The organism is Micromonospora sp. AMSO31t (assembly GCF_008868175.1).
GTDB lineage: Bacteria > Actinomycetota > Actinomycetes > Mycobacteriales > Micromonosporaceae > Micromonospora.
On record NZ_WBKT01000028.1, the window covers coordinates 1 to 49,865 of the forward strand.

Genomic DNA, 49,865 nt, shown 5'->3' on the forward strand with positions numbered 1-49,865 from the left:
ACTCCCCACGCCGGCCGCACTCCCCACGCCGGCCGCACTCCCCACGCCGGCCGCGGGCCTCACGCCGGCCACACACCTCACCCCGGCAAGCACCGACACCTGCCCCGCCCACTGACTCATCGGGCGCCGTTGCGCCCGCCCCGCGGGTGCCGCGAGCGAATCTTGGCGAGTTTCCGTTCATCACGAACGGAAACTCGCCAAGATCGTGCAGGCGCGACGCACGGGGCGTCATGGACGCGGCATCAAGTCCGTAGTCGGGCTGGGAGTCACACCGGACCGGCGGGGCGGAGCGGCAGTGCGGATGGTCCGGCCTGTGGTGTCGGTCAGGCGTCGAGGTCGTGCAGCACGCCGGCCAGCACGTCCACCGCGGCCGGGTAGGCGTGCGCGGGTGGACGGGCGTAGCCGACCACCAGGCCGGGCGGGCCGCTGGCGGGGTCGTGCCGGTGCATGGCCAGCCCGCCGACGGCCAGCCCCCGCGCGGCGGCCGCGGCCAGCACCGCCGCCTCGGCCGGACCGTCCGGTCGCAGGTGGACGGTGGCGTGCAGGCCGGCCGCCACCCCGTCGAGGGCCGGCCGGCGGGCCAGCCGGTCCAGCAGCAGGTCCCGTCGCTGCCGGTAGCGGCGCCGGACGGTGCGCACCTGCCGGTCGTAGCCGTGGCTGTCGATCAGCTCGGCGAGCGCGAGCTGGCCGATCGTCTCGCTCTGCAGGTCCAGGTGGCGCTTGGCCTCCACCACCGGCTCCACGAGCCGGGCCGGCAGCACCAGCCAGGCCAGGCGCAGCGCGGGTCCAAGCGTCTTGGCCGCCGTACCCACGTAGGCGACCTGCTCCGGGGCGGTGCCCTGGACGGCGCCGACCGGTTGCCGGTCGTAGCGGAACTCGCCGTCGTAATCGTCCTCGATCACCAGGCCGCCGCCGTCCCGGGCCCACTCGGCCAGTGCGTGCCGGCGCGCCGGGTGCAGGGTCACCCCGGTGGGGAACTGGTGCGCCGGGGTCACCACGGCGGCACCCACCCGGGCCAGCGGCCCGGTGCCGAGCAGGTCGGTGCGCGCGCCGAGCCCGTCCACGGGCAGCGGCAGCACGGTGCCGCCGTGCCGGCGGACCACCTCCCGGTGGAAGGTCAGCCCGGGGTCCTCCATGGCCAGCGTCGGCGTGCCGGCGTCCCGGAGCACGCCGGTGAGCAGCACGAGGGCCTGGACGTAGCCGGTGGTGACCACGATCCGTTCCGGGTCGGCCAGCACGCCCCGGGCCCGCCCCAGGTAGCCGGCGAGCGCCCGGCGCAGCTCCGGCCGGCCGCGCGGATCGCCGTAGCCGTACGCCTCGGCGGGGGCGACGGCAAGCGCCCGCCGGGTGGCCCGCAGCCAGGCCGTGACCGGGAAGAGCCCGACGTCGGGGCTGCCGGGGCGCAGGTCGTACCGGAAGGCCGGCGGTCGGGGCGGCGGCGCGGCCGGCGGCGGCACGGCCCCGGGCAGCGCGCTGACCTGCGTTCCCGCGCCGATCCGGGCGACCAGCCAGCCCTCGGCGACCAGTTGGTCGTAGGCGGCGCTCACGGTGCCCCGGGACAGGCCCAGCTCGGTGGCGAGGGTGCGGGTGGCCGGCAGGCGGGTGGCCGGGGGAAGCCGGCCGTCGCGGATGGCGTCCCGCAGCGCCCGTTCCAGCCCGGCCCGCCGGCCACCGGTGGTGTCCAGCTCCAGGTGCAGGTCGACGCCGAGATCGGCCCAATCCATCGGCACGGAATTGGAGCTTACGGGTGGACCGCCGGCCGGACGACACTCACCGCATGACCGAGCTGAGCCGGCGGGCCACCGCGCTGCGCGCGTGGCACCGCCCCGGGGACCCGCTGATCCTGCCGAACGCCTGGGACGCGGGGTCCGCCCGGGCCGTGGTCGCGGCCGGCTTCCCGGCCGTCGCCACCAGCAGCGCCGCGGTCGCCGAGGCGCTCGGCCACGCCGACGGCGAGGCGACACCGGTGGCCGAGATGTTCGCGGCGGTCGCCCGCATCGCCGCCGCGGTGCCGGTCCCGGTCACCGCCGACCTGGAGCGGGGGTACGGGCTGCGCCCGGCCGAGCTGGTCGACCGGCTGCTGGCGGCCGGCGTGGTGGGCTGCAACATCGAGGACTCCGACCCGCGCACCGGGGAGCTGTACGACGTCGAGGAGCAGGCCGACCTGCTGGCCGGGATCCGGGCGGCCGCCGGGGCGGCCGGCGTCGACCTGGTGCTCAACGCCCGGGTCGACGTGCACCTGCGGGCGTACGGGCCGGAGCCGGGGCGGCTCGCCGAGGCGGTGCGGCGGGCCCGCCGCTACCGGGCGGCCGGGGCGGACAGCGTCTACCCGATCCTGCTGGCCGATCCGGCGCAGATCCACGATCTCGTCGCCGAGGTCGACGCCCCGGTGAACATCCTGGCGCGGCCCGGCGCCCCCGCGGCGGGCGAGCTGGCCGCCCTCGGCGTGGCCCGGATCAGCTTCGGCTCCGGTGTGTACGCGGCCGCCCGCGCCCGCGCCGCCGACCTGCTCGCCACGGTGCGGGCCGGCGGCGACCCGTTCGCTTCCTGACCCGCTCCGCCGCGTCGGGTCGCCGGATCCCGGCCGGGACGGCAGGATGGGCGGATGGGCGCCGCTGACGAGACCCGGGCCGGGGTGTCGCTGACCAACCTGGACCAGCCGCTGTTCGACGGGGCCGGGGCCACCAAGCGCGACCTGGTCGACTACCTGGACGCCGTCCACGAGCGGATCCTCCCCGGGCTGCGGGACCGGCCGCTGTCGGTGGTCCGGGTGCGGCCCGGCCAGGACCCGTTCATGCAGAAGAACCTGCCGAAGTACACACCGGACTGGGTCCGCCGCACCTCCGTCTGGGCGGAGGCCTCGCACCGCGACATCTCGTACGCCCTCTGCGACGACCGGCGCACGCTGCTCTGGTTCGCGAACCAGCGGGCGGTCGAGTACCACCCGACGCTGGGCCACGCGGGCCACCCCGAGCACCCCACGCATCTGGTGCTCGACCTGGACCCGCCGCCGGGCGACGCGTTCGGCATGGCGGTCCGCACCGCGCTGCTGGTCCGGCAGGCCCTCACCGACGCGGGGCTGGCCGGTGCCGTGAAGACCAGCGGGGCGAAGGGCCTGCACGTGATCGTGCCGGTGGACCCGGCGACGACGGCCGAGGAGGCCGCTGCGGCGACGCGTGCCCTCGCCGCCCGCACCGAGCGGCTCGACCCGGCGCTGGCCACCACCGCCTTCATCGTCGACGACCGGGGCGGCCGGGTCTTCGTCGACTCCACCCGGTCCTACGGTGCGACCGTGGTGGCCGCGTACAGCCCACGCATCCGGCCCGGCACGCCGGTGTCGTACCCGGTCGGCTGGGCCGACGTCGAGGCGGCCACCCCGGCCGACTTCACCGTGCGGACGGTGCCGGGGCTGCTCGGCGACCGGGACCCGTGGGCGGAGGCGCTGCCCCCGCCGCAGCGGCTGCCGCAGGAACTGGTCGCCGAGGGGCGGACCATCCCGGTGGCCCGGGTGCAGGCCATGCACGAGGGCAAGCGCCGCGCGAAGGCCCGCCGCGAGGCCGGCTGACCGGCCCCTGACCACGGCCGGCGGCGGCGCTGGCTGATCGCTGCCAAGTCGGCAGCCTGCCATCGGCGAAGTCTTCCGCCGTGCCCGCGGGGGCCGGTATCTCCTTCACCATGCACCCCCAGACACCCCGGCGCCGAGCCGCCGCCACCGGGTTCGCCGGCGCCGTGCTGGCGACGGCCCTCGTCGGCCCGCTGGCCCCGGCCGCCGGCGCCGCCACGCCGCCCCCGCCGTCCCGGCCGGTTCCGGCCAACACGGTCACCCTCATCACCGGTGACGTCGTCACGGTCACCGAGATCGGCCCTGGCCGGTACTCGACCGACATCCGGCGCCCGACCGGCGCCCGGGGCGGCGTGCACGCGCAGACCATCGGCAAGGACCTCTACGTCATCCCCGACGAGGTGCTCCCGTACCTCGCGTCCGGGCGGCTCGACCGGCGGCTGTTCGACGTCACCGGCCTGATCGAGGACGGCTACGACGACCGGCACTCCGACGGCATCCCGCTGATCGTGAGCTACGTCGACGCGGCGTCGGCCCGGCGTCCCGCGCCGGCCGGCACGACCAGGGTCCGGTCGCTGGCGAGCGTCCGCGGCGCGGCGGTGCGGGCCACCAAGCGCCAGGCCCGCCAGGTCTGGGACGCGGTCACCCCGGGCGCCGCCACCGCCGCCCCGGCCTCGGCCGGCACGACCCCCGCGCTGGCCGACGGGATCAGCCGGATCTGGCTGGACGACAGGGTCCGCGCCCAACTCGCCGACAGCACCGCGCAGATCGGCGCGCCGGCGGCCTGGGCGGCCGGGCGGGACGGCTCCGGCGTGAAGGTCGCCGTCCTCGACACCGGGTACGACACCGACCACCCCGACCTGGCCGGCCGGGTCAGCGCGAGCGCCACCTTCGTGCCCGGCGAGACGGTCGACGACGGCAACGGCCACGGCACCCACGTCGCGTCGACGGTCGGTGGGAGCGGCGCCGCCTCGGACGGGCTGGAGAAGGGTGTCGCCCCGAAGGCCGACCTCATCGTCGGCAAGATCCTGGCCGACGAGGGCAACGGCGCCGACTCGTGGGTGATCGCCGGCATGGAATGGGCCGCCGGCCAGGGTGCCCGGGTGGTCAGCATGAGCATCGGCGGCGACCAGTCGACCGACGGCACCGACCCGCTGAGCACGGCCGTCAACCAGCTCACCGCCCAGACCGGCGCCCTGTTCGTGGTGGCCGCCGGCAACGCCGGCGCCGAGGGCGTGATCAGCTCACCGGGCGCGGCGGACGCCGCGCTCACCGTCGCCGCCGTCGACTCCGCCGATCGGCTCGCCGACTTCTCCAGCCGGGGGCCGCGCTTCGGCGACTACGCCCTCAAGCCGGACCTCGCCGCCCCGGGCGTGGACATCCTCGCCGCGAAGGCGGGCGGCACCGCGGCGGACGGCTGGTACCAGTCGATGAGCGGCACCTCGATGGCCACGCCGCACGTGGCGGGCGCCGCGGCGATCCTCGCCCAGCAGCACCCGGAGTGGCGCGCCGCCGAGCTGAAGAACGTCCTGATGAGCACGGCGAAGAAGCTCGACGGCCAGACCGCCTACCAGGTGGGCGCGGGCCGGGTCGACATCCCGGCCGGGCTGGGCGCCACGGTGACCGCCACCGGCTCGGCGTACTTCGGGTTCCAGGGCTGGCCCCACGACCACCTCGCGCCGATCGACCGCACCATCACCTTCACCAACACCGGCGACGTGGCGCGGACCCTGCACCTCGCGGTGACCGGCGCGGTCGCCGGCGGACCGTACGACAGCGACCCGCACGCCGACGAGGGGAAGCCCGCGCCGGGCGTCTTCACCCTGCCCACCGGGACGCTCGTCGTGCCCGCGCACGGCACCGCCTCGGTCACCGCGACCGCCCACCCGGAGCTGGGCGCCGCCGGCCGCCGCTACCTCGGCGAGGTCACCGCCACGGACGCGGGCGGCACGCTCACCCGGACGACGCTCGGCCTCTACCTGGAGGAGGAGCGGCACGACCTGACGTTCTCGGTCAAGGACCGCGCCGGCCGGTACGTCGCGGCCTTCCTCACCGTGCAGCGCTTCGGCGAGGCCGACCCGTACTTCCTGACCAGCAGCGACACCGGACCCACCACGGTGCGGCTGCGGCCCGGCACCTACAGCGTCTGGAGCTACCTGGACGTGCCCGGCAGCCACGGCCCCGACTCCCGCGGCACCGCCCTGCTGGGCGACCCGGAGATCGTGCTGGACCGGGACCGGACGGTCGGCCTCGACGCCCGCAAGGCGGTGGAGGCCACCGCGACGGTGCCGAAGCGGACCGAGGACCGGATCCTGATGATGGACTGGTACCGGTCGGACGGCGTCAACGGCATCGACGACAAGTACATCCTGGCCCCGTGGGCGGACACCATGTACGTGCTGCCGACGAAGTAGGTCACCCGGGGCGCGTTCGAGTACGAGAGCCGCTGGCGCAAGGCGTACCCGCTGCTCACCGTGACCGACCGGGGCCGGGAGGTGCGCTTCCTCGGCCAGCCTGGCTCGGCGCTCCACGAGGGCCGTGCGCAGGTCGACGGCGTCCACGCCGGTCTCGGGCGGCCGGCGGACTACACGGGCCGCGACGTGCGGGGCAAGGTCGTGCTGGTGAACCGCTCCGACGAGCTGAGCAACGCCGAGCGCGCGAAGGCGGCCGCCGACGCCGGGGCCGCGCTGCTCGTCGTCGTCAACGACACCCCGGAGCCGTACGCGCAGTGGGTGGGCGACGACGAGGGCGGTCTCAGCGGCGTACCGGTCGTGAGCGTCACCTCCACCACCGGCGCGGCGCTGGTGGACCGGGCCCGCCGGGGGCAGCTGCGGCTCGGGTTGGCCGGCACGCCGAGTTCGCCGTACACGTACGACCTGGTCGACCCGCACCCGGGCGGGATCCCGGCCGACCTCGCGTACCGGCCGCGACCGAAGGACCTCGCGGTGGTGGAGATGCGGTTCCACGGTGACGCCCCGACGCTGGGTGGCGAGTTCCGGGAGGACTTCCGTCCCTACCGCACCTACGCGGCCGGCTTCCCGCTGTGGCAGGGCATGCAGCGGACCCGGACCGACTACGTCTCCGCCCAGCCGGGCACGACCTGGCGCGAGGGCGCCGTCGGCGGCCGGGAGCTGGAGCTGGTCTCGGTCGGCGAGCAGCGGGCCTACCGACCGGGCAGCCGCAGCACCGTCGACTTCTTCGGGCCGGTCACCCGGCCCCGGGACAACGCCTCGTTCTACGCCTCCGAGCGCAACGCGGGCTGGCTGACCTTCAACGTCCAGCCCTGGTCGGACGGCCAGCCGGGCCACGCCGGGTACATGCAGTGGGGCAGCGACCTCACCCTCACCGTCCGGCGGGACGGGAAGGAGATCGCGAAGGCGGACGGCTGGGCGCAGGCCACCGTCGAGGGCAACCCGGAGGGCGTCAGCCGCTACACGCTGGACCTGGCGGCCAGCCGCGCCGGGTACCGGCTGTCCCCGCGTACGCACACCACCTGGACGGTGCTCTCCCCGCACGTCGAGAGCGAGGACGACCTCGACGTGGTGGCCGTGCTCCAGCTGGACTACGCGGTCCCGACCGACCTGCGCGGGGACGCCCGGGGCGGCCGTCCGCGCTGGCCGAGCAGTACCGCACCGCCGACCTGGCGCCGGGCGTCATCGAGGTCGTCGCCGACCTCGACACCGTCCGGCGCCGCTTCTTCCAGATCCAGGAGGCGGCCCGTCACGAGGTGCTCTCCATGGTGCCGCCCAACCTCCGGGTCGTCCCGCACCGGGAGAACACGGCCGAGCGGGCGAGCATGACGCGGGGCGTCCGCTACCGGGCGCTGTTGGACCGGCGGGCGCTGACCGGGCCCGAGATGCAGGCCGACATCCGCGCCAGCATGTCGCTCGGCCAGGAGATCCGGATCGTCGACGCCGTGCCGGTCAAGATGATGATCGTGGACGGTGAGATCGCCATGCTGCCGCTGCACCACGACGCCGACGGCTCGCCCGCGTCCATCCTGGTGCACCGCAGCGGGCTGCTGGCCGTGCTGGTCGCGTCGTTCGAGGCCGCGTGGGAGCGGGCGTACCCGCTGCGGCCCGCCCCGGCGCCGGACGAGGTGACCGAGTTGACCAGCGGCGAGCTGGCGGACGAGCACATGCGGGTGCTGGCGCTGCTGCTCTCCGGGCAGACCGACCAGGCCATCGCCACGCAGCTGGACATCTCGCTGCGCACGGTGCACCGCCGGATCCGCCAGCTGATGGACGCGGCCGGTGTGGACAGCCGGGTCCAGCTCGGCTGGGCCGCCGCCCGAAACGGCTGGGCCTGACCGCCGGAGCAGGTGGTCCGCAACGTGAAAAAGCCCGGGCCAGCGGCCCGGGCTTCCTCGTGTCTGTGCCCCCGGCAGGATTCGAACCTGCGCCCCCGCCTCCGGAGGGCGGTGCTCTATCCCCTGAGCTACGGGGGCTCAGCGACCCGAGAAGAGTAGCAAACCCCTTCCCGGATCACCGAATCGGTATCCGGCGGGTCAGGCGGCGGCGACGGGGCGCCCGCAGCTCGGCAACGGGTGCAGGACGATGCGGCGCGGCAGGCGGCGGGGCCACTCGTTGCGGGGCCAGGATCCGTCGACGATCAGGTGCACGGTGCGTTCCTCGGCGCCGCTGAGCCGCAGCACGAAGTCGCGGGGGAGCGGCGGGTCGACCGACGGCGTCGTGATCATGAAGCGCACCCGGCCGCGGGACGAGACCGCGGAGATCACGTCGGCCGCCGGCATGGTGCCGCGCAGGCGTACGCGGCCGATCCAGTAGACCTCCGCGGCGTGCTCCTGGGCGGCCCGGGTGATCGACGGGTACTCGCTGCGTACCCAGCGCTCGACGGCACCGACGCAGAGCCCGCAGGCCCGCTCCCGGGGCTCCCGCGGACCCAACCCCCAGGCCCGCAGGTACGCCCCGACCGTGCCGGCGTCCATGGTCAGCTCGAACTGGCGCTCGATCAGCGTGGTGAGGCTCTGTCGCGTCCAGAGCTCCTCGTCCAGGCCGAACTCGTCGGGGTGGACGCCCCGGAGCACGTCGATCAGTTCGAGTTCCTGTTCGCGGCTGAGCGTTCCCGGCTCGCCCTGCCGCAGTCCGCGACGGACGGCTGCCACCGCCCCGTCACCGCCGATGGTGTGGCGTCGGCACCAGCTGGTCACCGACCGCCCTGCGTCTCTGAGTGCAACCCCCACGTCTTTCGCAACGAGCCCGAATCGCAACTGGTCACGATATGTGTGGAGAAAAGTCTCCAAGCAGTGCAATGGGTTGTATGACCCAAACCGTTATAAACCGGCATAACGGACGGAACCCGGCCCGGGGTACGCGGAGGGCCCGCGTCGCGCACGACGCGGGCCCTCCGGAACGAACGGGGTGTTACAGCGTGCCGCCCAGGCGCTTGAGCGCGGCCGAGAGGTTCGTCAGGTCGTTCTGCTGGGTGTTCTTCATGACCTGGGCGACCTTCAGCACGTCGTCGTCGTGCCCCTGGTCGAGGATCCCGTCGATCATGTGCACCCCGCCCACGTGGTGCCGGATCATCATCTGCAGGAACAGCACGTCGAACTCGCGGCCGGTGGCGCCCCGCAGCTTCGCCATCTCCTCCGGAGTGGCCATGCCCGGCATGAGGCCGTTCTTCACCAGGCCGGGGCCGTCCGACATCCAGGCCATCGGCGGCTCGTCGCCGGTCGGGTCCAGCTTCCAGGAGCGCAGCCAGGTCTGCATGGTGCCGATCTCGCCCTGCTGCCCGGTGGCGATGTCGCCGCCGATCTGGCGTACCTCCGGATCCTGGCCCTGCCGGAACGCGAGCAGCCCCATCGCGACCGCCTGCGCGTGGTGGGCGGTCATGTCCCGGGCGAAGCCGGCCTCCGCCGAGCTCTCGCCCGGACGGGTGAACGTCGGGGTGAGCAGGCCGCCCGCGTACCCGAGGAGGAGACCCACCACGACGGCGGCCGCCAGGGCCAGGACGCCGAATCGCCGCGCGACCCCCCGGTCACCGGAGTCGGTGACCGGGGCCTCGTCGAGGTCGGAGTCCGTGGTCGCGGCAGCGCTCATCGCGGCGTCCTCACTGGGTCGGCTGCTCGGGCATGTTGTTGCCCAGGTTGTCGCGCGGGGTGGTGCCGGTGGCGGTGACGCCCTGGTCGCAGAGCGCCGTCGGGCCCTCCACGGAGGCGTTCACGCGCAGCGTCTTGATGAAGTCGTCGATCCGGCCGTCGTCGGCGTTGTCGACCTTGAGCTGGAAGCCCCAGGCCTGGAGCGAGATCGGCTTGTCCAGCCCCTCGAACGGGCTGAGCATCAGCTTCTCCTTGCCCTGCACCTTGGCCTTGAGCTTCGCCACCTGGTCCGCGGGCAGGTCGGGGCGGTAGGTGATCCAGACCGTGCCGTGCTCCAGGCTGTGCACCGCGTGCTCGTTGGCGATCGGGGCGTCGTAGACATCGCCCATGCAGTTCTGCCAGGCCTGGTTGTGCGGGCCACCCACCGGCGGGAGCACGTCGTACTTGATCGGGCCCGGCTGGTGCTGGCCGCCCTTGACCAGGTCCTTGTCCTTCTTGCGGAAGTCGACGATGCCGTTGATCGCGTCGGCCCGCTTCTCCCACGGCTGGGCGCCCTGGTAGACCGCCCACGCGCCGACGCCGATGATGGCGACGGCCAGCACGCCGACCGCGACGAAGAGGGCGATCGGACCCCACGCGCGACCCTGGCTCACCTTCACCGGGGTGACCGGCTTGCGGCCCTTGCCGCCGGTCGGCCGCGAGGCGCCCTTGCCGGCCGCGGTCCGGCCGCCGGAGGGCTTGTCGGCAGCCGCCGGCCGGCCGGCCGCCGGCTTCTTGCCGGTGCTGACCACGGTCGGGCGGCGCTCCGGGCCGCCCGGGGTGCTGATGCTCATCGTGCCTCGTCAGGTCGGTCGGTCAGGGGAGCCGCGGGCCGGTTCACATGCTGGGTCGCCGCCGCGGGGACCGAGTCTACCCCCGATAACATGGTTCGGTGACTCCCGCAGAACTCGCCGAGGTCGTCCTCGCCGCAGCCCACGCCGTCTTGGAAGACCGGGGCCTGGACCGCTCCGCGCTGCCCGCGCAGACCACCGTCGAGCGACCCCGCAGCCCCGAGCACGGCGACTACGCCTCGACGCTGGCGCTGCAGCTCAGCAAGAAGGTCGGCGTGCCCCCGCGGGAGCTCGCCGCCGCCCTCGCCGACCAGCTGGGCAGGGCGGCGGGGATCAAGTCGGTGGAGATCGCCGGCCCGGGCTTCCTCAACATCCGGCTCGACGCGGCCGCCGCCGGCCAGCTCGCCAAGGTCATCGTCGAGGCCGGCCCGGCGTACGGCGGCAGCGACACCCTCGCCGGCCAGCGGATCAACCTGGAGTTCGTCTCGGCGAACCCGACCGGCCCGGTGCACATCGGCGGGGTCCGCTGGGCGGCCGTCGGCGACGCGCTCAGCCGGCTGCTCCGCGCGACCGGCGCCGACGTGGGCACCGAGTACTACTTCAACGACGCCGGCTCGCAGATCGACCGGTTCGCCCGCTCGCTGCTCGCCGCCGCCCAGGGCCAGCCGGCCCCCGAGGACGGCTACGGCGGCGCGTACATCGCGGAGATCGCCGCCGAGGTCGTGAAGCGCCGGCCCGAGGTGCTCGACCTCGACGAGGCCGCCGCCCAGGAGGTGTTCCGGGTCGAGGGCGTCCAGTTGATGTTCGCCGAGATCAAGTCGTCGCTGCGCGACTTCGGCGTGGAGTTCGACACCTACTTCAACGAGAAGGACCTGCACGACCGGGGTGAGCTGGACAAGGCGCTCGACCGGCTGCGTGAGCAGGGCCACCTCTACGAGTCCGACGGCGCCACCTGGCTGCGCACCACCGACTTCGGCGACGACAAGGACCGGGTGCTGCGCAAGTCCAACGGCGAGTGGACCTACTTCGCCGCCGACTGCGCCTACTACCTGGACAAGCGCGAGCGCGGCTTCGAGCGCGTGGTGATCATGCTGGGCGCCGACCACCACGGCTACATCGGCCGGATGAAGGCCATGGCCGCCTGCTTCGGCGACGACCCGGACCGCAACCTGGAGATCCTCATCGGCCAGCTGGTCAACCTCCTCCGCGACGGCGCCCCGGTGCGGATGAGCAAGCGGGCCGGCACCGTGGTCACCCTGGAGGACCTGGTCGACGCCATCGGCGTGGACGCCTCCCGCTACGCGCTGGCCCGCTACTCCAGCGACTCGCCGATCGACATCGACGTGGAGCTGTGGACCCGGGCGAAGAACGACAACCCGGTCTTCTATGTGCAGTACGTCGGCGCGCGGACCGCCAGCGTGGGCCGCAACGCCGCCGAGGTGGGGCTGACCCGGGGCGACGCCGACGGGTTCCGCCCCGAGCTGCTCGCCCACGAGAAGGAGAACGAGCTGCTCAAGGCGCTCGCCGAGTTCCCCGCCGTGGTCGCCACCGCCGCGGAGCTGCGCGAGCCGCACCGGGTGGCCCGCTACCTGGAGCAGCGGGTGGCGCAGTCCTACCACCGGTTCTACGACAACTGCCGGATCCTGCCGCGCGGCGACGAGGAGGTCACCGACCTGCACCGGGCCCGGCTCTGGCTCAACGACGCCACCCGGGTGGTCATCGCCAACGGCCTTCGCCTGCTCGGCGTCTCGGCCCCGGAGCGGATGTAATGCGGGCGCACGAGGCCGGTGCCCTGCACGGCGACATCGGCAACCGCGGGCCGGCCTGGCTGCGTCCCCCGGTCGACGTCAACGACCTGGTCCCGCTGCTGTGGCCGCGCCACGTGGCGCGCGGCGCGAGTGGTGCGCTCACCGTCGCGGGCCTGGACGTCCGCGACCTGGCCGCCGAGTTCGGCACCCCGGTGTACGTGCTGGACGAGGACGACCTGCGCGCGCGCAGCCGCGAGTTCCGGGACGCCTTCCCGGACGCCGACGTCTACTACGCCGGCAAGGCGTTCCTCTGCCGGGCGGTGGTCCGGATGATCGCCGAGGAGGGCCTGTTCCTCGACGTCTGCACCGGGGGTGAGCTGGCCACCGCCCTGTCGGCCGGTATGCCGCCGGAGCGGATCGGCTTCCACGGCAACAACAAGTCGGTGACCGAGCTGACCCGGGCCGTGGACGCCGGGGTGGGCCGGATCATCGTCGACTCGTTCGCCGAGATCGACCGGCTCACCGCGCTCGCCCGCGAGCGCGGGGTGCGCCCGAAGGTGCTGGTCCGGGTGACCGTCGGCGTGGAGGCGCACACCCACGAGTTCATCGCGACCGCGCACGAGGACCAGAAGTTCGGCTTCTCGCTCGCGGGCGGTGCGGCCGCGGCGGCCGCCTTCAAGATCCTCGACGAGGACGTGCTGGAGCTGCGCGGGCTGCACTCGCACATCGGCTCGCAGATCTTCGACGCGAGCGGCTTCGAGGTCTCGGCCCGCCGGGTGCTCGCCCTCCAGGCGCAGATCCGCGACGCGCGCGGGGTGGAGCTGCCCGAGCTGGACCTGGGCGGTGGCTTCGGCATCGCGTACACGACGCAGGACGACCCGGCGGCACCGCACGACCTGGCCAAGCGGCTGCGCAAGATCGTCGACGGGGAGTGCGCGGCGGAGAACCTGGCCGTGCCGCACCTGTCCATCGAGCCGGGCCGGGCCATCGTCGGGCCGGCCGTGTTCACCCTCTACGAGGTGGGCACGGTCAAGGACGTGGACGGCATCCGCACCTACGTGAGCGTGGACGGCGGGATGAGCGACAACATCCGCACCGCGCTCTACGACGCGTCCTACTCGGCGACCATGGCCAACCGGGTCTCCGGCGCCGAGCCGATGCTCGCCCGCGTGGTGGGAAAGCACTGTGAGTCCGGGGACATCGTGGTGAAGGATGAATTCCTGCCCGCCGACGTGCAGCCCGGAGATCTTGTCGCGGTGCCCGGCACCGGGGCCTACTGCCGGAGCATGGCCAGCAACTACAACCATGTCCCGCGGCCCCCGGTCGTCGCCGTCCGCGACGGTCGGGCGCGGCTGATCGTCCGCCGGGAGACCGAAGACGACCTGCTCGCATTGGATGTGGCATGACCTCACCCGTTCGCTTGGCCCTGCTCGGCTGCGGCACGGTCGGCAGCGACGTGGTGCGGCTGCTCCACGAGCAGTCGGCCGACCTCGCCGCCCGGATCGGCGCCCCGCTGGAGATCGCCGGCATCGCCGTCCGCCGGGTCGGCCGGGACCGCGGTGACCTGCCGGTCGACCCCGCCCTGTTCACCACCGACCCGCTCGGCCTGATCAAGCGGGACGACGTGGACGTCGTGGTCGAGGTCGTCGGCGGGATCGAGCCGGCCCGCACCTGGCTGGTCGAGGCGCTGCGCGCCGGAAAGAGCGTGGTCACCGCCAACAAGGCGCTGCTCGCCGAGGACGGCGCGACGCTGCACGACGCGGCCGCCGAGGGCGGCGCAGACCTCTACTACGAGGCGAGCGTCGCCGGTGCCATCCCGCTGCTGCGGCCGCTGCGCGAGTCGCTGCACGGCGACCGGATCAACCGGGTCACCGGCATCGTCAACGGCACCACCAACTTCATCCTCTCCGCCATGGACGCCACCGGCGCGGGCTTCGCCGAGGCCCTGGAGGAGGCCACCGAACTGGGATACGCGGAGGCCGACCCGACCGCCGACGTGGAGGGCTTCGACGCCGCCGCGAAGGCCGCCATCCTCGCCTCGCTGGCGTTCCACACCCGGGTCACCGCCGCCGACGTGCACCGCGAGGGCATCACCGAGGTGACCGCCGCCGACGTGGCCAGCGCCAAGGCCATGGGCTGCACCATCAAGCTGCTCTGCATCGCCGCCCGGGGCGCCGACGCGGCCGGGCGCGAGACGGTCAGCGTCCGGGTGCACCCGGCCATGATCCCGCTGGCCCACCCCCTCGCGGGCGTCGGCGACGCGTTCAACGCGGTGTTCGTCGAGGCCGAGGCGGCCGGGCAGCTCATGTTCTACGGCCGGGGCGCCGGCGGCGCGCCGACCGCCAGCGCCGTCCTCGGCGACGTCGTGGCGGTGGCCCGCAACCGCCTGGCCGGCGTGCACGCGGCGAGCGAGTCGGCGTACGCGGACCTGCCGGTGCGGCCGATGGGCGAGGCGCTCACCCGCTACCACGTCAGCCTGGACGTGGCCGACCGGCCGGGTGTGCTGGAGGCGGTGGCCGGTGTCTTCGCCCGGCACGAGGTCTCCATCGCCACCGTGCGGCAGGGCCCGGCCGGCGGCGGCTCCGACGCCGAGCTGGTCATCGTGACCCACGTGGCGCCGGACGCCGCGCTCGCGGCCACCGTCGGAGAGCTGCGCGGGCTGGACATCGTCCGCTCGGTGACGAGCGTGCTGCGGGTCGAGGGCGGGGCGTAGCCGACCGTCCCGCCTGATGGTTAACACCAGGTGTGCCGGCGGTCGGTCCGGGAGGCTGGTCCACGCTGGTAGGGGCCCCGCGACGATCGGGGCGGCAGAGGCGAGGAGCGCGACATGTGGCGGGGTCTGATCGAGGCGTACCGCGACCGGCTGCCGGTCACCGACGCCACTCCCGTCGTCACCCTGCACGAGGGGAACACGCCGCTGCTGCCGGCGCCCGTGCTCTCCGCCCGGGTCGGCGCCGACGTGTGGCTGAAGGTCGAGGGGGCGAACCCGACCGGCTCGTTCAAGGACCGGGGCATGACGGTCGCCGTCTCCAAGGCCGTCGAGGCCGGTGACAAGGCGATCATCTGCGCCTCCACGGGCAACACCAGCGCCTCCGCCGCCGCGTACGCGGCCCGCGCCGGGATCACCTGCGCGGTGCTCGTGCCGCAGGGCAAGATCGCGCTGGGCAAGCTGGCCCAGGCGCTGGTGCACGGCGCCAGGCTGCTCCAGGTGCAGGGCAACTTCGACGACTGCCTGGCGCTCGCCGGCAAGCTCGCCCAGGACTACCCGGTCGCGCTGGTCAACTCGGTCAACATCGACCGCCTGCACGGGCAGAAGACCGCCGCGTTCGAGATCGTCGAGGCGCTCGGCGACGCCCCCGACATCCACTGCCTGCCGGTCGGCAACGCCGGCAACATCTCCGCCTACTGGATGGGCTACTCCGAGGACCTGCGCGACGGCAACGCCACGAAGGCCCCGCAGATGTACGGCTTCCAGGCGGCCGGCGCGGCGCCGATCGTCACCGGGCAGGTGGTGCCGGAGCCGTCCACCATCGCCACCGCCATCCGGATCGGCAACCCGGCGAGCTGGACCAAGGCCATCGACGCCCGGGACGCGTCCGAGGGGCTCATCTCGGCGGTCACCGACCGGGAGATCCTCTCGGCGTACCGGCTGCTGGCCCGCGAGGTCGGGGTCTTCGTCGAGCTGGGCAGCGCGGCCAGCGTGGCCGGCCTGCTCCAGCAGGCCGCCGCCGGTCGGGTGCCGGCGGGCGCCACCGTGGTCTGCACGGTGACCGGCCACGGCCTCAAGGACCCGGAGTGGGCCATCTCCACGGCCCCCTCCCCGCTGACCATCGCCAACGACGCCCTCGCCGCCGCCCGCTCCCTCGACCTGGTCTGACTCCTTCCGCGCCGGCCGGAGCGGGCGGCGTCACGCCGCCCGGGGCCAGTGGGTGGGAGCGTGATCGCGTGCGGCAGACTCAGGCCACCCCGTACACCCCTTTCCAGGAGTGAGTAACGCCCATGTCGCTGCTCGCCAGATTCAGTCTCGCCAACCGGGGGCTGATCGCCCTCATCGCGCTGGTGACCACGGCGTTCGGGGCGTTCGCCGTGCCGTCGCTGAAGCAGCAGCTACTGCCGTCGCTGGAGTTCCCCGCCGCGTTCATCGTGGCGCCGTACCCGGGCGCCGCGCCGGAGATCGTCGAGGCCCAGGTCGCCGAGCCGATCGAGAACAGCCTCCAGGGCATCCCGGGGCTGGAGAAGGTCACCTCCACCTCGCGCGAGGGCTCCGCCACCGTCCAGGTGCAGTACGAGTTCGGCACCGACCTGGACGACGTGGTCAACAAGATGCAGACCGCGCTGAGCCGCATCGACGCCCAGCTCCCCGAGGGCGTCGACCCGCAGGTGATCGCCGGCAGCACCGACGACCTGCCCGCCGTGGTGGTCGCCGCGACCGGCGGCGCCGACGAGCGGGCCCTGGCCGAGAAGCTGCGCGCCACGGTCGTACCCGAGCTGGAGGGGCTGGACGGGGTCCGCACGGTCGACGTGACCGGTGCCCGCGACCAGGTCGTGACGATCGTTCCCGACCCGGCGAAGCTGGCCGCGGCCCGGCTGGCGCCGACCGCGATCGCCCAGGCGCTGAAGACCAACGGCGTGGCGCTGCCGGCCGGCGCGCTGACCGACGGCGGCCGCTCGCTGCCGGTGCAGGTCGGCACCCCGATCCGCAGCGTCGACGACCTGCGCGGGATCGTGCTCAGCACCGCACCCGCCGCTCCGGTGCGCCTCGGCGACGTGGCCCGGGTGGAGCAGCAGCTCGCCCCGGCCACCGGCTTCACCCGCACCAACGGCAAGCCCAGCCTCGGCATCGCCGTCACCGCCTCGCCCGACGGCAACGCGGTGGCCATCTCGCACGACATCCGGGACCGCCTGGACGAGCTGGAGGCCGCCTCCGGCGCCGACCTGACCGTGGTCTTCGACCAGGCCCCGTTCGTCGAGCGGTCCATCGAGAGCCTCACCACCGAGGGCCTGCTCGGCCTGCTCATGGCGGTCGTGGTCATCCTGGTCTTCCTGCTCTCGGTCCGCTCGACCGTGGTGACCGCGGTCTCCATCCCGCTGTCCGTGCTGGTCGCGCTGATCGTGCTGTGGGCCGGCGACTACTCGCTGAACCTGCTCACCCTCGGCGCGCTGACCATCGCCGTGGGCCGGGTGGTGGACGACTCGATCGTGGTGCTGGAGAACATCAAGCGACACCTGGAGTACGGCGAGCCGAAGCGGGACGCCATCCTGGCCGCCGTCCGTGAGGTGGCCGGCGCGGTGACCGCCTCGACCCTCACCACGGTCGCCGTCTTCGCGCCGATCGCCCTGGTGGGCGGCTTCGTGGGGCAGCTCTTCGCGCCGTTCGCGATCACCGTGACGGTGGCCCTGCTCGCCTCGCTGCTGGTCTCGCTGACCGTGATCCCGGTGCTGGCGTACTGGTTCCTCAAGCCGCCGCGCGGTGGGGCCGACGAGACCGCCGCGCGGCACGCCGCCGCCGAGAAGGAGCTGCGCAGCCCGTTGCAGCGGGGCTACCTGCCGGTGATCGGCTTCGCCACCCGCTCCCGCGGCACCCGCTGGGCGACCGTGGCGCTGGGCCTGCTCGTGCTCTTCGGCACGTTCGGCCTGGCGCAGAAGCTGGAGACCAACTTCCTGGACGACTCCGGCCAGGACACCCTGGCCATCCAGCAGGAGCTGCCGGCGGGCACCGGGCTGACCGGCACCGATCAGGCCGCCGCGCGGGTGGAGGAGATCCTCCGGCGTACGCCGGGGGTGGCGACGTACCAGGTCAGCGCGGGTGGTGGCGACAACCCGTGGGCGGGCGGCGGCAACGACACCGCCTCCTGGTCGCTGGCGCTCACCGACGACACGGACGCAACCGAGGTCCGCGAGAAGCTGCGCACGGAGTTCGACCGGCTCGGCCCGGAGGCGGGCGAGCTGACCTTCGGCGGCGGGCAGAACGCCTCCGCCAACCAGCTCGAGGTGGTCGTGCAGGCCGCCGACCAGGACACGCTGACCCGCGCGGCCGAGGCCGTCCGGGACGCGATGGCCGGCACGTCGGGCGTCGAGGACGTCACCACCGGCCTGGCCACCCGGGTGCCCCGGGTGGAGGTGACCGTGGACCGGGTCGCCGCGGCGCGCGCCGGGCTGACCGAGGCCGCCGTGGGGCAGGTGGTCGCCCAGGCGTACCGGGGGGCGCCGCTCGGCCAGGTCACCCTGGACGGCACCCCGCAGGACGTGGTGCTGAGCACCGGGGCCCGGCCGCCGCTGAGCGTGGCCGAGCTGCGGGCGCTGCCGGTGGGCCCGGTGAAGCTGGACGACATCGCCGACGTCAACCAGGTCGAGGGCCCGCAGCAGGTGACCCGGATCGACGGCGAGCGGAGCGTGTCGGTGACCGGCACGGCGACCGGCTCGAACCTGGGCGCCACCACGCAGGAGCTGCAGAAGAAGCTGGACGCGCTGGACGTGCCGGGCGCGACGTTCGTCATCGGCGGGGTCAGCGCGGACCAGGCCGACGCCTTCGCCGACCTGGGGCTGGCCGTGCTGGCCGCGATCGCCATCGTCTTCCTGATCATGGTGGGCACGTTCCGCAGCCTGACCCAGGCGCTGATCCTGCTGATCTCGGTGCCGTTCGCGGCGACCGGCGCCATCGGGCTGCTGCTGCTCACCGGGACCCCGCTGGGCGTGCCGGCGCTGATCGGCGTGCTCATGCTGGTCGGCATCGTGGTGACCAACGCGATCGTGCTGCTCGACCTGATCAACCAGTACCGCGGGCAGGGCATGGGCGTGACCGAGGCGGTGGTCGAGGGCGGCCGGCGCCGGCTGCGGCCGATCCTCATGACCGCGGTCGCCACCGTGTTCGCGCTGCTCCCGATGGCGTTCGGCCTGACCGGCGAGGGCGGTTTCATCTCGAAGCCGCTGGCCGTCGTGGTGATCGGCGGCCTGCTCAGCTCGACGCTGCTCACGCTGATCCTGGTGCCGACCCTCTACACGATGGTGGAGCGCACCAAGGAGTCCTTCCGGGAGCGCCGGGCCCGCCGGCGCGGCACGCCGGCGCCCGTCGAGCCGCCGGCGCCGGTCCCGGTGACCGTCGGGGGCGGGGAGGGCCCGGCCGGGGCCGGCGCCCCGCTCGCCGAGCCGCCGGCCCGCCCGGCGCCGTCGGCCGCGCTGGTCGACGGTACGGACCAGTTCGAGGTGCTGCGCCTGCCGAAGAGTCGCCGGTCCCCGCTCCCGCCGACGGAGTAACCGCCGGATCCGGCGAGAGGTGGCCGTCCCCGCGCGGGACGGCCACCTCTCCCTTTCCGGGGGACGGTGGAAACCACCCCGCGGACGGTACGGTGAGTGAGCTGACACCTACGGTGAGTGCCGGCCCGTCCCGCCGTGCCGGCGGCGGCCGGCCGGAGCGGGAGCGGGGCGATGGCGGACGGCGTGGCCGGGTGGGGCAGGCGAAGGCTGCTGCGCCGCACCGCGCTGCTGGCCGGCGGCGCCGCGCTGGGGGTCGCCGGGACCGCGCAGACCACCTGGATCGCCGACCGCCGCCTCCCGCTGGCCGGTGGGCCGGCCAGCGCCACCCTGGGCAGCCGCTACCAGCAGGTGGGCGGCGGCGGGGTCGAGGTCGTCTGGGCGGTCCGCACCGGCGACCCGCTGGTCGCGCTGACGTTCGACGACGGGCCGCAGCCACAGTGGACCCCCATGGTGCTGGACACCCTGGCCGAGCACCGGGTGCCGGCCACCTTCTTCCTGGTCGGGGAGCGGGCCGGCCGGCACGCCGCGCTGGTCCGCGACCGGCTGGGCGGGCACGAGGTGGGCAACCACAGCTGGGCGCACCACGACCTGGCCCGGATGGACGCCCACACGGCGTACGCCGACCTGCGCCGCAGCCACGAGGCCATCACGGCCGCCACCGGGGTGGCGCCCCGGCTGCTCCGCCCGCCCTGGGGGCACCTGGGCGGCGCGGTCCTCCACGCCGCCGCCCGGCTCAACTACCGGCTGGTCCTCTGGACGCTCCAGATGGTCGAGGCGGAATACCCGCACGACCCCGCCGGGCACGCCCGGCGGATCGTCGCCGACGTGCGGCCGGGCACCATCCTGCTCGGTCACGACGTCGGCCCCGAGCGGCGGCTGGTCGCGCTCGGCGGCCTGTCCGACATGATCAGCGGCCTGCGCGCCCGCGGTTACACCTTCGTCACCGTCTCCGAACTGCTCCGCCGCGCTGCCACCCTGGGGGCGGCCCGATAGGGTTCCGGCGTGTCACCCACCGTCTCGGTCCTCGTCCGCAACCGCGACTTCCGCAACCTCTTCCTCGCCGAGCTGGTGGTCTTCGGCGCCGACTGGTTCGTCATGGTGCCGCTGCTGGTGCTCCTGCCGGAGCTGACCGGCAGCGGGGTGTGGGGGGCGCTGGTGCTCGCCGTGGACACCGGCATGACCGCCCTGCTGCTCCCGTACACCGGCACCATCGCCGACCGGTTCGACCGCCGGAAGATCATGATGGTGGCCAACCTCGCCGCGCTGGCCGGCATCCTGCTGCTGCTCGGTGTCCGCAGCGCCGGCACCGCCTGGCTGGCCCTCGTGTCGATCGCCGCCGTGGCGGTGGCCAAGGCGTTCTACTCGCCGGCCGCCCAGGCCGCCCTGCCCAACGTGCTCGACCCGGCCGACCTGGCCGCCGGCAACGCGATCGCCGGCTCGGCCTGGGGCACGATGACCGTGGTCGGCGCCTCGCTCGGGGGCATGCTCAGCGCCGCCGCCGGCCCGTACGCCAGCTTCTGGGTGGCGGCGGTCGGCCTGGCCGGGGCGGCGGGCCTGGCCGCGCGGATCCGCCGGCCGTTGCAGGCGCCCCGCGACCCGGCGGCGGCCGTCCCGCGCACCTGGGCGGCGATCCGCGAGGCGCTCGGCTACATCGCGCACCGGCCGCGGGTGCTCGCCCTGGTCACCGTGAAGTCGGCGGTCGGCCTGGGCAACGGCGTGCTGACCGTCTTCCCGCTGCTCGCCGGGCTGTACGGCGTCGGCGCGATCGGCACCGGCCTGCTCTTCGCCTCCCGCGGCGCCGGCGCGCTGGTCGGCCCGATCCTGATGCGCCGGGTGCTCAGCAACCGCGCCTGGCTGCTCACCGGCCTGGCCCTGTCGATGTCCCTCTACGGCCCGGCCTACATCGGGGTCTCGGCGGTGGACTGGTTCCCGCTGGCGCTGGTCCTGGTCTTCCTGGCCCACCTGGGCGGCGGCAGCAACTGGGTGCTGTCCAACTACGCCCTGCAGGGCGAGGTGCCGGACCGGTTGCGCGGGCGGGTCTTCGCCACCGACATGATGCTGGCGACCCTGGCCATCTCGGTCAGCCAGCTGGTCGTGGCGCTGGTGGTCGACACGGTCGACGAGCGCGTCGTGCTGGCCGGCTGCGGCCTGGTCACGGTGGTCTACGCGGTGGGCTGGCGGCTCGCCACCCGGCGGCTGTCGCTCACCGACCCGGTCGAGGAACCGGAGACCTGCCGCACCCCGTGAGTGGGGACCGCCCTTCCCACGGTCCGGGCGATCCGGCGCGCTGTCGGGGCCGGGACCTAGCATGAGCCCGTGCCGACGACTTTCACCTCCGGGCCGGTCCGGGTCCGGGTGCCCGCGACCAGCGCGAACCTCGGCCCGGGCTTCGACTCGCTCGGGCTGGCCCTCGGGTTGCACGACGACGTGGCGGCCGAGGTGACCGATGGCGGCGTACGGGTGGCGGTGACCGGGGAGGGCGCCGGCGAGCTGCCCGGCGACGACCGGCACCTGGTGGTGACCGCCATGCGGGCGGCCTTCGACGTGCTCGGCGCGCAGCCGGCCGGGCTGGCGCTGGAGTGCGTCAACCGGATCCCGCAGGCGCGCGGTCTCGGGTCCTCCTCGGCGGCCATCGTGGCCGGGGTCCTGCTGGCCCGGGCGCTGGTCGCCGACGGCGTGGCGCGGCTGGACGACGCCGCCGCGCTCCGGCTCGCCTCGGAGCTGGAGGGTCACCCCGACAACGTGGCACCCTGCCTGCTCGGCGGCTTCACGGTCGCCTGGACCGAGCCGGCCGGCGCCCGGGCGGTCACCCTGCCCGTGGCCGAGGCGGTCCGGCCCACCGTCTTCGTCCCGGGCGAGCGCGGGCTGACGTCGGTCGCCCGGGCGGCGCTGCCGGCGACGGTGCCGCACGGCGACGCGGCGCTGACCGCGGGCCGGGCCGCGCTGCTGGTGCACGCGCTGACCGCCGATCCGGGACTGCTGCTGCCGGCCACCGTCGACCGGCTGCACCAGGACTACCGGGCCGAGGGGATGCCGGCCACCGCCGCTCTGGTGGTCGCGCTGCGTGCGGCGGGTGTGGCGGCTGTGGTGAGTGGGGCGGGGCCGACCGTGCTGGCGTTGTCCCAGGTCCCCGCGGGATTCCAGGCGGGAACAGATTGGCGTCGGTGGGAGTTGCCGATAGACGTCAGCGGTGCCCGGGTTGCCCGGGGTAGACTGGGACACGCCGAGCGGGACCCTGTTGCCGCAGGTCGGAAGAGTTGATTACGCTCTACACCTAGCACAGCCGCGAAGCATGCGATCTCCTGCGGGTCGGCGCACCCCCGAAGCTCTCGGCGGTCAGCCCGTCACCCCTGCCAAAGGCCCACGCCGCGCCGCAGTTTCCACAGGTCGCCGCAGACGGCGAGACCTGCTCACCGATGTTGGTGAGTCGGGATACCGACCGGCTGCTGTGTCACAGACTCCCGCGACGCGTCCATGCGAGGCGGGTGCACCGAGGCCGCCCGGCCACCTGTTCTCGACTCCGGGCAGCCCCGGCCTATCGAGGGAAGGAATCCATTGAGCGACACCACCGACGTGACGTCGGATGTTTCCAACGTCGCTGGCGATGCCACCACTGCCGCCCCCACACGCCGTCGGCGCAGCGGCACCGGCCTGTCGGCGATGCTGCTGCCTGAGCTCCAGAGCCTGGCCGCGTCGCTCGGTATCTCCGGTACGGCTCGCATGCGTAAGGGCGAGCTGATCAGCGCGATCACCGAGCGGCAGGGCGGCGCCGCCGCCGGAACCCCTCGACCGCGGGCCGAGGTCGCGGCCGCGGCCGCTCCGGCCCGTGAGGAGGTCCACGCCGAGGTCCGCGAGGAGCGGGCCGAGACCGAGCGTCGCGCCGCCGAGCCGGCGCCGGCCGCCGAGGCGACCGAGGGCCGCACCCGCAGCCGCCGGAGCCGTGCGGCCGCCGCGACCACCGAGGCGCGACCGGCCGAGACGCGTGCCGAGGAGGCTCCCGCCGAGACCGGCGAGCGTGCCGATCGGGGCGAGCGGGCCGAGCGCGGTGAGCGAACCGAGCGCGGTGAGCGGGCCGAGCGTGGCGAGGGCCGGGGCCGCGAGCGGACCGAGCGTGCCGACCGTGGCGCGGAGCGTGGCGGCGAGCGGGCTGAGCGTGGCGGCGAGCGGGCTGAGCGTGGCGAGCGCGGCGGTGACCGGGCCGAGCGCACCGACCGTGGCGAGCGCAACGAGCGGGGCGAGCGTGCCGAGCGGGGCGAGCGCAACGAGCGGGGCGAGCGCGGTGACCGGGGTGAGCGCAACGAGCGCAACGACCGGGGCGACCGCAACGACCGTGGCCAGCGCGCCGAGCGCAACGACGACGGTGACGACGACGGCGAGGGCGGCGGCCGGCGCGGCCGGCGCAGCCGGTTCCGGGACCGCCGGCGCGGCCGCGGCGACCGCCCCGAGGGCGGCGACGGTGGCGGCCGCGAGCCGCAGGTCGGCGAGGACGACGTGCTCGTCCCGGTGGCCGGCATCATCGACGTGCTCGACAACTACGCCTTCGTCCGGACCACCGGCTACCTGGCCGGCCCGAACGACGTGTACGTCTCGATGTCCCAGATCAAGAAGTACGGCCTGCGCCGCGGTGACGCGATCACCGGCGCGGTCCGGGCCGCCCGCGACAGTGGCAGCGAGCAGCGGCGGGACAAGTACAACCCGCTGGTGCGGCTCGACACCATCAACGGGATGGAGCCGGACGAGGCGAAGCGCCGGCCGGAGTTCTACAAGCTCACTCCGCTGTACCCGCAGGAGCGGCTGCGGCTGGAGACCGAGCCGCACATCCTGACCACCCGGGTCATCGACCTGGTCATGCCGATCGGCAAGGGCCAGCGGGCGCTGATCGTCTCCCCGCCGAAGGCGGGTAAGACGATGGTGCTGCAGGCGATCGCGAACGCGATCACCCGCAACAACCCGGAGTGCCACCTCATGGTGGTGCTGGTCGACGAGCGGCCGGAAGAGGTCACCGACATGCAGCGGTCGGTGAAGGGCGAGGTCATCGCGGCCACGTTCGACCGTCCGCCGCAGGACCACACCACGGTGGCGGAGCTGGCGATCGAGCGGGCGAAGCGCCTGGTCGAGCTGGGCCACGACGTCGTCGTGCTGCTCGACTCGGTGACCCGCCTCGGCCGGTCGTACAACCTGGCGGCGCCGGCCAGCGGCCGGATCATGTCGGGTGGTATCGACTCCACCGCGCTCTACCCGCCGAAGCGGTTCCTGGGCGCGGCGCGGAACATCGAGAACGGTGGCTCGCTGACGATCCTCGCGACCGCGCTGGTGGAGACCGGCTCGATGGCCGACACGGTCATCTTCGAGGAGTTCAAGGGCACCGGCAACGCCGAGCTGAAGCTGGACCGGAAGATCGCCGACAAGCGGGTCTTCCCGGCGATCGACATCAACCCCTCCGGCACCCGCAAGGAGGAGGTCCTGCTCGCGCCGGAGGAGCTGGCGATCATCCACAAGCTCCGCAAGGTGCTGCACTCGCTGGACTCGCAGGCGGCGCTCGACCTCCTGCTGGACCGGCTCAAGCAGTCCCGCACGAACATCGAGTTCCTGATGCAGATCGCGAAGTCCACCCCGGGCGAGTGATCTGAGGAGTTCCGGAGAGGGGCACGGCCTGCGGGCCGTGCCCCTCTTCGCGTACCCGGGCGGGGGAGCCGTGAAGTTTTTCTTCGGTTAAGCCGGAGGGTATTGAAACTTCTGTTCAGTCTCGGGTTGACTGTGGTCCATGCGAATCCGCAGTCGATCCGCCCGTCTCGCCGGCGTCCTGCTGCTGACGCCGCTGCTCACCCTCACCGCTCCGGTCCCGCCCGGTGCGGCGGCGGCCGTGGCCCAGCCGCACACCCCGGCCGAGGACGCGCCCGCCGCCTCCTCCCGTCCCGACTCCGCGGTCGCCCTCGCCGGCGAGGCCGGCGTGGAGCCGGCCGGTGGCCTGGAGACCGCGAAGACCACCCGTCCGGTCGCCCCCGGACTCGACCTGACCTCCTTCGACCGGTACGACGCCGACGGCTGGTTGCGGGCCGACGCCCTCACGGCCGACCTCTCCGGTGGCGTCACCGTCGACTACGTCAACTCCGGCGCGGTCACCCGCGACGAGCCGCTGCGCGCGGCGGTGGACCGCTCCCGGGCGGTGGCCGCCGTCAACGGCGACTTCTTCGACATCAACGCCTCCGGCGCCGCGCAGGGCATCGGCATCCGCTCCGGAGAGCTGGTGCAGTCGCCGGTGGCCGGCCACACCAACGCCGCCGCGGTCAGCGCCGAAGGGATCGGCCGGGTCGTCCAGGTCGGCTTCGAGGGCACCGCCGCCCTGCCGGCCGGGCCGGTGCCGCTGACCCAGTTCAACAACATGGTGCAGCCGGGCGGCGTGGGCGTCTTCACCCCGCTCTGGGGGGCGTACACCCGCAAGCGGGCCGTCGAGGGCGCCGCGCGGGTGGTCGAGGTGACGGTGACCGGCGGCCGGGTCGCGACCGTGGCCACCACGGCGGGGGAGGGCCCCATCCCGGCCGGGACCTCGGTCGTCCTCGGCCGTGAGGCCGGCGCGGACGCGCTCGCCGCGCTGCGCCCCGGCGACCCGGTCAACCTGACCTGGCGGCCGAAGGCGTCCGACGGGAGCAGCCCGCGCGCCGCCGTCGGCGGCGGCAGTGTGCTGGTCCGCGACGGCGTGGTGCAGACCATCGCCGACGACAGCCTGGCCCCGCGCACGTCGGTTGGCTTCTCCGCCGACGGCCGCCGGATGATCATGCTGACGGTGGACGGCCGGCAGGTGGACAGCCGGGGCGTCACCCAGACCGAGATGGGCCGGATGATGGTCGAGCTGGGCGCGTGGAGCGCGCTCAACCTCGACGGCGGCGGCTCCTCCACCCTGCTGGCCCGGGAGCCGGGCGCGGCGGCGGTCCAGGTGGAGAACAGCCCCTCCGACGGCAGCGAGCGGCCGGTGCCGAACGGCCTGGCCATCTACGCCCCGCAGGGCAGCGGCCGGCTCACCGGCTACTGGCTGGAGACCGCCAGCGACCCGACGGCCGCGCCGGGCGTCGCCCCGATCCGGGGCGGCCGCCCCGACCGGGTCTTCCCCGGCCTCACCCGCCGGCTCACCGCGGCGGGCTACGACGAGACGTACGGGCCGGCCGCCGGAACGCCGCGCTGGCGGGCCAACCCGGCCGCCCAGGGCACCGTGGACGACGGCGTGTTCCGGGCCGGCAAGGCCGGGCACAGCACCGTCACGGCCTGGCGCGGAGCGGCGCGCGGCACGCTCGACCTGACCGTGCTCGGCCCGCTGGAGCGCGTCGACTCCACGGTGGACCGGCTCGGCCTCAACCAGCAGGGCGACACCGGCCTGTTCGGCGTGGTCGGCTACGACGCGGAGGGCAACACCGCGCCGATCGAACCGGCCGACCTGAAACTGGAGTACGACCACGACCTGCTCACCGTCACCCCCACGGCCGACGGCAACCTGTCGGTCACGGCGCTCGGCGGCACCGGCTCGGCGCTGGTGACCGTCCGGGTCGGCGCGAAGACCACCGTGCTCCCGGTCACCGTCGGGCTCACCGACGTGCCGGTGGCCGGCTTCGACGACGCCGCCTCCTGGAAGTTCAGCCAGGCGCGGGCCAGCGGGGCGGTCGCCCCGGCCGAGGGGCACACCGGCACCGGCCTGAAGATGTCGTACGACTTCGGCCAGTCCACCGGCACCCGCGCCGCGTACGCGGACCCGCCGGCCTGGATCGACGTGCCCGGCCAGCCGCAGGCGTTCGGCATGTGGATCAAGGGCAACGGCACCGGGGAGTGGCCCAGCCTGCACCTGCACGACGCCCAGGACACCCAGTTCGTGCTGCGCGGCCCGTACCTGACCTGGACCGGCTGGCGCTACGTCGAGTTCACCGTCCCGCCCGGCGTGCAGTACCCCGTGCGGGTACGCCGGTTCTACGTGGCCGAGACCGACCCGGCCAAGCAGTACCGGAGCGAGGTCGTCATCGACGACCTGGTGGCCCGGGTGCCCCCGACGGTGCAGGCGCCGGAGGAGCCGAACGTCACCGACCGGGTGGTGCTGCGCGACGGCACGGTGGACGGGGCGCCCTGGCGCTTCGCCGTCATGTCCGACGCCCAGTTCGTGGCCGCGAACCCGGACAGCGACCTGGTCGCCCAGGCCCGCCGCACGCTCCGCGAGATCCGTGCGGCGAAGCCCGACTTCCTGGTCATCGACGGGGACTTCGTGGACACCGCCTACCCGGCGGACTTCGCGCTGGCCAAGCGGATCCTGGACGAGGAGCTGGGCGGCGAGCTGCCGTACTACTACGTCCCCGGCAACCACGAGATCATGGGCGCGCCGATCGACAACTTCCGGAGCGTGTTCGGTGACACCTCGCGGGTCTTCGACCACCGGGGCACCCGCTTCCTCACGCTGAGCACGGCCACCGGGTCCCTGCGCGGCGGCGGGTTCGACCAGGTGGAGCTGCTGCGGAAGGCGCTCGACGCGGCGGCCGCGGACCCGGCGGTCGGCTCGGTCACCGTGCTCTTCCACCACCCGCCCCGCGATCCCAGCCCGGCCAAGGCCAGCCAGCTCGGTGACCGGAAGGAGGCCGCCCTCGTGGAGCAGTGGCTGGCCGACTTCCAGCACCGCACGGGCAAGGGCGCGCTCATGGTCAACGGGCACGTCGGCACCTTCCACGCCGACCGGGTGGACGGCGTGCCGTACGTGATCAACGGCAACTCGGGCAAGGACCCGTCCACCCCGCCCCAGCTCGGCGGCTTCACCGGCTGGACCGAGTTCGGGGTCGACCCGGTGACCCGGCAGGAGGCGGAGCGGGCCCGGCGGGACCCGCTCGCCGAGGGCCCGCGCTGGGTCGCGGCGGAGTTCCACGCCCACGTCGACCGGCTCGCCCTGGCCGCCCCGGCCGAGGTCGCGGTCGGCGCCCCGGCCACCGTCACGGCCACGCTCACCCAGCCCGGTGGCCGTACCGTCCCGGTGGCCGCCCCGGTCAGCGCCGACTGGTCCGGCTCGCCGAACCTGCTCATCGGCGGCGCCGGCGGGGTGAAGCCCTGGCACGTGGCCCGGTTCGACCCGGCGACCGGGCGGCTGACCGCGCTGCGCCCCGGCGGGCGGGTGCTGCTCGTGGTCACCGTCAACGGCATCCGCGCCGAGGCGGCGGTGACCCTCACGGCGGCGGAGGCGCCCGCCGCCTGACGCCCCGCCGGCGGGCTCCTCGACCTGGGGGAGGAGCCCGCCGGCGGGCGCGCGTCAGAAGTCGCCCTCGGCGACCTGGAAGACCGTCAGGTCGAGTGAGCGCCACATCCGGACCACCTGCTGCCGGTCGTCGAAGACCCCGACCACCCGGTACCGGTCCTTGATCTCCCGCTCGTAGATCTCCCGCTTGACGACGGCGTCCTTGCGGTGGTCGCCGACCGCCCGCAGGTGCAGCGCCAGGTAGGGCACCCGGACGTGCCGGGCCAGCCAGGCCTCCGTGTCGGCCCGGGCCGAGGCGTCCCGGCCCGAGCAGAAGACCACCCCGTGCCCGGCCGCGTGCATGGCCCGCACCGCCGCGATCACCGCCTCGTTCGGCGCGTCCTCGCCGACCCGGGTCATGTCGTACGGGCTGCGCGACACGGTCAACGCCACCGTGCCGTCGATGTCGACAAGCACGATGTCGGGGCGCTCGGCGGCCTCCCGCTCGACCCGGGCCGGGCTGCCGGTCGGTGCGGTCGGCACCGGCAGCGGTAACGGGCGGTTCGCCAGGTAGCGCTCGTGCAGCCGGCGGATCGCGGCCTCGCCGACCCGGTCCACCTCGGGGCGCGCGGCGTCCCGGCGCAGGCACTCCTCCAGCGGGACGTCGGTGAAGTCGTGCACCTCGAACGCCGCGCCGTACCGGGCGGCCAGCTCGGCCCAGTCCCGCAGGGTGCGCGAGCGCAGGTTGGTGTCGTCGACGCAGACACTCACCCGGGCCGCCAGCAGCGTCTCCACCTGGGCCCGCTGCGCCCGGGTGACCTGCCCCTCGGCCCACTGGGTGAAGAGCCGCTCGCCGTGCATCATCCGGCGCAGGTCGTCGCGGTTGACCCGGACCACGCCGGGCTGGAGCCGCCGGGCGAAGGTGGTCTTGCCGGAGGCGGGCAGCCCGCGGGTGGCGATCAGGCGGAACATCCCGTACCTCCCGTTCATGCCTCTGCAGTCTCCACGAATGCCCGCGGGACGGGCGGGAATGCGTACGGGGAGGTGAGCGTTGCGTCTGCCGGACCTGGTGTGCGGCCCGCTCGACGGGTCGGTGGAAGCCCATGGCACACTGGTCAATCGGCCACCGGTTCCGGTTCACGCCCGAGCCCGTCGTGACGACGGGGAGCACGACGGCGACCCGGCGACCACCGACGAAAGGACCGAGGCGACATGAAGCCCAACATCCACCCGGAGTACGTGACCACCGAGGTCCGCTGCTCCTGCGGCAACACGTTCACGACCCGCAGCACCGCCAAGGGCGGTTCGATCAGCGTCGAGACCTGCAGCGCCTGCCACCCGTTCTACACGGGCAAGCAGCGCGTGCTGGACACCGCCGGTCGGGTCGCGAAGTTCCAGCAGAAGTACGCCAAGGTTCAGGCCAAGAAGGCCAAGTAGCTCCGTCGACGACGCCCGTGTCCGGCTCCGTGCCGGGCGCGGGCGTTCGTCCGTTTTTGCCCGTTTCCGCCCGGCCCCGCCCGGTCGTCGTCGTTGTCGTCGAAGGAGCATCCGCAGCATGAGCAGTGAGCGCCTGGCCGCCCTCCTCGACGAGTACGCCGAGCTGGAGCGGCGGCTGGCCGACCCCGCCATCCACGCCGACCAGGGCACCGCCCGGCGGGTCGGCCGGCGCTACGCGGAGCTGGTCCCGCTGCACAAGGCCGCCGGCGAGCTGGAGGAGGCGCGGGCCGACCTGGCCGCCGCCCGCGAGCTGGCCGCCGAGGACCCGGCCTTCGCCGCCGAGGCCGACGCCATCGCGGCGTCCCTGCCGGCGCTGGAGGAGCGGCTGGCCGAGCTGCTCATCCCGCGCGACCCCCACGACGCCAAGGACGTCATCGTCGAGATCAAGGCCGGCGAGGGCGGCGAGGAGTCGGCGCTGTTCGCCGGCGACCTGCTGCGGATGTACACCCGCTACGCCGAGCGGCGCGGCTGGGTAACCGAGGTGATCGACGCGCAGGACTCCGACCTCGGCGGGGTCAAGGACGTCTCCCTGGCGATCAAGACCAAGGGCGTGCCGGAGGGCGGCAACGGGGTCTGGTCCCGGCTCAAGTGGGAGGGCGGCGTGCACCGGGTGCAGCGCGTCCCGGTCACCGAGTCGCAGGGCCGGATCCACACCAGCGCGGCCGGCGTCCTCGTGCTGCCCGAGGCCGAGGACGTGGACGTCACCATCGACCCGAACGACCTGCGGATCGACGTGTTCCGCTCGTCCGGGCCGGGCGGCCAGTCGGTCAACACCACCGACTCGGCGGTCCGGATCACCCACGTGCCCACCGGCATCGTGGTGTCCTGCCAGAACGAGAAGTCGCAGCTGCAGAACCGCGAGCAGGCCATGCGGATCCTGCGGGCCCGGCTGCTCGCCGCGGCTCAGGAGCAGGCCGACGCGGCCGCCTCGGACGCGCGCAAGGCGCAGGTGCGCACCGTGGACCGGTCGGAGCGGATCCGCACCTACAACTTCCCGCAGAACCGGATCACCGACCACCGGATCGGCTACACGGCGTACAACCTCGACCTGGCGCTGGCGGGCGAGCTGGACGGGGTGCTCGACGCCCTGGGTGAGGCCGACCGCGCCGCCCGGCTGGCCGGCGAAACCGAGCTGGCCCGGCGCTGACCCGGGGCCGGGCGCCCCGCGCTCAGGAGGCGCGCAGGCGGTCCTTGGCGCGCAGCATCTCCCGGTCGGCCAGCTCGAAGGCGGCGCCCAGCGCCTCCCGGACGCTCATCCCGGCGCCCCCGTCGACCTCGGCGAAGCCGATGCTCACGCCGACCGGGGTGCCGGGGACCAGCGACTCCCAGTCCTCGGTGTGCACGGCGGCCTGGATCCGCCGGGCCACCTCGGCCGCCTCCGCCATGCCGGTCTCCGGCAGCACCACGACGAACTCGTCCCCGCCGTAGCGGGACACGAAGTCGCCCCGCCGCATCACCCGGTTGATCACCCCGGCGATGCGTTGCAGCACCAGGTCGCCGGAGTGGTGCCCGTGCCGGGTGTTGACGGCCTTGAACCCGTCGAGGTCGCAGACGGCGATCACCACCCGCTCGCCCCGGGCCACCACCGCGCCGATGTAGCGCTCCAGCCGGCGCCGGTTCGGCAGCCCGGTGAGCGGGTCGGTGAGGGCCTCGCCCTCGTAGCGCGCGGCCTCGCGGCGCATCTCCTCGTGGTCGATCCGGGCGGCGATGCCGTCGATGTAGACGTCCCGCAGCCGGTCGCTGCGCTGCGCGGCCAGTCGGAACGCGTGCCGGTCGGCCCGGTGCGCGGCGGCGTGGTCACCGGCCCGGGTGAGCGCGACGCTGCGTAGCCGGGGCGCCTCGGCGGCGCCGAGCGTCTCGTCGGAGACCCGGATGGTGTCCAGCCGGGTGACCGCCTCGATCGGCCGGCCCTCGGCGACGGCCAGGCAGACCTGGCCGAGCTGGCGCAGGTCGCGGGCGCGGGCGCTGTCCCCGCCGTGCCCGAGCAGCCGGGCCGGGTCGGCGTCCCCGCCGGAGTCCACCCGGTCGCCGAGCGCCGCCCGGCGGGCCGCCGCGTAGCCGTAGGCGGCCAGGCTGCTCGGCCGGAGGCTGCCGGCGCGCCCGCGGCGCAGGAACCGGGCCAGGTCGCCGGCCACGTCGCGGAGCACCCGCAGGCAGCCGTCGCTGTCGCCGTTGTGGTCCAGCGCCACCGCGTTGCGCAGCCGGATGCCGGGCGCCGCGAAGGTCTCCTCGGGGATGCCGGCGGTCAGCCCCACCTGCCGGGCGCGTTCGATCGCGCCGAGCGCGTGGCCGTGGAAGCTCAGGTAGGAGTAGGCCATCGCCAGGTCGTGCCAGCCCCAGGCGGTGTCCCGGTCCGGGTCGTCGTCGGCGCCCAGCGCCCGCGCCGATCGGACCAGGTGGGTGACGCAGCGGTCCAGCGCGCCCTGGTGGTGCGCGGCGAGCGCGGCGAGGGCGTTGAGGTGCCCGTGCAGGTAGGGCTCGGCCAGGTCCCTGACGGCGGCGGAGGCGTCCTCGATGGCCCGGGTGAACTCCGCCGTGCGACCGAGATTGATCAGCGCGGAGAGGCGCTGCACCAGGGCGTCCGCCCGCGCGCACGGGTCGCCGGTGGTGCGGATGACCCGGTCCAGCAGCGCGCACGCCTCCGCCGAGCGGCTGACCTCCTGCAACGCCCGGGCGCGCCGGAGGGCGTCAACCTGGTCCTCGACCCGGTCGAGCCAGCCCACTCGCGACCTCCTGTCGGTGTGCTCCCGGACGCACCCGCTCGTGAGGTGACCCGCGACGCTTCATGATTATGTCGTGACCTCCCTCCCGCAACACCCGTCCAAAGGGTCAGAACGCGAGCGCCCCTCACTGGTGGTCGCCCGGGCCGCCCGCGCCCTGGCCGCGGCGGGTGTGGAGGCGGCCCGCGCCGAGGCGGAGCAGCTGGCCGCGTACGTGCTGGACGTGCCGCGCGGCCGGCTGGCGCTGGCCGACGGCTTCACCCCGGCGCAGCGCGACCGCCTCGACACGCTGGTCGAGCGGCGGGTCGCCCGGGAACCGCTCCAGCACCTCACCGGCACCGCCGGCTTCCGCCACCTGGAGCTGGCGGTCGGCCCGGGCGTCTTCGTGCCCCGGCCGGAGACCGAACTGCTCGCCGGCTGGGGGATCGCGCAGGCGGGCCGGTCGGCCGCCCCGCTGGTCGTGGACCTGTGCAGCGGGTCCGGCGCGATCGCCCTGGCCGTCGCCCAGGAGCTGCCGTCGGCGCGGGTGGTGGCCGTGGAACGGTCCCCGGCGGCGCTGGACTGGCTGCGGCGCAACGCCGCCGGGCGGGCCGCGGCCGGGGACCGGCCGATCGAGGTGGTCGCCGCCGACGTGACCGATCCCGCGCTCCTGGCCGACCTGGTGGGCCGGGTCGACGTACTGCTCTGCAACCCGCCGTACGTGCCCCGGTCGGTGGTGGTGGCCCCCGAGGTGGCCGGCCACGACCCGGACGAGGCGGTGTTCGGCGGCGCGGACGGGCTGGACGTGATCCGCCCGGTGGTGGGCCGGGCCGCCACGCTGCTGCGCCCCGGCGGCGTGCTCGGCGTCGAGCACGACGACACCCACGCCACGGCGGTGCCCGCGCTGCTCGCCGCCGACGGCCGGTACGAGCGGGTCGAGGAGCACCGTGACCTCGTCGGGCGGCCCCGCTGGGCGACCGCGTCCCGCCGGGCGGACGGCCAGCACGCCGACGCCGCCCCGGCGTGGCAGACTGGCTCCTCGTGATGCTCTACGACTGCCGGTCGCCGGCAGACCGGGACCGCGGCATCGAGGCGGCCATCGAGGCGGTCAAGAACGGGGAACTCGTCGTCCTGCCGACCGACACGGTCTACGGCGTCGGCGCCGACGCCTTCACCCCGTACGCGGTCAAGGCCCTCGCGGACGCCAAGGGCGGCGCGCGGCAGGCGCCGCCGGTGCTGATCGGTTCCCGGCACACCCTCGACGGCCTGGTCTTCTCGCTGCCCCGCTCGGCCCGCGAGCTGGTCGAGGCGTTCTGGCCGGGCGCGCTGACCATCGTGGTGGAGCACTCGCCGAGCCTGGCCTGGGACCTGGGCGACTCCAGCGGCACGGTGGCGGTGCGGATGCCGCTGCATCCGGTGGCCCTGGAGGTGCTGCGCGAGACCGGGCCCATGGCGGTGGCCTCGGCCAACAAGGTGGGCCAGCCCGCGGCGCTCACCGCCGAGGAGGCCCGCGACCAGCTCGGTTACGGCGTCCGCGCCTACCTGGAGGCCGGCCCGGCGCTCGACCCGGTGCCGAGCACCATCGTCGACCTGACCGGCGAGGTGCCCCGCGTGCTGCGCCAGGGCGCGGTGACGCTGGAGAAGCTGCGCGACGTGGTGTCGGACATCCTCGACGAGCGGGGGGTCTGAGTGCCGCCGTTCACCGTGCTGCACGTCTGCATGGGCAACATCTGCCGGTCCCCGATGGCCGAGCGCCTGCTGGTGCTGGCCGTCCGGGAGAGGTTGGGCCGGCTGGGCGCCGACCCGGCCCGCTCCGACGAGCTGGTGCACAGCCACAGCGCCGGCACCGGCGGCTGGCACGCCGGCGAGGAGATGAACCCGCCGGCCGCCCGGCAGGTGACCTCGCGCGGCGGCGCGGTGGACGGGTTTGCTGCCCGCCGGCTCCGCTCCGACCTCATCGACGCCGCCGACCTGGTCCTCACCGCCACCGCCGACCAGCACGAGTACGTGGTGGCGCTGCGCCCGGACGCGGCTGGGCGGACCTTCGTGCTGGGTGAGTTCGGCCGGCTGCTCGGCGCGCTGGACCGGGCCGGGCTGCCTCCGGTGGAGGCCACCCCCGACGCGGTATACGCCCGGGGCGTGGCGCTGGTGGTGGCGGCGGACTCGGCCCGGCAGGGCACGACCGCGCTGCCCACCGACGACCTCGACGACCCCTGGGGTCGCGGCGACCAGTGCTTCAGCCGGGTGGCCGACGAGATCGAGGAGACCGTCCAGCCGCTGGCCGCCGCGCTGCTCCCCTGAGGTTCATCCTTTCTCGCGAACTTCCTGCGCGTTTCGCCGAAGATGGCGGTTAAACCGCCGATTCCGGTCATTCTGAACGGGTCTGTACGGCCGGCTCCTGCGGGGAGAGCTGATGAACCGGGCCCATCTCAACAAGCTGTTCACCGTCCTGCTCGCCGGCGTACTCGCCGGACTGGCCCTGGCCGCCGCCGCGCTGCCGGCGGCGCTCGTCTTCGGGCTCGGCTTCAAGAACCTGATGCCCTACGCCGCGCTGCCGGAGTCGCTGAAGACGCCGCAGCCGGCCCAGCGTTCCAACCTCTACGCCAGCGACGGCCGCACGCTGATCACCTCGTTCTACACCGAGGACCGGGTGGACGTGCCGGTCGGCGAGGTGGCGCCCGTGATGCGCCAGGCCATCGTGGCCGCCGAGGACGTCCGGTTCTACCAGCACCACGGCGTCGACGTGCGCGGCGTGGCGCGGGCCTTCACGGCCAACCGGCGGGAGGGCACCCGGCAGGGCGCCTCCACGCTGACCATGCAGTACGTGCGCAACGCGCTGGCCGGTGACCCCCGGCTCACCGAGGAGCAGCGGGCCAGGGCCACCGAGATCACCCTCGGCCGCAAGATCCGCGAGATGCGGTACGCGCTGGCCCTGGAACGCCGGATCAGCAAGGACGAGATCCTCGGCCGCTACCTGAACATCGCCTACTTCGGCGCCGGCGCGTACGGCATCGCGGCGGCCAGCAAGCGCTACTTCTCCACCACGCCCGCCAAGCTCACCCTGGCCCAGTCGGCGCTGCTCGCCGGGCTGGTCCGGTCACCCGACACCGACGACCCGATCAACGGTGACGCCGACTCGGCGCTGGGCCGCCGGGCGTACGTGCTGGACCGGATGGTGGAGACCGGCCAGGTGGCCGAGGCGGACGCCGCCCGGGCCAGGGCCGAGCAGCTCAACCTCAAGCCCAGCGCCACCCCGAACGACTGCACCGCGGTGCCCGCTGCGCACAACGACTGGGGCTTCTTCTGCGACTGGTTCACCCAGTGGTGGAACGCCCAGCCCGCCTTCGGCAAGACGGTCGACGAGCGGCAGCGCACGCTGCGCCGGGGCGGCTGGTCGATCGTGTCCTCCCTCGACGCGGACGTGCAGGCGAAGGCCATCGAGCAGGTGCTGCGGATCTATCCGAACACCAACCAGCGGGCCGCGCCGACCGCGGTGGTGCAGCCGGGCACCGGCCGGGTGCTCGCCATGGCGGTGAACCGCGCCTACAGCGTGGCCCCGAACCCGACCGCCGGGCAGAACTACCCGAACACGGTCAACCAGCTGGTCGCCGGCGGTGCGGGCATCGAGGGCTACCAGGCCGGCTCGACCTTCAAGCTCTTCGCCGTCCTGGCCGCGCTGGAGTCCGGCCTGCCGCTGAACACCGAGTTCGACGCTCCCGGCGTCTTCGTCACCCGGTACCCGATCGACGGCGGCCCGGCGAGCTGCGGCGGCCACTGGTGCCCGGAGAACGCCAACCCGGCGTGGATGGACGGCGACCGCACCATGTGGGACGCGTTCGGCCGGTCGGTGAACACCTACTTCGCCTGGCTGACCGAGCGGGTCGGCGCCGACCGGGTGGTGGAGATGGCCCAGCGGCTGGGCATCGTGTTCCGCTCACCGGAGGACGCCAAGCTGGCCCGGGACGGCGCGAAGAACTGGGGACCGTTCACCCTGGGGGTCTCCTCCACCACCCCGCTCGACCTGGCCAACGCCTACGCCACGGTGGCCGCCGAGGGCACCTGGTGCCGGCCCACCCCGATCACCTCGATCAGCGACCCGACCGGCCGGAAGGTGGCCGCCGGCAACCCGGACTGCCGGCAGGTGCTCGACACCGAGGTGGCCCGGGCGGCGACGGACGCGGCCCGCTGCCCGGTCGGTGACCAGTCGATGTACCGCCGCTGCGACGGCGGCACCGCCGAGGAGCTCCAGCCGGGGCTGCGCCGGCCGCTGGCCGGCAAGACCGGCAGTTCGGAGCGGAACGCCACGGAGACCGTGGTCGCCTTCACGCCGCAGCTCGCCGTGGCGACCATCGCCGCGAACCCGGACAACCCCCGGGACGCCGTGGGCGGCGGGGTCCAGGTCCGCCAGATCGAGGCCGTGGGCCGCCTCCTCGCGTGGGCGTTGCGCGACCAGCCTGTCCTGGACTTCGTCCCGCCGAGCCAGACGGTGGCCTTCGAGCGCACCAGCCCGCGCACCGGCAACTGACCGCCGGGGTCAGCGGGGACCGGTCCGCTCGGCGCCGCGGGCGATGTTGCGGGCCATGCCGCCGAAGATGACGGCGTGGAACGGGGTGACCGAGGCCCAGTAGAGGTGGCCGGGGAGGCCGTGGGGGAGGAAGACGGCGCGCTGGACGTACCGGCTGCGGCCGTCGCCGGCCGGCTCGACCCGCATCTCCAGCCAGGCGCGGCCGGGCAGCCGCATCTCGGCGCGCAGCCGCAGCAGCTCCCCGGGGACGATCTCCTCGACCCGCCAGAAGTCCAGCGCCTCGCCGACCTGGAGGCGGTGCGGGTCGCGCCGGCCCCGGCGCAGCCCCACCCCGCCGATGAGCCGGTCCAGCCAGCCCCGCACCGACCAGGCCAGCGGGAACGAGTACCAGCCGTGCTCGCCGCCGACCCCCTCGACGACCCGCCACAGGGCCGCCGTCGGGGCGTCCACCGCCCGATCCCGCACGTCGCTGTACGCCGTCCCGCCGGACCACTGCGGATCGCTGGGCAGCGGCTCGGCCGGAGCATCCGGCCCGCTCGCCGTCGACCACCGGGTCTCGACCTGGCCGTCGCGGACCTTCGCCAGCGCCAGGGCGACCGACTCGTCGAAGCCGGTCAGCCCGCCGGGCGGGTCCGGCACGTACCGCGCGATGTCGTGCTCGCCGGCGACCGCCTCGTGGACCAGGCTCTCCACCAGCGGCCGGGCGATCGAGTTCGGCACCGGCGTCACCCAGCCCACCCAGTAGGAGGAGAGCGCCGGGGTCAGCGGCCGCACCGGCAGGATCACCCGGCGGCGCAGCCCGGCGACCCGCGCGTACCGCTGCATCATCTGCTGGAAGGTGAGCACCTCCGGGCCGCCGATGTCGAACCCCCGGTTCACCTCGGGCGGCAGGTCGACGCAGCCGACCAGGTAGCGCAGCACGTCGCGGACGGCGATCGGCTGGATGCGGTTACGCACCCAGCGCGGGGTGACCATGCCCGGCAGCCGCTCGGTCAGGTGTCGCAGCATCTCGAAGGAGGCGGAGCCGGACCCGATGATCACCGCGGCCCGCAGCACGGCCGTCGGCACCCCGCTGTCCAGGAGGATCCGGCCGACCTCCGCGCGCGACCGCAGGTGCGGCGACGGGACCTTGCGGTCCGCCGCCGGCTCCGGCCCGCCCAGATAGACGATCCGGCGTACGCCCGCGGCGCGGGCCGCGGCCGCGAAGTTGACCGCGGCCTCCCGGTCGGCCGCCTCGAAGCTTCGCTGGCCGAGCGAGTGGACCAGGTAGTACGCCACGTCCACGCCCTCGAACGCGGCCGGCAGCGTGTCCGGCCGGCGCAGGTCGCCCTCGGCGATCTCGGCCCGGGACGCCCACGGCACGTCGCGCAGCTTTCCCGCCTTGCGGGCCAGGCAGCGGACGGTGTGCCCGTCGGCCAGCAACCGGGGCGCGAGGCGGCCGCCGATGTAACCCGTGGCGCCGGTGACGAGGCATCTCACAGCTCCCAGTCTGCGGCTCCGTAGACTCCTTCGCTGTGGAGAACGCGAGGGACACCTTCTGGGGGCCGGACTTCCAGCAGCTCAGCGCCGCCGATCCGGAGATCGCCGAGGTGGTGCTGGGGGAGTTGGCGCGGCTGCGCGGCGGCCTGCAACTGATCGCCAGCGAGAACCTCACCTCGCCGGCGGTGCTGGCCGCCCTGGGCTCCACCCTGACCAACAAGTACGCCGAGGGCTACCCGGGCCGCCGCTACTACGGCGGCTGCGCCGAGGTGGACCGCGCCGAGGAACTCGGCATCGCCCGGGCGAAGGAGCTGTTCGGCGCCGAGCACGCCAACCTCCAGCCGCACTCCGGCGCGAGCGCCAACCTGGCCGCGTACGCCGCCCTGGTGCAGCCCGGCGACACCGTGCTGGCCATGGACCTGCCGCACGGTGGGCACCTCACCCACGGCAGCCGGGTGAACTTCTCCGGCAAGTGGTTCCACCCGGTTGGCTACACCGTCCGGCCGGACAGCGAGCTGATCGACTACGACGAGGTGCGCGACCTGGCCCTGGCGCACCGGCCGAAGCTCATCATCTGCGGCGCGACGGCGTACCCGCGGCTCATCGACTTCGCCCGGTTCCGGGCGATCGCCGACGAGGTCGAGGCCTACCTCATGGTGGACGCGGCGCACTTCATCGGTCTGGTCGCCGGCCGGGCGATCCCCTCCCCGGTCCCGCACGCCGACGTGGTCACCTGCACCACCCACAAGGTGCTGCGCGGCCCGCGCGGGGGCATGATCCTCTGCCGGGAGTCGCTGGCCGCCCGGATCGACAAGGCCGTCTTCCCGTTCACCCAGGGCGGCCCGCTGATGCACGCGGTCGCCGCCAAGGCGGTCGCCCTGCGCGAGGCCGCCCAGCCCGAGTTCCGGGCGTACGCCTCCCAGGTGGTCAGCAACGCCCAGGCGCTCGCCGACGGCCTCGCAGCCGAGGGCATGCGGCCGGTGTCCGGCGGCACCGACACCCACCTGGCCCTGATCGACCTGCGGGAGACCGGGGTGACCGGCGCCGCGGCCGAGGCGCGCTGCGACGCCGCCGGCATCACGCTGAACAAGAACGCCATCCCGTACGACCCGCAGAAGCCGATGGTCGCCTCCGGCATCCGGGTCGGCACGCCGAGCGTCACCACCCAGGGCATGCGCGAGGGCGAGATGCGCCGGATCGCCACGCTGATCGCCCGGGCGGTGCGCACCGACCCGGAGTCGACCGGGGGCGCGGACGAGCTGGGCCGGATCGCCGGCGACGTGACCGAGCTGGTCGGGGCCTTCCCGGCGTACCCCCGTGGCTGAGCCTGGGACGCGCGCGGCGGAGGCGGTCGCGGACCGGGGCTGGCGGCTGCGCCACCTGCCGGTGCTGGTGGTCGCCTCGGTGCTGATGGCCGCCGTGGCGGCGGTGGCCGGCGGGCTGGCCCGGGGCGCGGACGGCGCGCTCGGCGCGGCGGCCGGGGTGGCCGTCACCGCCGTCAGCTACACGCTCACCACGGTCGTGCTGGCCTGGGCGGACGCCCGGGATCCCCAGCTCGTGCTGCCGTTCGGGCTGGGTGTCTACATCGCCAAGATGACCCTGCTCGGTGGGGTGATGGTGCTGGTCGCGTCGACCGGCTGGCCGGGGCTCGTCCCGTTCGCCCTGGGCATCGCCGCGGGCGTGGTGGTCTGGACCGGGGTGCACATCTGGTGGCTGGCCACGGTGCACGCCCGCCGCGTCCACGGCTGATCCGTCCCAACCTGCGGACGGCACGCCGGGGTGTCCACGATCGGTCATTCTCTCAGTGGCGGGAGGGGAGTAGCGTGCCTCCAGACGACTTCGCCCGCCCGTGTCCCACACAACAAGGTTGTGCGGGGGGTGAGGCACAGCCTCTTCGGCTCGACTGATATCGTTCGCCCCGTCATGGCCGGTGACCAGAAACCCCCCAGCACTGGCGGCCCGGGCGACGATCCGTCCGGTGCCGGCCAGGGTTGGACCGCGCTCAGCTACCTCATCGGAGGCATGCTCGTGTGGGGCTTCATCGGCTGGCTGGTCGACCAGTGGCTCGACCTCGGCGGCATCGCCACCGGGATCGGCGTCGTGCTCGGCATGGCCGGGGGAATCATCCTGGTCGTCCGCCGACTCGGCACGCCTACTTAGGAAGGGACGCGGTGTTCGGACAGGCGAACGTCCTGGCTCAGGGCCAGGCGGAATTCCCACCCAGTGTGGAGGACTTCTACCTGCCCAGCATCCTGCCCTGGGGTGCGCACGACAACTACTGGTTCACCAAGATCACGCTGATGGTCTGGCTGGCCGTCGGGGTCCTGATCCTGTTCTTCCTGCTCAGCTACCGCAACCCCAAGCTGGTGCCGACGAAGAAGCAGTGGTTCGCCGAGTCGATCTACGGCTTCGTCCGGAACAACATCGCGGTCGACATGATCGGGCACGCGGGGGTGCGGTTCGCGCCGTACTTCACCACGCTCTTCTGCTTCATCCTGCTGACCAACGCGTTCGCGATCATCCCGTTCTTCCAGATCTCGCCGAACTCGCACATCGCGTTCCCGGCCTTCCTCGCCGTGATCAGCTACGTGATGTTCAACTGGATCGGCATCCGGCACCACGGCTTCGTCAAGTACTTCAAGAACTCCCTGATCCCGCCGGCGCCCTGGTACATCCTGCCGCTGCTGATCCCGATCGAGTTCTTCTCGACGTTCCTGGTCCGGCCGTTCTCGCTGGCCGTCCGTCTCTTCGCGAACATGTTCGCCGGCCACATGCTCCTGCTGGTCTTCACGCTCGGCGGCTTCGCCATGATCAGCGCCAACGCCTGGCTGGCGCCGGTCTCGGTGCTGTCCTGGGTGATGACGATCGCGCTGACCTTCCTCGAGTTCCTGGTGATCTGTCTGCAGGCGTACGTCTTCACGGTGCTGACCGCCAGCTACGTGCAGGGTGCGCTCGCCGAAGAGCACTGATCCACACTTTCGCACCAACCGTTGTCGTCCCGCGTGACCGTCACGCGTGATAACCAGGAGGAACCGCAATGAGCATCCTTGCCGAGGTAACGGGCAGCACCGCTGCCATCGGTTACGGCCTGGCCGCCATCGGCCCGGGCATCGGCGTGGGCCTGGTCTTCTCGGCCTACATCCAGTCGACGGCCCGCCAGCCGGAGTCGTCCCGGATGACCCTCCCGTACGTCTGGATCGGCTTCGCCGTCATCGAGGCGCTCGCGCTGCTGGGCATCGCCTTCGGCTTCATCTGGGCCGGCACCGCCGCCTGATCCACCCCCTCTGACCGGGAGGTTTCCCATGTACTTCCTCGCCGCTGAGGGTGGTGAAGCGGTCCACAACCCGATCATTCCCGCCTGGGAAGAGATCGTGGTCGGTGGCATCGCCTTCATCGTGCTCTGCTTCGTGCTGATGAAGTTCGTCTTCCCGCGCATGGAGCAGACGTTCCAGGCCCGGGTCGACGCGATCGAGGGCGGCATCAAGCGCGCCGAGGCCGCCCAGGCCGAGGCGAACCAGCTGCTCGAGCAGTACCGGGCCCAGCTCGCGGAGGCGCGTACCGACGCCGCCAAGATCCGCGACGACGCCCGGGCCGACGCCGAGGGCATCCGCCAGGACATCCTCGCCAAGGCGCGCGAGGAGTCCGACCGGATCATCGCGGCCGGCAAGGAGCAGCTCGCCGCGGAGCGGGCCACCATCGTGCGCGAGCTGCGCACCGAGGTGGGCACCATCGCGGTCGACCTGGCCAGCCGGATCGTCGGTGAGTCGCTCGCCGACGAGGCGCGTCGCAAGGGCACCGTCGACCGGTTCCTGAGCGGTCTCGAGAGCACGGGGGCCCGCTGATGCAGGCCGCCAGCCGGGAGTCGTACAAGGTCGCGGCGGACCGCCTCGACGAGTACGCCCGCGGCGCGGAGCCGTCGGCGGTGTCCACCACCGCCGACGACATCCTCTCCGTCGCCGCCCTGCTGCGGCGCGAGCCGCGGCTGCGCCGGGCGCTCTCCGACTCGGCCCGGTCCGGGTCGGACCGGGCCGGCCTGCTCGGCGAGATGCTGCGCGGCAAGATCGGCGCCGACGCGCTCGACCTGCTCGCCTCGCTGGTCTCCGGCCGCTGGTCGGCGCCGTCGGAACTGCTCGACGGCGCCGAGCGGCTGGGCGTCGAGGCGCTCCTGGCGAGCGCCGACAAGGCCGGCGAGCTGGGCGAGGTCGAGGACGAGCTGTTCCGTTTCGGGCAGGTCGTCTCCGGCTCCCCGGAGCTGTCCAACGTGCTCTCCGACCAGATGACCCCTGCCGCGCAGCGGGCCACCCTGGCCGACCAACTGCTCGCCGACAAGGCCCGGCCGATCACCGGTTACCTCGTCGGGGCCGCGCTCGCCGGCTTCGGGGGACGCTCCTTCACCGGTGCGCTCACCCGGCTGGTCGAGCTCGCCGCGGACCGGCGGGACCGCCAGGTCGCGTACGTGACCGTGGCGGCTCCGCTGAGTGACGAGGAGGAGCGACGCCTGGGTGCCCGCCTCTCGGAGATGTACGGTCGGGAGGTGTCCGTCAAGCAGACGGTGAACCCCGACGTGCTCGGCGGGGTGAGTGTCCGGGTCGGTTCCGACCTGTACGACGGCACCGTCCTGCGCCGCCTGAACGAGACCCGCAACGCGCTCGCGAAGCGCTGATCAGCGACTGAGCAGCCCTGATTCGATGCCATCGGACCGGTCGGTACTAGGTATCCCGGGCCCCTGATACTTAAGGAAGCAGAGGATGGCCGAGCTGACCATCTCGACGGAGGAGATCCGCGGCGCCCTGGAGCGCTACGTCTCCTCCTACACGGCCGACGTCTCCCGCGAGGAGGTCGGCACCGTCGCCGACACCGGTGACGGCATCGCCCACGTCGAGGGCCTGCCCTCGACCAAGACCAACGAGCTCCTGGAGTTCGAGGACGGCACGCTCGGCGTGGCGCTGAACCTCGACGTCCGGGAGATCGGTGTCGTCGTTCTCGGTGACTCCGCCAACCTGGAGGAGGGGCAGCGGGTCAAGCGCACCGACCGGGTGCTCTCCGTGCCGGTCGGCGACGCGTTCCTCGGCCGCGTGGTCAACGCGCTCGGCCAGCCGATCGACGGCCTCGGCGACATCGCCGACGAGGGCTACCGCGAGCTGGAGCTCCAGGCTCCGAACGTGATGTCGCGGCAGTCGGTCTTCGAGCCGCTGCAGACCGGCATCAAGGCGATCGACGCCATGACGCCGATCGGCCGGGGCCAGCGGCAGCTGATCATCGGTGACCGGAAGACCGGCAAGACCACGGTCGCCCTGGACGCCATCCTCAACCAGCGAGAGAACTGGCGCTCCGGCGACCCGAAGAAGCAGGTCCGCTGCATCTACGTCGCCATCGGCCAGAAGGCCTCCACGATCGCTTCGATCAAGGGCCAGCTGGAAGAGGCGGGCGCGATGGAGTACACCACCATCGTGGCCTCCCCGGCGTCCGACCCGGCCGGCTTCAAGTACATCGCCCCGTACACCGGCTCGTCCATCGGGCAGCACTGGATGTACGGCGGCAAGCACGTCCTGATCGTCTTCGACGACCTGAGCAAGCAGGCCGAGGCGTACCGGGCCGTGTCGCTGCTGCTGCGCCGCCCGCCGGGCCGCGAGGCCTACCCGGGTGACGTCTTCTACCTGCACTCCCGGCTGCTGGAGCGCTGCGCGAAGCTCTCCGACGAGCTGGGCGGCGGCTCGATGACCGGTCTGCCGATCATCGAGACGAAGGCGAACGACATCTCGGCGTTCATCCCGACCAACGTCATCTCCATCACCGACGGCCAGATCTTCCTCGAGACCGACCTGTTCAACCAGGGCGTCCGGCCGGCCATCAACGTCGGCACCTCGGTCTCCCGGGTCGGTGGCGCCGCGCAGGTGAAGCCGATGCGGAAGGTCGCCGGCTCGCTGCGGCTCAACCTGGCCCAGTACCGCGAGCTGGAGGCGTTCGCCGCCTTCGCCTCCGACCTGGACCGGGCCTCCCGGGCCCAGCTGGAGCGCGGGTCCCGCCTGGTCGAGCTGCTCAAGCAGCCGAACTACTCGCCGTACCCGGTGCAGGAGGAGGTCGTCTCCGTCTGGGCCGGCGTCGAGGGCAAGCTGGACGACATCCCGGTGGGCGAGGTGCGGCGCTTCGAGTCGGAGTTCCTCCAGTACCTCCGGCACAAGCACGAGGGCGTCCTGGCCGGCATCGCCGACAACAAGTGGGACGACGACATCATCGGCTCGCTGGACTCGGCCATCACCGAGTTCAAGAAGGTCTTCCTGGGCAAGGAGGACGAGGCCCGGATCAACGAGGCCCCGGCCGCGCCGCTCGAGGGCGAGGAGAACCGCGAGACGGTGACCCGCTTCCGCGACGGCTCGACCGACCGCCCGGCTGAGAGCTGACGATGGCCGCGCAGGTTCGCGTTCTTCGTCAACGGATCCGCTCGGCGAAGTCGATGAAGAAGATCACCAAGGCGATGGAGCTCGTCGCGACGAGCCGCATCGCCAAGGCCCAGGCCCGGGTGGAGGCTTCGCTTCCGTACGCCAGGGCCATCACCGGCGTGCTCACGGCGCTGGCCTCGAACGCGCGGATCGACCACCCGCTGCTCACCCCGCGCGAGCGGGTGCGGCGGGCCGGCGTCCTGCTCGTCACGGCCGACCGTGGCCTGGCCGGTGGTTACAGCACCAACGCGATCCGGACGGCCGAGTCGCTGATCGCCCGGCTGCAGGCCGACGGCAAGGAGCCGGTGCTCTACGTCATCGGCCGCAAGGGCGTGACGTACTACCGGTTCCGCAACCGGGACATCGCGGCGAGCTGGACGGGCTTCTCCGAGCAGCCGGGCTTCTCCGACGCCCGCGAAGTGGGCGAGACGCTGATCAAGGCGTTCTCGGCCGGCGCGGACGACGTGGAGGGCAACGCCGGGGCGGACGGGGTGCTCGGGATCGACGAGTTGCACATCGTCTACACCGAGTTCAAGTCCCTGATGACCCAGACGCCGGTCGCGAAGATCATCGGCCCGATGCAGGTCGAGGACCGGCCGCGGTCCGAGGGCCTGCTGCCGGCGTACGAGTTCGAGCCGGAGGCCGAGGCGCTGCTCGACGCGCTGCTGCCGAAGTACATCAACACGCGGATCTACGCGGCGTTGATCGAGTCGGCGGCCAGCGAGTCGGCGGCCCGGCGGCGTGCGATGAAGAGCGCCACCGACAACGCCGAAGAGATGATCGAGAAGTACACGCGTGAGATGAACACGGCCCGCCAGGCCGGGATCACCCAGGAGATCAGCGAGATCGTCGGCGGCGCGAACGCGCTGGCCGCGTCGGGAAGTGAAGTGTGATGACTGCCCCAGTAGAGACCAAGACGGCCACGGGTCGCGTGGTCCGGGTCATCGGCCCGGTCGTCGACGCCGAGTTCCCGCGCGACGCCATGCCGGCCCTGTTCAACGCCCTGCACGTGGACGTGACGCTCTCCGGCGGCCAGAAGACGCTGACCCTTGAGGTCGCCCAGCACCTGGGTGACAACATGGTCCGCGCCATCTCGATGCAGCCGACCGACGGCCTGGTCCGCGGCTCCGAGGTCCGGGACACTGGCTCGCCGATCACCGTGCCGGTGGGCGACGCGGTCAAGGGCCACGTGTTCAACGCGATCGGCGAGGTCCTCAACCTCACCGAGGGCGAGACGCTCACGCCCGACGACCACTGGGGCATCCACCGCAAGGCCCCGGCCTTCGCGGACCTGGAGCCGAAGACCGAGATGCTGGAGACCGGCATCAAGGTCATCGACCTGCTCGCCCCGTACGTCAAGGGCGGCAAGATCGGCCTGTTCGGCGGCGCGGGCGTGGGCAAGACGGTGCTCATCCAGGAGATGATCACCCGTGTCGCCCGGAACTTCGGTGGCACCTCGGTCTTCGCCGGCGTGGGTGAGCGCACCCGCGAGGGCAACGACCTCATCGCCGAGATGACCGAGTCCGGCGTCATCGACAAGACCGCGCTGGTCTACGGCCAGATGGACGAGCCGCCGGGCACCCGGCTGCGGGTCGCCCTCTCCGCGCTGACCATGGCGGAGTACTTCCGCGACGTGAAGAAGCAGGAGGTGCTGCTCTTCATCGACAACATCTTCCGCTTCACCCAGGCCGGTTCCGAGGTCTCCACGCTGCTCGGCCGCATGCCGAGCGCCGTGGGTTACCAGCCGACCCTGGCCGACGAGATGGGCGAGCTCCAGGAGCGGATCACCTCCGTCCGGGGCCAGGCCATCACCTCGATGCAGGCGATCTACGTGCCCGCCGACGACTACACCGACCCGGCGCCGGCCACCACGTTCGCCCACCTGGACGCGACCACCAACCTGGAGCGGTCGATCTCCGACAAGGGCATCTACCCGGCCGTGGACCCGCTGGCGTCCTCGTCCCGGATCCTCGCCCCGGAGTTCGTCGGCGCCGAGCACTTCCAGGTCGCCACCGAGGTGAAGCGGATCCTGCAGCGCTACAAGGACCTGCAGGACATCATCGCGATCCTCGGCATCGAGGAGCTCTCCGAGGAGGACAAGGTCACGGTGGGCCGGGCCCGCCGGATCGAGCGCTTCCTGTCGCAGAACACCTACGCCGCCGAGCAGTTCACCGGCGTGCCGGGCTCGACGGTCCCGATCAAGGAGACCATCGAGGCGTTCAAGAAGATCAGCGAGGGCGAGTACGACCACTTCCCCGAGCAGGCGTTCTTCATGTGCGGCGGTCTCGAGGACCTCGAGAAGAAGGCCAAGGAGCTGATGGAGGGCTGAGAGCCCGATCACACTCCACAGAGGCCGCCCCGACGGATGTCGGGGCGGCCTCTGCCTGTTCACGGCCCCTCGTCACCAGATGCCCGGTTCGCGGACAAGCGGTCCGCCATACCGCGCGGTACCGTTCGTGACACGACGTTCACATCATGGGCGTTGATCTCTGCAACGAAACGGATCCGTGCGCCCGTCTACCAGTCGTGGGCGTGACGATTGGAGATGCTCGTGGGTAAGGCCGGCACGGACCGCGGCAAGCGGTCCCGGTGGCGTGGCGTGCCGCGCTGGGCCCGGGTCTGCACCATCCTCGGCGTCGTCATGATGGTGCTCAGCGGCTCCGTGCTGGTGGGCTACCACGCGCTGGTCGCCCGCTACGAGGGCGCGGTCGGCAAGGGCGACCTCTTCGGTGACCAGGCAGCCGGGGCCAAGGAGAAGAAGAGCGACATCAAGGGCCCGCTGAACATCCTGCTGGTGGGCGTCGACCCCCGCAACGCGAAGGCCCGCCCGCTCGCCGACTCGATCATGATCCTGCACGTGCCGGCCGGCATGGACCGGGGCTACCTCTTCTCGCTCCCGCGCGACCTGCGGGTGGAGATCCCCGAGTTCACCAAGGCCGACTACGCCGGCGGCACCGACCGGATCAACGCCGCCATGTCGCACGGCAGCGTGGTGCCCGGGCAGAACCCCAGCGCGGCGCAGGGCTTCGAGCTGCTCGCCAGGACCGTGCAGGAGGTCACCGGGATCGAGCGCTTCGACGCCGGGGCGATCATCAACTTCACCGGCTTCAAGAAGATCGTCGACGCCATGGGCGGCGTCGACATGACCATCGAGCGCGAGGTCAAGTCCGAGCACCTGCAGCCGGACGGCACGCCGCGCCAGCTCAAGCCGGGCGGCGGGGGCTACCTCGGCCCGCAGGCCGTCTACAAGAAGGGCAACGCCCACCTCAAGGGCTGGCAGGCGCTGGACTACGTCCGGCAGCGCTACCCGAAGAACGGCGTGCCCGACGCCGACTACGGCCGGCAGCGGCACCAGCAGCAGTTCGTCAAGGCGATGGTGAGCCAGGCGTTCAGCGCCGACGTGGTGGCCAACCCGGTGAAGCTGGACCGGGTGCTCCGCGCGGCCGGCCAGTCGCTGGTCTTCAACGGCCGGGGCAACAGCGTGGTCGACTTCGCCCTCGCCCTCAAGGGCATCCGGGCCGACTCGATCGAGACGATCAAGCTGCCCGGCGGCCCGGTCGAGACGAGCCGGGGCTACCAGGGCGAGCGGCTGCTGCCGCCCGCCGAGGACTTCTTCACGGCCCTGCACAACGAGCAGGTCGACGCGTTCCTGCTGGAGCACCCCGACTTCAAGCAGAAGAGCAAGTAGCGTGAGCGCCAACGGGCCCCGGCGGTGGCCGGGGCCCGTTGACGTGATCGTGGCGCAGCTCTCGCCACCCGCGTTGGGTGGGCTCCGGGGGCGCGACTAGACTTTCGGCAATCCGCCGCCGCAGCAAGGAGACAGCGTGGCACAGCAGCTTCACGTCGAGCTCGTAGCCGTCGAGGAGAAGGTCTGGTCCGGCGAGGCCGAAATGGTCGTCGCCCGCACGACCGAAGGTGAGCTGGGTGTGCTGCCGGGGCACGCGCCCCTGCTCGGCCAGCTCGCGGAGCCCAGCCAGGTCCGCATCAAGCAGGCCGGCGGCGAGCAGCTCGCGTACGACGTGGCGGGCGGTTTCCTGTCGGTGTCCGGTGAGGGCGTGACCGTCCTCGCCGAGAGCGCCACCCCGGCCACTCCGGCCCGCTGAGCCGACCCGCCGATGGAGATCGTGGAAGGGATCGGAATCGGCGTAGCGGTCATCGCCGCGGCGCTTCTGATCCTCTTCATCCGGCGGGCCCTGTTCACCCGCAGCGGTGGCATCATCCGGCTCAGCGTCCGGGTGTCCACGATCCTCGACGGCCGAGGCTGGTCACCCGGCTTCGGCCGTTTCGTCGGCGACGAACTCCGCTGGTACCGCATGTTCAGCTTCGCCCTGCGTCCCAAGCGGGTGCTCTCCCGCAAGACGCTCGCCGTGGAGCGGCGCCGACTGCCCGAGGGCCAGGAACGGCTCTCCATGCCGGCCGACTGGGTGATCGTGCGCTGCACCAGCAACCACGCCCCGGTCGAGATCGCCATGGCACGTTCCACGGTCACCGGTTTCCTCTCCTGGCTCGAGGCCGCCCCACCCGGGGCGGCCTCGCCGCGTCTGGCCTCCCAGGACTGGCCCGCCGCCTGACCCCGCCCG

Annotated in this window: 41 protein-coding genes and 1 tRNA gene; 34 read left to right on the forward strand and 8 right to left on the reverse strand. The window is 73.4% G+C overall.

The window, feature by feature from the left end:
• Positions 1-323: 323 nt before the first annotated feature.
• Positions 324-1,724: a PLP-dependent aminotransferase family protein gene (locus tag F8274_RS09410; RefSeq protein WP_151461938.1), complete on the reverse strand. Its 1,401-nt coding sequence runs from the start codon at positions 1,722-1,724 to the stop codon at positions 324-326.
• Positions 1,725-1,777: 53 nt separating this feature from the next.
• Between F8274_RS09410 and F8274_RS09415 the strand changes: the two genes are divergently transcribed.
• The 5 genes from F8274_RS09415 (at position 1,778) to F8274_RS09435 (ending at position 7,871) form a co-directional block, all read left to right on the forward strand.
• Positions 1,778-2,551: an isocitrate lyase/phosphoenolpyruvate mutase family protein gene (locus F8274_RS09415; protein WP_151461903.1), complete on the forward strand. Its 774-nt coding sequence runs from the start codon at positions 1,778-1,780 to the stop codon at positions 2,549-2,551.
• A 54-nt stretch (positions 2,552-2,605) separates the two neighbouring features.
• Complete coding sequence (gene ligD / locus F8274_RS09420; RefSeq protein ID WP_151461904.1) at positions 2,606-3,565, forward strand: non-homologous end-joining DNA ligase; 960 nt, start codon at positions 2,606-2,608, stop codon at positions 3,563-3,565.
• A gap of 110 nt (positions 3,566-3,675) precedes the next feature.
• A complete protein-coding gene (locus F8274_RS09425; protein WP_151461905.1) occupies positions 3,676-5,976 on the forward strand; it encodes a S8 family serine peptidase in 2,301 nt (766 codons plus the stop codon).
• A gap of 60 nt (positions 5,977-6,036) precedes the next feature.
• Positions 6,037-7,362 carry a PA domain-containing protein gene (locus F8274_RS09430; protein ID WP_151461906.1) on the forward strand — a complete coding sequence of 442 codons (1,326 nt, stop codon included), beginning with the start codon at positions 6,037-6,039 and terminating at the stop codon, positions 7,360-7,362.
• Positions 7,299-7,871 carry a LuxR C-terminal-related transcriptional regulator gene (locus F8274_RS09435; protein ID WP_151461907.1) on the forward strand — a complete coding sequence of 191 codons (573 nt, stop codon included), beginning with the start codon at positions 7,299-7,301 and terminating at the stop codon, positions 7,869-7,871. The genes F8274_RS09430 and F8274_RS09435 overlap by 64 nt, the downstream gene beginning before the upstream one ends.
• A gap of 66 nt (positions 7,872-7,937) precedes the next feature.
• Here F8274_RS09435 and F8274_RS09440 read toward each other — a convergent pair.
• The 4 genes from F8274_RS09440 to F8274_RS09455 all read right to left on the reverse strand — a co-directional run bounded on the left by F8274_RS09440 (position 7,938) and on the right by F8274_RS09455 (position 10,453).
• A tRNA-Arg gene (locus F8274_RS09440) sits at positions 7,938-8,009 on the reverse strand.
• Between the two features lie 60 nt (positions 8,010-8,069).
• On the reverse strand, positions 8,070-8,765 hold the full coding sequence (locus tag F8274_RS09445) for a winged helix-turn-helix domain-containing protein (RefSeq protein WP_151461908.1): 696 nt from the start codon (positions 8,763-8,765) through the stop codon (positions 8,070-8,072).
• 181 nt (positions 8,766-8,946) lie between these two features.
• Entirely contained in the window at positions 8,947-9,621 is a 675-nt protein-coding gene (locus F8274_RS09450) for a DUF305 domain-containing protein (RefSeq protein WP_151461909.1), read from the reverse strand.
• Positions 9,622-9,631: 10 nt separating this feature from the next.
• Positions 9,632-10,453: a DUF3105 domain-containing protein gene (locus tag F8274_RS09455; protein WP_151461910.1), complete on the reverse strand. Its 822-nt coding sequence runs from the start codon at positions 10,451-10,453 to the stop codon at positions 9,632-9,634.
• Between the two features lie 98 nt (positions 10,454-10,551).
• Here F8274_RS09455 and argS point away from each other — a divergent pair, with 98 nt between their 5' ends.
• The 10 genes from argS (at position 10,552) to F8274_RS09505 (ending at position 28,666) form a co-directional block, all read left to right on the forward strand.
• Entirely contained in the window at positions 10,552-12,219 is a 1,668-nt protein-coding gene (gene argS / locus F8274_RS09460) for an arginine--tRNA ligase (protein ID WP_151461911.1), read from the forward strand.
• Positions 12,219-13,604 (forward strand): diaminopimelate decarboxylase, encoded by a 1,386-nt coding sequence (gene lysA / locus F8274_RS09465; protein ID WP_151461912.1) that lies wholly within the window; start codon positions 12,219-12,221, stop codon positions 13,602-13,604. The genes argS and lysA overlap by 1 nt, the downstream gene beginning before the upstream one ends.
• Positions 13,601-14,911: a homoserine dehydrogenase gene (locus tag F8274_RS09470; protein ID WP_151461913.1), complete on the forward strand. Its 1,311-nt coding sequence runs from the start codon at positions 13,601-13,603 to the stop codon at positions 14,909-14,911. Before lysA ends, F8274_RS09470 begins: the two co-directional genes overlap by 4 nt.
• Positions 14,912-15,025: 114 nt before the next feature.
• Complete coding sequence (gene thrC / locus F8274_RS09475) at positions 15,026-16,075, forward strand: threonine synthase (protein ID WP_151461914.1); 1,050 nt, start codon at positions 15,026-15,028, stop codon at positions 16,073-16,075.
• 122 nt (positions 16,076-16,197) lie between these two features.
• Positions 16,198-19,452 (forward strand): efflux RND transporter permease subunit, encoded by a 3,255-nt coding sequence (locus tag F8274_RS09480; protein WP_151461915.1) that lies wholly within the window; start codon positions 16,198-16,200, stop codon positions 19,450-19,452.
• 171 nt (positions 19,453-19,623) lie between these two features.
• The gene (locus F8274_RS09485; RefSeq protein WP_151461916.1) at positions 19,624-20,445 is read left to right on the forward strand and encodes a polysaccharide deacetylase family protein; all 822 of its coding nucleotides are present in this window, start codon (positions 19,624-19,626) and stop codon (positions 20,443-20,445) included.
• Between the two features lie 9 nt (positions 20,446-20,454).
• A complete protein-coding gene (locus F8274_RS09490) occupies positions 20,455-21,699 on the forward strand; it encodes an MFS transporter (RefSeq protein WP_151461917.1) in 1,245 nt (414 codons plus the stop codon).
• 69 nt (positions 21,700-21,768) lie between these two features.
• Positions 21,769-22,713, forward strand: coding sequence for a homoserine kinase (gene thrB / locus F8274_RS09495; RefSeq protein ID WP_151461918.1), 945 nt, complete (start codon positions 21,769-21,771; stop codon positions 22,711-22,713).
• 294 nt (positions 22,714-23,007) lie between these two features.
• Positions 23,008-25,077, forward strand: a complete 2,070-nt coding sequence (gene rho, locus F8274_RS09500; protein WP_151461919.1) for a transcription termination factor Rho — start codon at positions 23,008-23,010, stop codon at positions 25,075-25,077.
• Between the two features lie 139 nt (positions 25,078-25,216).
• Positions 25,217-28,666, forward strand: coding sequence for a phosphodiester glycosidase family protein (locus F8274_RS09505; protein WP_151461920.1), 3,450 nt, complete (start codon positions 25,217-25,219; stop codon positions 28,664-28,666).
• Between the two features lie 54 nt (positions 28,667-28,720).
• Here the strand turns inward: F8274_RS09505 and F8274_RS09510 are convergent, their stop codons facing one another.
• Complete coding sequence (locus tag F8274_RS09510; protein WP_225853696.1) at positions 28,721-29,635, reverse strand: AAA family ATPase; 915 nt, start codon at positions 29,633-29,635, stop codon at positions 28,721-28,723.
• A 222-nt stretch (positions 29,636-29,857) separates the two neighbouring features.
• Between F8274_RS09510 and rpmE the strand changes: the two genes are divergently transcribed.
• Complete coding sequence (gene rpmE, locus F8274_RS09515) at positions 29,858-30,082, forward strand: 50S ribosomal protein L31 (protein ID WP_091262200.1); 225 nt, start codon at positions 29,858-29,860, stop codon at positions 30,080-30,082.
• Positions 30,083-30,200: 118 nt separating this feature from the next.
• Positions 30,201-31,289 carry a peptide chain release factor 1 gene (gene prfA / locus F8274_RS09520; RefSeq protein ID WP_151461921.1) on the forward strand — a complete coding sequence of 363 codons (1,089 nt, stop codon included), beginning with the start codon at positions 30,201-30,203 and terminating at the stop codon, positions 31,287-31,289.
• Between the two features lie 22 nt (positions 31,290-31,311).
• Here the strand turns inward: prfA and F8274_RS09525 are convergent, their stop codons facing one another.
• Positions 31,312-32,865 (reverse strand): diguanylate cyclase, encoded by a 1,554-nt coding sequence (locus tag F8274_RS09525; RefSeq protein WP_151461922.1) that lies wholly within the window; start codon positions 32,863-32,865, stop codon positions 31,312-31,314.
• A 73-nt stretch (positions 32,866-32,938) separates the two neighbouring features.
• Here F8274_RS09525 and prmC point away from each other — a divergent pair, with 73 nt between their 5' ends.
• From prmC to F8274_RS09545, 4 genes are all read left to right on the forward strand, one after another.
• Positions 32,939-33,886, forward strand: a complete 948-nt coding sequence (prmC, locus tag F8274_RS09530) for a peptide chain release factor N(5)-glutamine methyltransferase (RefSeq protein ID WP_192579766.1) — start codon at positions 32,939-32,941, stop codon at positions 33,884-33,886.
• A complete protein-coding gene (locus tag F8274_RS09535; RefSeq protein WP_151461941.1) occupies positions 33,886-34,530 on the forward strand; it encodes an L-threonylcarbamoyladenylate synthase in 645 nt (214 codons plus the stop codon). The genes prmC and F8274_RS09535 overlap by 1 nt, the downstream gene beginning before the upstream one ends.
• Positions 34,531-35,142 carry a phosphotyrosine protein phosphatase gene (locus F8274_RS09540; protein ID WP_151461923.1) on the forward strand — a complete coding sequence of 204 codons (612 nt, stop codon included), beginning with the start codon at positions 34,531-34,533 and terminating at the stop codon, positions 35,140-35,142. It abuts the gene before it with no gap.
• 112 nt (positions 35,143-35,254) lie between these two features.
• Positions 35,255-37,366 carry a transglycosylase domain-containing protein gene (locus F8274_RS09545; protein WP_151461924.1) on the forward strand — a complete coding sequence of 704 codons (2,112 nt, stop codon included), beginning with the start codon at positions 35,255-35,257 and terminating at the stop codon, positions 37,364-37,366.
• A gap of 9 nt (positions 37,367-37,375) precedes the next feature.
• On the opposite strand, the gene F8274_RS09550 is transcribed toward F8274_RS09545, so the two are convergent.
• Positions 37,376-38,845 (reverse strand): SDR family oxidoreductase, encoded by a 1,470-nt coding sequence (locus tag F8274_RS09550; protein ID WP_151461925.1) that lies wholly within the window; start codon positions 38,843-38,845, stop codon positions 37,376-37,378.
• Between the two features lie 35 nt (positions 38,846-38,880).
• On the opposite strand from F8274_RS09550, the gene glyA reads away from it, so the two are divergent.
• From glyA to F8274_RS09615, 13 genes are all read left to right on the forward strand, one after another.
• Complete coding sequence (gene glyA, locus F8274_RS09555) at positions 38,881-40,170, forward strand: serine hydroxymethyltransferase (protein WP_151461926.1); 1,290 nt, start codon at positions 38,881-38,883, stop codon at positions 40,168-40,170.
• Entirely contained in the window at positions 40,163-40,594 is a 432-nt protein-coding gene (locus tag F8274_RS09560; protein ID WP_151461927.1) for a hypothetical protein, read from the forward strand. The genes glyA and F8274_RS09560 overlap by 8 nt, the downstream gene beginning before the upstream one ends.
• Before the next feature lie 174 nt (positions 40,595-40,768).
• Entirely contained in the window at positions 40,769-41,005 is a 237-nt protein-coding gene (locus F8274_RS09565) for a hypothetical protein (protein WP_151461928.1), read from the forward strand.
• Between the two features lie 11 nt (positions 41,006-41,016).
• A complete protein-coding gene (atpB, locus tag F8274_RS09570) occupies positions 41,017-41,814 on the forward strand; it encodes a F0F1 ATP synthase subunit A (protein WP_151461929.1) in 798 nt (265 codons plus the stop codon).
• Between the two features lie 68 nt (positions 41,815-41,882).
• The gene (locus F8274_RS09575; protein WP_151461930.1) at positions 41,883-42,119 is read left to right on the forward strand and encodes a F0F1 ATP synthase subunit C; all 237 of its coding nucleotides are present in this window, start codon (positions 41,883-41,885) and stop codon (positions 42,117-42,119) included.
• Between the two features lie 28 nt (positions 42,120-42,147).
• Positions 42,148-42,687, forward strand: coding sequence for a F0F1 ATP synthase subunit B (locus F8274_RS09580; RefSeq protein ID WP_151461931.1), 540 nt, complete (start codon positions 42,148-42,150; stop codon positions 42,685-42,687).
• Positions 42,687-43,508, forward strand: coding sequence for a F0F1 ATP synthase subunit delta (locus F8274_RS09585; protein WP_151461932.1), 822 nt, complete (start codon positions 42,687-42,689; stop codon positions 43,506-43,508). The genes F8274_RS09580 and F8274_RS09585 overlap by 1 nt, the downstream gene beginning before the upstream one ends.
• An 85-nt stretch (positions 43,509-43,593) precedes the next feature.
• The gene (gene atpA / locus F8274_RS09590) at positions 43,594-45,246 is read left to right on the forward strand and encodes a F0F1 ATP synthase subunit alpha (RefSeq protein ID WP_151461933.1); all 1,653 of its coding nucleotides are present in this window, start codon (positions 43,594-43,596) and stop codon (positions 45,244-45,246) included.
• Positions 45,247-45,248: 2 nt separating this feature from the next.
• Positions 45,249-46,178 (forward strand): F0F1 ATP synthase subunit gamma, encoded by a 930-nt coding sequence (locus F8274_RS09595; protein WP_151461934.1) that lies wholly within the window; start codon positions 45,249-45,251, stop codon positions 46,176-46,178.
• Positions 46,178-47,614, forward strand: coding sequence for a F0F1 ATP synthase subunit beta (gene atpD / locus F8274_RS09600; RefSeq protein ID WP_151461935.1), 1,437 nt, complete (start codon positions 46,178-46,180; stop codon positions 47,612-47,614). The genes F8274_RS09595 and atpD overlap by 1 nt, the downstream gene beginning before the upstream one ends.
• Before the next feature lie 216 nt (positions 47,615-47,830).
• Complete coding sequence (locus tag F8274_RS09605) at positions 47,831-48,973, forward strand: LCP family protein (RefSeq protein WP_151461936.1); 1,143 nt, start codon at positions 47,831-47,833, stop codon at positions 48,971-48,973.
• A 136-nt stretch (positions 48,974-49,109) separates the two neighbouring features.
• Positions 49,110-49,388 (forward strand): F0F1 ATP synthase subunit epsilon, encoded by a 279-nt coding sequence (locus F8274_RS09610; protein WP_091318756.1) that lies wholly within the window; start codon positions 49,110-49,112, stop codon positions 49,386-49,388.
• A 12-nt stretch (positions 49,389-49,400) separates the two neighbouring features.
• Positions 49,401-49,856 carry a DUF2550 domain-containing protein gene (locus tag F8274_RS09615; RefSeq protein WP_151461937.1) on the forward strand — a complete coding sequence of 152 codons (456 nt, stop codon included), beginning with the start codon at positions 49,401-49,403 and terminating at the stop codon, positions 49,854-49,856.
• Positions 49,857-49,865 lie beyond the last annotated feature (9 nt).

Bases quoted from the DNA above. Each gene is read 5' to 3' on its own strand.
- F8274_RS09410 (WP_151461938.1), bottom strand. From the start codon at position 1,724: ATGGATTGGGCCGATCTCGGCGTCGACCTGCACCTGGAGCTGGACACC.
- F8274_RS09545 (WP_151461924.1), top strand. From the start codon at position 35,255: ATGAACCGGGCCCATCTCAACAAGCTGTTCACCGTCCTGCTCGCCGGC.
- F8274_RS09505 (WP_151461920.1), top strand. From the start codon at position 25,217: ATGCGAATCCGCAGTCGATCCGCCCGTCTCGCCGGCGTCCTGCTGCTG.
- F8274_RS09565 (WP_151461928.1), top strand. From the start codon at position 40,769: ATGGCCGGTGACCAGAAACCCCCCAGCACTGGCGGCCCGGGCGACGAT.
- F8274_RS09450 (WP_151461909.1), bottom strand. From the start codon at position 9,621: ATGAGCGCTGCCGCGACCACGGACTCCGACCTCGACGAGGCCCCGGTC.
- rpmE (WP_091262200.1), top strand. From the start codon at position 29,858: ATGAAGCCCAACATCCACCCGGAGTACGTGACCACCGAGGTCCGCTGC.
- F8274_RS09470 (WP_151461913.1), top strand. From the start codon at position 13,601: ATGACCTCACCCGTTCGCTTGGCCCTGCTCGGCTGCGGCACGGTCGGC.
- F8274_RS09615 (WP_151461937.1), top strand. From the start codon at position 49,401: ATGGAGATCGTGGAAGGGATCGGAATCGGCGTAGCGGTCATCGCCGCG.
- F8274_RS09605 (WP_151461936.1), top strand. From the start codon at position 47,831: ATGCTCGTGGGTAAGGCCGGCACGGACCGCGGCAAGCGGTCCCGGTGG.
- prfA (WP_151461921.1), top strand. From the start codon at position 30,201: ATGAGCAGTGAGCGCCTGGCCGCCCTCCTCGACGAGTACGCCGAGCTG.
- F8274_RS09535 (WP_151461941.1), top strand. From the start codon at position 33,886: ATGCTCTACGACTGCCGGTCGCCGGCAGACCGGGACCGCGGCATCGAG.
- F8274_RS09510 (WP_225853696.1), bottom strand. From the start codon at position 29,635: ATGAACGGGAGGTACGGGATGTTCCGCCTGATCGCCACCCGCGGGCTG.
- F8274_RS09485 (WP_151461916.1), top strand. From the start codon at position 19,624: ATGGCGGACGGCGTGGCCGGGTGGGGCAGGCGAAGGCTGCTGCGCCGC.
- F8274_RS09480 (WP_151461915.1), top strand. From the start codon at position 16,198: ATGTCGCTGCTCGCCAGATTCAGTCTCGCCAACCGGGGGCTGATCGCC.
- F8274_RS09580 (WP_151461931.1), top strand. From the start codon at position 42,148: ATGTACTTCCTCGCCGCTGAGGGTGGTGAAGCGGTCCACAACCCGATC.
- thrC (WP_151461914.1), top strand. From the start codon at position 15,026: ATGTGGCGGGGTCTGATCGAGGCGTACCGCGACCGGCTGCCGGTCACC.
- F8274_RS09595 (WP_151461934.1), top strand. From the start codon at position 45,249: ATGGCCGCGCAGGTTCGCGTTCTTCGTCAACGGATCCGCTCGGCGAAG.
- F8274_RS09425 (WP_151461905.1), top strand. From the start codon at position 3,676: ATGCACCCCCAGACACCCCGGCGCCGAGCCGCCGCCACCGGGTTCGCC.
- ligD (WP_151461904.1), top strand. From the start codon at position 2,606: ATGGGCGCCGCTGACGAGACCCGGGCCGGGGTGTCGCTGACCAACCTG.
- F8274_RS09435 (WP_151461907.1), top strand. From the start codon at position 7,299: ATGGTGCCGCCCAACCTCCGGGTCGTCCCGCACCGGGAGAACACGGCC.
- F8274_RS09415 (WP_151461903.1), top strand. From the start codon at position 1,778: ATGACCGAGCTGAGCCGGCGGGCCACCGCGCTGCGCGCGTGGCACCGC.
- atpA (WP_151461933.1), top strand. From the start codon at position 43,594: ATGGCCGAGCTGACCATCTCGACGGAGGAGATCCGCGGCGCCCTGGAG.
- F8274_RS09575 (WP_151461930.1), top strand. From the start codon at position 41,883: ATGAGCATCCTTGCCGAGGTAACGGGCAGCACCGCTGCCATCGGTTAC.
- atpD (WP_151461935.1), top strand. From the start codon at position 46,178: ATGACTGCCCCAGTAGAGACCAAGACGGCCACGGGTCGCGTGGTCCGG.
- F8274_RS09455 (WP_151461910.1), bottom strand. From the start codon at position 10,453: ATGAGCATCAGCACCCCGGGCGGCCCGGAGCGCCGCCCGACCGTGGTC.
- F8274_RS09585 (WP_151461932.1), top strand. From the start codon at position 42,687: ATGCAGGCCGCCAGCCGGGAGTCGTACAAGGTCGCGGCGGACCGCCTC.
- lysA (WP_151461912.1), top strand. From the start codon at position 12,219: ATGCGGGCGCACGAGGCCGGTGCCCTGCACGGCGACATCGGCAACCGC.